We start from the raw sequence: 56,178 nt of genomic DNA, 5'->3' as shown, positions 1-56,178 counted from the left end.
GCACGCTGAGTTGACTGTTCGGTTTAATCAGCAACTGCCCACGCACGTTGTTGCTCGAATTACCGTTGAGCGTATTGCCGTTGGTGATGTTGGTCACGTCGCCGTTGGTGCTGCTATGCACGTAGTCGATGCGTCCTGCCACGGTATCCGAAATCGGACCAGACAGCATCGCATGATTCATCACCGTGCCGCGTTCGGCGATCGACAGACTTTCCGCCCCTGTGAGCTTGAAACTCGGCAACGGTGTATGAATGTCGATCACACCGCCAGTCGAATTTGCGCCGAACAGCGTGCCTTGCGCGCCGCTCAGCACATCGACGTAATCAACGTAGGAGAGCGCGCCGCCAAGCATGCCGGGACGTGGCAGATAAACATTGTCAAGATAAACGGCCACGCTGCTCGGCATGCCGATGTTTTGCTCGCCGCTCATCTGCCCGCCGCCGTCGCCAATGCCCCGGATCGTAACCTGCACATCGGACGGATCGGTCGTCTGTACGTTCAGTCCCGGCACGATCTGCTGTAGGTCCGCCAGCGACGTAATGCGCTGCTGCTGCATTTCCGTACCCGTCACCCGGTAGCTTGAAGTGGGCGCGCGCTGCGGATCGTCCCGACGCGAGCGTGCCGCGCTCACCGTCACGGTGCCAAGTTGCGTCGTCTTGTCGGCGACGTTCGCGGACGCAGGAGCCGGCCGAAGTGGCCGGCTAGCTTTTGGGCTGTCATCCTCCGTCGCAGCCGGCTGCACACGACGCACAGCCAGCGCCTGCCCGTTTGTCGTCACGACTTCGAGCCCGGTTCCCTTGAGCGCTTGAGTGATCGCGTCCTGTGCGCTGAGTGTGCCGCTTACGGGCGCGGCCACAATGTGCTCCACCAGTTTCGGATCATAACTGAGTGGCACACCGCTTTGCGCCGCGATGGACAACAGCGTTCGATTAAGCGGCTGTGCCGCAAGGTGAAATGTCTGCGTTGTCTGTGCGAGCGCAGCGTTTGCGATAAAAAAGAGCGTAGCCGCAAGCGCGCTCGGTGTGCGCAACGGTCCTTGTGGCGCGCGGGTACGCGCAGTAGTGCGTGGTCGTTTCACGTTATACCTGTCGTTGTCCTGATTGCTTTGCCGGTCCTGAATCGTTCGAAATGTCAGTGCGTTTCGCACGGTGGACATGTGCAACGTGCAAGCAAAAGCGTCAGCGGACAATGCCAGATCGCACGGCTTTTTTACGACTTTTTATTTGTGGGTTGCGCAGCACACCAAACCTCATAACGATCCAACAAACCGAGCTTTGGCAACCCTCAAGCTCCCTTTAGAATCGCGGGTCCAGCCTTTGCATACCTCTTCCTCGATGCGTTATGGCGATCCAACCTCAAAGCCTGCCCGCTGGCCGCGCCGCCGATACTGATGCGCTCGTCAACCGGGCGTGCTTGCGCGAGCGCTTTCTCGCCGACGAATTCCGCCGCAGTTATAGCTGGCTCACAGGCTGCATGCACCGTCTCGTAGGTTCGAGTACCGACGCCGAAGATCTGGCCGCGAGTGCCTTCACCGAACTCGCCGGTTATCCCGACGTGAGTGCGATCCGGCAACCGCGCGCACTACTCACCACCATCGCACGACGGTTGACGTTCGAGCACTGGCGGCGGCGCGACATTGAACGCGCCTACCTGGCACGGCTCGCATCAGCGCCGGAGCCCCTTGCTCCGGCTCCCGAAGTTGCGCTCGAAGCAGTGCAGGAAATCTTGCTGATCGACGCGGCCTTGCAGCAGTTGTCCGCGCGAGCACGCGAAGCATTTATCCTGAGTCAATTCGAAGACATGAAATACGCCGATATCGCGGCGCGACTCGGCGTATCCGTGAGCATGGTGCGAAAATACATCGCTCAGGCGCTCGCGCTCTGTTGCCAGATCACATGACCGGCAATAACGAACGTGCATCGGAACTGGCGGCAATCGAATGGGAAGTCCGATTGCGCGAAAAAGGCATAACCGCGCGTGAACAAGCCCGCTTCGAAGCATGGCGCAGTGACGAGACGAATGCGCGCGCATGGGAAGCGTTGCAGGCACGGCTTGCGCGCATACGCCCGACGGCTGCGATAGAACGTGCCGCCGTGGCCGACGCGCTGCGTGTGCCTTCGGAAAAACGCCGCAAACTGTTGCGCGCGGGTTTTGGTGGCATGGCCGCTGTGCTTGGGTTTGTCGCGGTGCGCGACGGCGTACATCGTCTTGGGCTCGATGCTGACTGGCGCTCCGACATTGGTGAGAGGCGCACGGTCAGCCTTGCCGATGGCTCGCGCATGACAATTGATGCGGGCAGTCGCATCTATCGCACGGCGGCACATGACGATCTATCGCTGCGCGTCTCGGCAGGACAGGTGCTTATCAGCATGCCCGAATCTCGTGCAGGTGCGTCGCGCCGCATCGAAACCGCTCATGGGGTCATCGAGACAGCCGGGGGCACACTGAATATCGGGCGCATTTACCATCATGGCGTGCTGGCTGTCGGCACGGGAAATGCGGCGTTGTCACTGCCCGAGCGCAAACCGATACGGGTCGCCGCTGGTGAAAGCGTCATATTCTCTGCCACTGGTGCGCACCGGCTCGCGCAGTCATTCGACATGGTGAGCGCATGGACGCGCGGCATCTTTGTCGCCGATAACCTGCCGCTGCCGGCGCTTGTTGATGTTTTTAACCGATATGACACCGGCTTGATCCATGTGACGGGATCGGCGGTAGAAGTGCGCGTAAGCGGTGTATTCCTGCTCGGCGATATTCCGCGCGCACTCACGCAGGTTGCCGACAACGCCCCCGTCGAACTGACCCGAGTTGGCGACTATTTGAGCGTGTTCAGCTAGTTTTTTCAAATGCGCTGACGGTTTGCGCGTCTCGTCGCACATGGTTGGTGGGAGCCGCAATTGAAGGCAAAGCGGCCGGTCCGACAACCTGTACACAATGTGACGGAATCTATTCGTGCGCAATTCTTTAATCACGGCGCTTGCGCTGCTGGCCGCTGCGCCGTTGCACGCTGCGCAGCACATGATCCTTAAGGACGGTTTCACTTCGCTCGATACGCGGCGCTGGATTGTCGAAGCCGAACGGTCCACACAAAGCAAGGGGCAACCTGACGATACGCAGCCAGTCTATGCACAATCGCATGCACTCGTGCTCGATAGTGCGCGCGGGCTCACGGTGTGGTTAAACCAGCGTCTCACGGGACACTATGAAATCACCTTCACGCGCACCGTGCTCGATGCGGGCGGTCCGCATGATCGCGTCTCGGACATGAACCAATTCTGGATTGCGAGCAAAACGCAGGCGCAACAGCGAACAGCGCCGTTCGGCGGATCGGGGCGTTTTTCCGACTATGACACGCTCGACCTGTATTACGCAGGTGTGGGTGGAAACGACAACACGACGACACGTTTCCGCCATTACAACGGCACGTCTTCGCGCCCACTGCTGGCCGAATATACGGCGCCGCCGTGGCTGCTGCGCGCCAATCATGCCTACCACGTGCGCATCGTTGTCGATGCAAACGGTACGCGCTTTTATCTCGACGGCCGGCCGTGCTTCGCGGCGGCGGGCCCATTGCCCGACGCGGGCTGGTTCGGGTTCCGCTCGACTGCATCGCGCCAGACCATCCGCGATTTCGCGATTCGCGCACTGCCCTGAACGGACCGCAATGAAACTCAACCAATGTCAAATGTCGATCCACTTCGACGCTTTTCGGTTCATCGTTAATCCGGCAGGAACTGCGCAATGAACGCCGCCGTCAATCATCGTTATGCCGCTGCGCGCCGCGCGGTGCAAGCGCGCACTTCAACGCACGCCATTTCGACAACCGCAAGCGAAACACTGCATGTTCAACGAGCCGTGAATCCCGCTGGTGCGTCGCGGCGAGCACGCGGCACGTTCGCTCTGACAGCGATTGCCGTCATTGCTGTGCATAGCGCCATCGTATGGCTAGTGCATGCGTTGCAAACGCATGAGGCCAAGCCGCCACAGCCCCTACCGATGACCGTCACGCTCACAAGCGCGCCGCGTGCGCTGCCACAGGCGGCACCTGCCGTGGCTACTCCTCAACCACAACCTGCGAGCGAGGCAAAGCCGCCCAAGCTGGTGAAACCGGCAGCAGCGCGGCCCGTGGATCACGCGCCAGCGCCACAAACAGCCGCGCCAGCTCCTGCTGCACAACAAACGACGCAGCAATCCGGTGCGCAACAATCCACTGCGGCACCTGCCGCGCCGCCATCCTCAGCGCCGGCTCAGGAAACCCACGCACCGCAAACGTCCGCACCAATTGGCAACGCCGCCTATCTGCACAACCCTGCTCCCGACTATCCGCAGGTCGCACAGGATCAGGGTTGGGAAGGTCACTTATTGCTGCGTGTACATGTTCTCGCCGATGGTTCGCCCGATTCGGTCGCCGTACAAACGGGATCGGGTCGCCGAATATTGGACGACGCTGCTCGCGAAGCCGTGCAGCATTGGCGTTTCGTGCCTGCAAAACGCGGCGACGAGGCGGTCGATGGCTGGGTGACAGTGCCCATCGATTTCAGACTGTCACAGTAAAACAGGCTTTGAAGCTGTGGATTTATAGACTCGATACCTTCAACACTCAGGAACTCAACATGAACGGTTTGGCAACACAATTCATCGTGCAGGGCGCACTGTGGCTGCTCGGCATCTTTTCGATCGTCACGTGGACGTTGATCGTCGTGAAAGGCATTCAGGCCGCGCGTGCGACGGCGGGCAACCGACGCTACGGCAGCGCGTTCTGGGCGGCACGCAGCTTCGCAAGTGCAGCGGCGCTTACGCGTACGGACAGCCCGCTAGGCAGGCTCGCGGCCGTTGGTTTCGACACGCTGGCGGACGCCGACGAGAGCGGCGCGGAAGACCTCGAACATAGCTATAGCCGACATGATCTGTTAGAGCGGCACCTGCGCCAGCAAATCCAGACTGAGCGCCGCCGCGCTGAGGCGGGTCTTGCGGTACTGGCTTCGATTGGCAGCACAGCCCCGTTCGTCGGATTATTCGGCACAGTATTCGGCATTATTCACGCGCTTAGCGCAATCTCGCATGCGCAATCAGCGAGCATCGCAGTCGTAGCCGGACCAATTGGCGAAGCACTCGTCGCTACAGGCATCGGTATTGCCGTGGCCGTGCCCGCCGTTCTCGGCTACAACTTCTATGTCCGTCGAGTGAAAGGTGGCGCGGCCGACCTCGATGCATTCGCGACCGATTTCGTTACGCTCGCGCAGAAGGCAGGTTTCCGCGTGCCACGCACGCAAGGCACGGTCAATCAACCGCTCACGGAGGCACTTGCATAATGGCTTTCTCGTCCTCTTCCGATAACGACGACGTGCTCAGTGAAATCAACATCACACCACTCGTTGACGTGATGCTGGTGCTCCTGGTCGCCTTTATCGTCACGGCACCGCTGCTCAACAACGCCATGCACATCAACCTGCCGAAGACCGAAGCGACCGCCCCCGCGCCTGCCGCGAAGACGGTGACCGTGAGCATCGACGGTCACGGTCAGCTTTACGTGGATCGTGACGCCCGAAGCCTCGATCAGCTTGGTTCGGCGATGCACGAACTTGCGCAGAATCAGGCCGACGCGATTGTCACGCTACAGGCCGACGAAGGCGTCCCTTACGGCACCGTAGCAAAAGCGATGTCAGCTATCGAGCATGCGGGCGTGACGAAGCTCGCGGTGCTGACGGCCGGCGCTTCATAAAAGAACGGGAACCGCAAAGGAAGAAGCCGCCCAATCGACAATGCGGCTTGCAGCTAGTGTAACGGCTGCGCGGACGATGGCAGATGCGCAGACCTTCGGACGCTCGAACCAGCGGCTTACGGAACCGACGCGAACCGCTCTTTCCCCGGCGGACGTCAGGCTTGCACGGACCCGCGTCGATCGACGCGAGCATGTTTGTCCTCATCATAGCGGGCCCGGTTGTTCTCGATCTCGTCGAGATGCTCTCCCGCCCATGCACCCAGCGCACGAACCGGCACGGCGAGGGATTGTCCGAGCGGCGTCAGGGCATATTCGACCTGCGGGGGCACCGTCGGGTAGACCGTGCGGCTAACCATGCCGTCGCGCTCGAGTGCCTTCAGGGTGCGCGTAAGCATCTGCTGCGAGATCCCGCCGACGGTCCTTTTGATCTCGTTGAAGCGGCGTGGCCGATCGATCAGTACCCTGACGATCATCACCGTCCATTTGTCGCCAACGATGGCGAGCACCTTGCCAACCTTATGGCATTGGGTGCTGACGCCAGGTGAGGCAGGCATATCCATGTGACCTGGTCCTAAAATTATGCGTTCTTGGCGGATCGCCTCCACTTACATAACATAGGGCTGGTCACAAATCCAGACCAGAGGCCAAAAGTGAACCTGCTTCATCTCGATTCCAGCATCATGGGCGCAAACTCGGCGAGCCGCGTGCTCTCCGCCGCCATTGTCGAGCGGATCGTCGAAACACACGACGCCGTGAATGTCACCTATCGCGATCTTGCCCGCGAACCGCTCCCCCATCTCTCCTTCGACGCGTTCATGGCGCTCGACACCGGCAACGACGTGCAGCAGTTCCTCAACACCGACATCGTGGTAATCGGGGCGGGCTTCTACAATTTTTCGGTTCCCACCCAGCTCAAGGCCTGGATCGATCATATCGTCGTGCGCGGCAAGACCTTCGCACGCGGCGAGAACGGACCGATCGGTCTTGCCCAGGGCAAGCGCGTGATCGTCGCGCTGGCGCGCGGCAACGTTTACAGCGAGGGCTCCCCGTATCAGGCGTTCGAACACGCCGAGACCCTGCTTCGCTCGGTATTCACGTTCATAGGCGTCTCCGATATCCAATTCGTCGTCGCGGAAGGACTCGGGCGCGGTGAGGAGGCGCGCCGCGCCTCGATCGCGAGCGCACTTGAAGCGGCGAGCAAGGTTTCTACGAACGCTGCCACCCCGGCTACCCTTGGAGCTTGACAGCGGCGGTGCCCTCGCACATTTTTGAGTGCGAGGGAACGTCCCCCGTTTATATTGATTGCATCTGGCGGGCAGTCGATAGCGGGGACGCGCTGCTCCGACCGCATGGACCTGGCTCAACTTCATTTCGGTGATCGGATATGCACACAGCCGCGGAGATCGAACAGGCCGGCTTGCCGGCATCCTCACAACTGACGTCCTGCTACCGCAGAGCCGATTTTGCTGACGCATTTTCGGTCGATCTGCCGGAGGCCGCGTCCCACGACGCGGAATGTATCGCCCGGCACATCTTCGACCATCAGCCCGAATGGATTGCGGCGCTGCTGAAATTGCGCGACCTGCTGGTACTACCGCTTGGTCTAAAGCGCGCCGCGGACCTCTCGGCCGCAGGCGGCGACAGGCTAAACATTTTCCGCGTATTCGGGCGATATCCGAATGAGATCGTGCTCGGGGAGGACGACACGCATCTGAATTTCCGCGTGTCGGTACTAGTGCAGCCGCCCTCCGATGAACACCCCAGCCGTGTAATCGTGACAACGCTCGTCTTCTACAACCGCCTGCTCGGCCGCGCCTATATCGCGTTGATCGCGCCGTTCCATCGCATGGTCGTGCGAGGCTCGCTTCGTCAAGCTCAGAAGATCGGATGGCCCGCCTGAGCGGATGCGGACATCGGTGCTGCGACGAGGCGTCGTCACCTATTCGTAGTCGTCGGCTAGCCAGTGGAGGGCCGGCCAGAAATATAGCGCGACGAGGCCGCGCCGGCTTGCTCGACGAACCGCGGAGGCCGTGCGTCCCCGGAACAGGAATGTATTGGAGACCACGACAGTGCCCGGCTTCAGGTTCCTGTCGAGCAGATTGGTTACCGCCGGCATAACCGACGGCATCAGATAGCAAACGATCGCGTGGGCGCTGCGAAGATTACTGCGATGGAAGTTGCCCCACCTGAGCGTGACGTTCGACAATCCAGACGCTCTCAGGCGTGAAATCAGGTACGGAAATGGCGATATCTCGACCCCTTCGACCGTGGCTTCGGGAAACGCGCGTGCGATTGCCACCACCAGTCCGCCCCACCCGCTTCCCAGATCGATGATCACGGCAGACCGGGCGACGTTTGCCTGTTTGAGCAGTGCAATGACGTCGGAGGCTTCGACGCCCCTCGACGAAAGTGTCGGCACGCCTGTGACCGCCGCGAAAATCACGAGAGAGAGGCCCGCGAGGAGTGTCAGGGCGACGGTCACATACGACAGCAGCGTCATCATCAACGCGGAATGCGCGGCAGCATGAGGTACGACGCATGGTCCCTGCCGGTCGCGACCGTGTTCGTTCCGCCATACAGCTTTGCGTCCCGGTTCGGATGAGCGGCGAAAAAGAGCCCTGAGTTGTGGGCGTCGGGAAGGGGGTAATCGTTAGCGTGCACAATGTTCGCATCCGGTCCGTATCCGAAATCCTTGCCCTGGATCGTTAAGGCAAGTCGATAGCCCCTTGGAATGACGATGCTAGTCGGCTCGGTAAATTCGACGTCGACGGGATAGAGCCGCCCGGGCGTCATCGGCTCAGAAGCGACATGAGGGTGGAAAGGCTGGTAGAGGGTCGATTTCGTTCGGTCGACAGCGCGGTGCGACACGCGCAAATATCCGAGATCCAGTGGCACGTTCGGATCGCTGTTGCCGATAAAGGTAACGTCCCTTCCCTGCGGATCAATCAGCCTGAGGGCCGCGAAGATATCCATATCCGCCGTCGACGAACCGACCCACAACCTCACGCCCATCGGGCCGGTGAATTCCGTCTCCTTGCTGAAGGGCTTCGTCGTGAAAGTGAGCCCATCGCCAAGTCCGGCGTACGATTTCTGGGCGGACGCCAGATGCTCCAGGCCCGGCGCCATCAAAGCGTTCGCCGCATCGAGATAGTAGCGTTGCCAACGTGTGCCCGGTAGCGGCCAGGCGGCAGCATTCCTCCAGACTGTTCCGTTGGGTCGCCGGATCTGCACCGCAACGCGCGGCTCTTTCTCCCAGCCATTGTCCACGCCCTTCAGGAAATGATCGAAGAAGCGCTTTTGCAGCGCGAGCGCCTCGTCCGAATAGAAAGGCGTCAGATGGTCGCCGGTCTGAATCCGCAGCCATTTGTCCTTGCTGGCGGCGAAGCGATAGCCGGCGGTACTCCAGTCCGTCCAGTTCGCAACGTCGAGCAGCGGGACCTTGATCTGGCTGGCGTCGGGCGTGCGCTGCCGATAATAGGTGTCGTCGAACGGGTGCTGCGCAAAGGCTTCAACGGGATCGACGCGGTTTTGCTTCAAGACGTCCGGGGCAAGAGGCGCCCCGGTATCCGTGCCACCATTGATCGAATCGACCAGGGGCGTTTGCGCATTGCCATTCTGATTGGGGACCACCTGATGGGTCCACCAGAACTCCCATGCAACGTTCAGAATGCCACCATAGTATGCGATCTCCCGATACTGATCGAACGCGCCTTCCCAAGGCAGTATCGCGGCAAGCCCTTCTGGCTGTAACGCGGCCACCTGATACTGATTGATCGCCTGGAAAGAAGTGCCGAGCAGACCAACCTTCCCCGAACTCCAGGCCTGCCGGGCCGCCCAGGTAATCAGCGCGGCGTAGTCTTCAGTCGCCCGCGATGAGAAGGGGTCGAGCACGCCCGGGGATGCGCCGGCTCCGCGAACGTCGGCGAGGATGACGATGTAACCGTCGGCCACCCACCGCTCGGGATCGGGCGCCTCGAACCGGATGTAGCGGCACGAGGATTTCCTGCAGAGGTCCGGATATTTCGCGATCAGCTTGCCCCACGATGTCTTATAGGCTGGCGCATCCGCCATGCTCGTATCCTTGCCGTAGGGCCCCATCAACATGAGCACCGGATATCGGCCGGACTTTTCGGGACGATAGATGTTGACGCGCAACTGTACGCCATCGGTCATCGTGACCGGTACGTCATGGTCGAAAATCATGCCGGGAACGCCGCTATCGACCTGCTCGGCCAGACAAGGCTGGGCAAACGCGATGAGCAAGCCAGTGACCCACAGCACAATTCGCCTGGAATGCATGATAAGAACTCCTGATTTGTTGGTGTGGCAATTGCGCCGCCTCATCCCGGCTCGGTACCCGCCGCTGGGCGAAGTTGGCTTTTAGCGGCCCCGATCGCGCAAGGCGGCCGCAAGGTCGTTCATCAATGACGGATGCTGTGGCGTCCAACCCAAGCGCTCCTGTGTCATCCGACTGGAAACGGGATTGTCCGCAGCGACAAATGGCGCAAGCCAGCCGAAATGCCTTGCACAGTCTTTAGAGGGCAAAGGCACCACAGGGACGTCGAGATAGCGTCCAATCGCGTTGGCGATATCGCGGAACGGCATGCCCTCCTCGGCCGCGCCGTGATAGCGGTCCCCGGGCTCGCCGTTTTCGAGCGCAAGCCGAAACAGCCGCGATGCGTCCAGCCTGTGAACGGCGGCCCATCGGTTGAACCCATCACCGGGACAGGCGGACATCCGCTTTTTCCGTGCAATCTCGATCAACCGCGTAACGAGCCCGAGCTTCGTTTCATCATGTACCGTGGGCGGCAGACGAACGATGGAGGCGTTCACGCCGGCCCGCACAAGGTCAACTGCGGCCTGCTCGGAACGCACCCTTGCACCGCCGACGGCTGCGCGATCGGCATCGTCGGTCTCCAGCGCGTGCCGCCCTGCTGCCATCGCCATGGTCGGAAAGGCGATGACCAGCGAGGCCTTTCGTGCCCCGAGTGCCTCGCCGAACGTCTCGATGGCGCGCTGATCCACAGCGACCGCCGCGGCCGCGAAGCGTTCGACGATACGGGCCGGCGGGCCGCCGAAAAGTATCCGTGCGCGAATGCCCAGGCTGGCATGCGCGAGCGCGTGGAAGAAGGCGGCATGGATCACACCGTCGGCGAGCGCAGCCGCCTGGCGCAAGATGTCGGTATCCTCGATCGTTCCGCGACATGCCCTCGCCCCCACTGCCTCGAGCGGGGCGACGGCATGCGCCGAACGCACGAGGCCTGTCACCGCGTGGCCCGCCGCGATGAGTTCGCGAACGACCGCGGAACCGATAAAGCCCGTCGCGCCAGTGATGAAGATCCGCATGGTTGTCTCTCCCGGTCCCGCTTCAATGGGACGAGCCGGCCGGTTCGACGCGGAAGTAACCGGGATCGGCAAGATCCGCGAGGAGGCACTGGTGCTGCGGCGACCAGCCCAGTATCGCTTGCGTGTGACGGCTGTCCGCAGGGGCGTCGATCGCCACGAAGGGTGCGAACCATCCGAAATGCTTGGCGGCTTCTTCCGCAGAAAGGGAAACTAGCGGCAGGCCCAGGCTACGGCCTATCGCCGCGGCGATATCCCTGAGCGCCACGCCCATTTCGCCGATTGCATGGAACGGCCCCGCTGTCACGTTCTCGAGAGCCAGGCGGTAGACACGGGCCGCGTCGAGCCGATGAACGGCGGGCCAGCGGTTGAGCCCATCGCCCACATAGGCCGACACGCCCTTCTCCCGCGCAATGGCCGCGAGACGCGGCACAAAACCGTGGTCGCCCAGACCGTGAACCGATGGCGCGAGGCGTATCGTGGTGGCGTGTACGCCCCGCGCGGACAATTCCTTCACGGCCGCCTCCGACGCCCGGGGGAATCGCTCTGAAACCGATGGCGCGACGTCTTGCTCCGTCGCGATTCGACCCGGGGCCAACAAGACCACGCCGGAGGTAACGAGGAAGGGGCGGTCCGATCCTTCGAGCACCGCACCGATCGCTTCGATCGCCCGCCGTTCTACGACGCTGTTCTCGGCAAAGCGGGACCAGTCGTGATTGAACGCGGTATGTATCACTGCATCGGCTTCGGAAGCGCCTTCTTGCAGGCGCCTGGTATCTTCGAGCGACCCCACGAGCGTCCGCACGCCGGCCGTATCCAGATCGGCCGCCCGCTCTACTGACCGGACCAGGCCCGTGACCTGATGCCCTGCCCCAAGCAATTCACTCACAACCGCGGAGCCCACCCAGCCGGTCGCCCCAGTCACGAATATTCTCATCGCACTTCTCCCGTTCAGTTATTGGTACAGCATAGGGCGTTGAACCGGAACGATCCATGCCTTAGAGTTCGTTTCTGGTATTCAATCGTTCGAACTTCGTCATGGATACACTATCGGATGTGTTGTCCCTCCTGAAACTGCAAAGCTACGTTTCCGGCGGCTTCGATGCGGCCGGCGACTGGGCCGTGCAATTCGGGCCATTCGACGGAATCAAGTTTCATGCGGTACTGCGGGGCCGGTGCTGGCTCAGCGTTGGCGGCGAACCCGAGCCCCTTGAGGTCACCGAAGGCGAATGCTTTCTGCTCGCGCGAGGCAAGTCCTTTTGCATCGCGAGCAATCTTGCGGCAGAGCCGGTCCCGTTCGGATCACTCGTCCCGCAGGTCAGGGACGGCCGTATCGTGACGCACAACGGTGGCGGCGAATTCCTCAGCGTGGGCGGATATTTCACGCTGGCCGACGGTCAGGCCGATCTGCTTTTAAACGTGCTCCCTGCGGTCATCCACATTCGGGAGGAACCGGGCGCGTCAACGCTGCGATGGTGTATCGATCGCATGAGAGAGGAATTGCGCGAGCCCCAGCCGGGTGGTGGCATTGTCGCGCAGCAGCTGGCTACCCTTGTTCTTGTCCAGGCATTGCGGCTGCAGTTCGCAGGCAGGCGTAACGAAGCCGTCGGCTGGCTTTACGCGCTCGCGGATAAACGGATGCGCGCGGTGATTAACGCCATGCACGAGACGCCCGGCGCAAAATGGACCCTACAGACGCTGGCGGAGCAGGCTGCCATGTCGCGCACGAGTTTCGCCCTTCGGTTCAAGAAGCTCGTCGGGCTCTCGCCGATGGACTATCTGACGCGCTGGCGTATGAACCTCGCCGCTGCGAGGCTGACGCACTCACGCGACTCGATTGCTGAAATCGGCCTAGCGCTCGGGTATGACTCGGAAAAGTCTTTCAGCGCAGCTTTCAAACGGATCATGAAGTGCGCCCCGCGACAGTATGGTCGCCGACAAGCCGACAGCGGCTAAAGCCGACGCAATACGACATTCGCTCTAACTACGAACCTGCTCACGTCCGGTCGACGATGCGTGCGAAGGGGGGCTGACGCAAGCCGCATTTATCTTCCCGTCAGGCGAGAGCGATGCGCGTCGACGGTTTTTGCGTTGATTGCGCGGAAAGCTGACCGACGGACGATCAACCATCCATATCGAGCAGACGAACGGCGCCGTTACTGCTCCGCACGCGTCTGTTCGCGCGCAAAGCGTGCCGGCGGCAGCCCGACATGACGGGTGAATGCGACGCTGAATGCACTCGCCGATCCATAGCCTACGCGCTCGGCAATCTCAGCGATCCCGTGGTTGGTCCGGCTGAGCATGTTTTTGGCCAGCGCCATACGCCAGTTCAGCAGATAGGCCATCGGCGCAAGTCCCACTGCACGGTTGAAGCGCTCGAAAAACACCGAGCGCGAGAGTGCGGCCTCGTTGGCCAGTTCGGCGACCGTCCACGCCCTGGCGGGGCTTTCATGCATACGGCGTAGTGTCACGGCAAGGCGCTCGTCGGCCAACCCCCGCACAAGGCCGGGCGATGCCGACGTCCCGGCCGTGGAGCGCAGCGCATCGATGAACAGCACTTCGACGAGATGGGCAAGGATCACTTCGCGTGCCGGACGGCGGTCGCGAAACTCATTTCTGATCAACTGAACGAGGGTGGCGAGTTGCGGTTCGCCCCGCACATGGACAACATGCGGAAGCAACGACACCAGCAGGTCCGCGTCAGGCGAGCTGAAGCTGCAATGCCCCGCGAGCATGCTTAGATCGGGCGGCCCTGACTGATCGCCGATCCGGAATTCGCTGGCGCCCAATGCAAGCGGCCGCGCCTCGGGAGTGCCGCGCGGGCACCGGCACGATACTGGACAGCGAGACACCGTGCGCGTCGGGGACGAGAATGAAGTCGCCCGAGCGCAGTTCGATCGCCCGGCCTCCGTCAACAGCGATCCGGCACGCTCCTTCGAGAACGACACAATAAAAGGGCTGCCCTGCGTCCGAACGCCTGATATGCCATGGCCCCGCCCCGACGACAAGCTTCGAATGGCGGGCGCCAGGCTGCAGCAACGTAACGACGTCCGCGAGCGGATCGATCATGTCAGGACTCACACTAATAAAATCCGGGTGAGCGATTATAGAAAGTCCGGATGCGCTGGTCTATCGTCCTATCGTTGTCAACCACTCCCGTGAGTCCCAATGAAAACCGTTCTGATCACCGGATGCTTGTCCGGCTTCGGCCTCGAGATCGCCAGGCACTTCCTCGAGCGCGACTGGAAGGTCCTGGCAACGATGCGCACGCCCCAGGAAGATGTCAGCTAACGCTCGACGTGACCGACCCGGAAAGTATCCGGCAAGCGGTGGACGCTGCGGGACCGATCGACGCGCTCGTCAACAAACGCGGGCATCGGCGCCGCAGCGCCTTTCGAGGTCACGCCGATGCCGACGATACGCGACGTCTTCGAGACCAACACGTTCGGCACGATGGCTGTGACGCAGGCGTTCCTGCCACAGTTCAGACAGCGAAAGACCGGCGTGGTCGTGAACATCACGTCGAGCGTAACGTTGCAGGCGATCCCGCTGATCGCCCCGTATTCGGCGAGCAAGGCGGCGGTCAACGCGTTCACAGAATCAATGGCGCCCGAACTCGGCGCGTTCGGCGCGCGCGCATCTCGTCCTACCAGGGCGGGCACCCGATACGCGCTTCGCCGAAAACGGACGTGCCTACATGCACGGTCTCGATCACCCGGCGTACGCCGGGCTCGTGCAGGGCTTCATGGCGGGACTGAATCAGCCCGGACCGGTCACCTATGCGCGCGACGTAACCGAAGCGGTGTGGCGCGCCGTCAACGATCCGGCGAGCCCGTGGCGTATTCCCGCCGGCGCGGATGCGCTGCTCCCGGCTGAGGGACGGTGAGACGGCCTGCCGATCATGTCTCAACCGTAGCGTGCGGCCGCCCGATCACGTGACATCTGTTGAGCGCACCTCCGGCCTCACGCACGCAATGCGGCTTCGACCATGCTCTCCCACGGAGTTGTGGAGCGGCCGATCAGCCGCGCCAGCGCGCTTGCGTCGTCGAACAGCGCGCCATGCGAGGCAGCGACATCGGCATCGGCCAGCAGCGCGGCAAGGTCAGCAGGAAGCCCGATGCCAGTCAGTACATTCGCATATGCGTCCGGCGCAAGGTCGTTGTAGACGATCGCTTTTCCCGACTGGCGCGACACTTCAGCCGCCAGTTGCGCAAGCGTAAAGGCGCGGTCGGCCGCCAACTCGTAAGTTCTCCCTGCGAGACCGTCGGTCGTGAGCGCAACAGCGGCGGCAACCGCATAGTCCTTCCGGGCGGCGGAAGAGAAACGCCCCTCCTTCGCGGCTCCGACAAAGGCACCGTGCTCGAGAGCTGCCGGGAGCGCGGCCAGGTGGTTCTCGGTGTACCAGCCATTGCGAAGAATGACTGCGGGAAGACCAGAGGCTGCAATGGCTTCCTCCGTCTGTCGATGCTCGATCGCGAGCCGGGCCGGAGACGTGTCGGCGTGCAGCATGCTCGTATAGGCCAGTAGCGAGACACCAGCCCGCTGGGCCGCCTCGATCACTGCGCGATGCAACGGCAGCCGACCCGTAACCTCGGTCGAAGAGATGAGCAAGAGCTTATCGACGCCCGCAAAAGCGGCCGCGAGCGTCTCTGGTCGTTTGTAGTCTGCCTCGCGCACGACGATGCCACGCTTCACAAGGTCCTGCGCTTTTGCCGGGTTCCTGACCGCCGCGACGATGCGATCAGCCGGAACTTTTTCCAGTAACGCGTCAATCACAAGTCGCCCAAGCTGCCCCGATGCGCCCGTTACTGCATACATAGCTAGTCCTCGTTCGTGATCAGTAGAAGAGGTTCGTAGTTTAGGTTCGTCAGTTTCCGTTGGAAAGCTCCTATCCATGGGTTACCATCATTTTCGAGTAACCGGACAGAAACCAGATAACCAACTGGAAACCGCTGTGAGAAAGCAACGATGAGCCTGAAGAGCCGCAAGAGGGTTACGCCACTGCCGGGCTGCCCGATGTCGAAATGCATGGCCTTGCTCGGCGGTCTCTGGACCCCCGAAATCATCTGGTGCCTGAGCAACGGGCCTCGCCGATTTTCGGAACTCCTTCGTGACAACGAGACCCTTACCGCGAAAGTGCTGACCAGCAGATTGCGTGACCTGGAAGCGCGAGGCGTGCTCAAACGCAAGGTGATGGCGACCTCACCACCGTCGGTGGAGTACGGGCTGACGGGGCTTGGGCGAGAACTGCTGCCCGCCATTACTTCCATCGTAGAAGTGGGAACCCGTCTGTTGCTCCGCGAGATACCTTCAAACGACTAGCGTTTGCCCGTTGACGAGGCTGCGGACTGCCCTCGCCCGTCGGCACCACACCGCATTCAGCAGCCGTTGCAAGCTCTGCGAAGGAGCTTCCGGTTCCCTCAACGGCTGCTGGGGTCGGGGCCCGCGTAATGTTCGCGCTCGAACCGGCCAAGGGGATCACCCGGAAGCCGGCAGCAGTGCTTCACACCCATGTCCAACTGATGTGAGGCGCGTCCTCGTTTTGCGGAAACGACTTTAACGACGCCACAACGGCCAAACCCGGATCGCCGTCCAATTCGACAGCTGGACATGGGTGCTCACCACATTGATCACCGGCAGCGACACGGCTTAGCACAATCCTCGAGCAGTGGACCAAACGTGATCGCGCGAATTACCCGTTCGTTCAATTGCTGGCGCATCAAGTGCTCACGCATGAAGAGCGGGAATGGCTCCTTGCGGGCCTTGGTCTGATCCCAGCGGGGGAAAGGTCAGTTCCTGGAGCCTCGCTGGCCGCTTCCCATCAGGGTGAGTAGTTAGGAAGACGGACCTCAAGACCCGAGTGATCCTGGAGGCGCATCTTTATGACGGGAGTACGGTTGCGAACAGGACGCGCCTGAACTGCTCAATCGGTCCTGGCGAACGATCGACCTTCATCCGCATCATGGCGCCCTGCCAGGAGGCAAGGATGAAGACAGCCATGTCGGCGGCATCAAGGTCGCTGCGGATCTCGCCCGCCATCTGCCCTGCGCGAACGACTTCCGCGAAAGATGACGTGAGCGCGCTGCAGACATCGACCAGATGACTGCGAAGCAACTCGCTCTGATCGGCGACCTCCAGACTCATGTTGCCGACCAGGCAGCCATATCGCCAGCCGGCCGCCTCGAGCCACTCGGCGATCGCGTCGAAGTAGGCGCGCAGTCGCTCGACGGCTGGCCTGCTTTCGTCGCGGAGCGTCGCGTCCATGATAGCCCTGGTCCGCTGCTGATACCGGTCGAGGACCGTGACCGCGAAGGCTTCTTTCGACCGGAAGTGGTTGGTGAAGCAACCTTGAGGGACGCCGGCATCAGCGGTGATCTCGCGGATGCCGGCCCCGGCGTAACCCCGCTCGTGCAGCGTCTGGACGCCGGATTCGATGATTTTCTCGCGAAGTGAAGGTCTGGCCATTGCATAAAAATACAGTTGGACGTATTAATATGCAAGAGGCAATGTCAGGTGACGAGCCCAGCGCGCCCGCCGGTACCAGAGTGCGGCTCAGCCCAGAAAATAGGAGAAAGAGAAACATGTCGGTGATTGAATGCACTCCTGCGGCGCTGCAGGCCGCTGGTGAAGGGCTCGGCGACGCTGGCCCGGTCTACATGGTCAACCTTGTCCGCTATCGCGGCGAGGCGGCCTATGAAGCCGGAAGCTCGCTGCCCCCCTGCTCGGGTCGCGAGGCTTATTTCAAACGTTACGCTCCCGCCTTCAACGCAGTCGCGCAAGGTGAGGACTATGGGCTCTTCTGGGTGGGCAATGTCCGTGGCGTGCTTGTGGGAACCGACGGCGAAGCGTGGGATGACATTGTGATCGTTCGTTATGCGAGCTTTGCGGTGCTGCGCCGAATTCTGGAAAACCCGGCTTATGCCACGCAAGCCGAGCCGCACCGCATCGCGGCGCTGGCGGACTGGAAGTTCATCGTGACGACGCAACCGGGGATGCCGCGATGATCTTGCCGCCCGCCATGGCAACCCAGATCGGCGTCGCGATCGGAATGATATTATTCGCCCCACTTGGCGACCGTACTGCATCGAATCTGGGCATCGCGTTGAGTGCCGCGTTTTGCGGAGTCTGGTTTGGCCCACCAACAATCTTCACGCGGTAGAAGACGCGCCGCGATTTTGATGATCGAGCTGCGTGATAATTGCAGCCCATGCTCCGGGCGAGCGTTAGCGACATTTCCGGCGACAGGCGCATGTCCCATTGCACGGGTTCGGCCCAACGTTGGGCCACGGGAATGCGCCAATCCACCGGACGGCAACGCTAGGGCCCGGGACTTTTACGGCGCAAAGATCAAATGACTTCAGTGACGAAGTCTTCACGGCTACGCCGGACTTTCTTCAGGCTCACCAGCCAATCGCCCTCGGCAGCTCGATAACCCAACGCCATGATCACGACGCTACGCAGCTGCCTGGAATTCAGACCGAGGATTTCATCGACTGCTGCCGGGTCGAATCCCTCCATTGGCGTGGCGTCCACTTTCTCGAAAGCTGCTGCAACCAACGCGATGCCCAAACCGATGTAGGCCTGCTGTGCGGCGGCTTGATGGTTGGCCTCCGTTCCTCTCTCAGCGACGATGCCCAGCAGTTTCTGACGATAGCTTTCCCAGCCTTCGTTCCTGAAACCGCGGACATCATTGGTGAGGTCGAACATCATGTTGACGCGCTCGGCGGTGATGTCGTCCCACGCCGCGAACACCAGCAGGTGCGAGCAGTCGGTGACCTGCGATTGATCCCAGGCCGCGGCGCGGATTTTGGCGCGAACTTCAGAATTGCTCACAACAAACAACTCGAATGGCTGAAGTCCGCTGGACGTCGGCGCCAGTCGTACTGCCTCAACGATGCGTTCGAGCGTTTCGGCAGGCACGGTCTTCGTCGTGTCATATTTCTTGGTCGCATAGCGCCATGCGAGCCGTTCATTCACGGTCATCATCTTGTCTTCTTCCAATTGAGTGAGATCGAAAGGATTGAGTTGGAAACCAACGGTGCTGCACGAGGAAGCGCCGCATCGGCGGCGCAAGGTCCAGCGGCAAATGAACCCGCTAAATGATGGCCTTGCCACAAGATAAGAAAAATCTGGCTGGATGCAGCACAATGCTGCACGTCATGCAGCAATCATCGGTTGCAGCAATACGATTCGTTCTTACGCTAACATCATGAATCTGGATCAGGGTCGAGCCGACGAACTCGCCGCGTTACTCGCTGTTGCACGGGAAGGCTCGTTCGTCGCGGCTGCCGCGGCGCTACAACGCCATTCGACAATCATTTCCAGGCGCATCAATACACTGGAGCAACGCCTTGGCGTACGCCTTCTTGAAAGAACGACGCGAAGCGTTCGCCTGACGGAAGCTGGCGCACGGCTTGCCGAACGCCTGCAGGCTGCGACCGACGCCATTTTCGAGGCCGAACAGGAAGCGGCGGCCGGCGGCATCGAGTTACGGGGCCGCCTGCGCCTCGCTTTTCCCGCGGCAATGGGACGGCAATGGCTTGCGCCAGTGCTACCGGCTTTCGCACGGCAATATCCGGGCCTCGAAATCGAGGTTGACTATGCCGAGCGCTATGTCGATCTCGTCGGCGAAGGCTTCGATGCCGCCTTGCGTCTTGGTACGCTCGGCGATAGCCGACTGGTTGCCCGCAGGCTTGGCGAGCACCGGATCGTTCTCGGTGCTTCGCCGGATTATCTCGAACGCCACGGGGTTCCCGACTCGCCAGCGGCATTGACCCACCACAACCTGTTGCGATACACCGGGCCGGTCTCGACGCCCGAATGGCGGCTGCGCAAAGGCAACCTGCGCGAGACGATCCTGCCTGCGGGAAATTATCGTTCAAACGATATTGGTGCCCTGTTGGAGGCGGCGCGCCAGGGTATCGGTATCGTCGGCTTCGGTGACTGGTCAATGGCGCGCGACTTCGCGGCGGGCACGTTGGTCCGTGTCTTGCCGCAATGGCGTTTCGACGCAGACGAAGGAATTTTTCTGGTTCGACCGTCTCGACAGTTCACGCCCGCACGAACTGATGCCTTCATTCAGTGGATCACCGAGCTGTTTGCCACGGGCCTCCCTTGGGAGGTCAACGCGGCAATCTAACTCGGTCGGGTTTCCAGGAGAGGACCTCCCTGTATTCCTCAATACCATCATCTCCAGAGCGATCCAGTTCGTTCAGTCACGCCGCTCCTCTCCGCCTCATATGTGAAAGCGTCAGCATCTGGAAGGCCGAGCCTCGAATGTGACAGGTTTCGCGGGATTGTCGCGCGTCATGCGGTTTATGTCCCGCGTGTTGCGAGAGTGGATCGATAGGAAAATGCCCCCAACGCAGACAAGTCACCCTACGCACGGCAGATATCCTGGACGCCGCGTGGCGCACGACCCATTTCATTTACCCGACGTAGCTCACGTTTGCGGAACGACTACACGAGGGTTCCACCGCCATCCACGACCACAGCTTGACCAGTCGTGTAGCCCCCTCGCATGAACGACAAGTAGGCCTCAGCGAGATCGTTAGGTATGCCAACTCTCTCCACGGGCAGCTTCGCAGCAGTTTCGCGGAAAATGTGTTCGCGCGTCTCGGTCGGAATTCCGGACCAGAGATCGGTGGCGACCATTCCGGGCACGACGGCGTTGACCCGGATGGGAGCGAGTTCGATGGCGAGGGCCCGCGTCAGCGACTCGATAGCCCCGCAAATGCTTGCCGCAAAGGCAAAGCCCGCTGGCGGGCGCCGTGCCGAAGTCCCGCCAGTCAAGACGATCGAGCCGCCGCGTCGCATATGGGGACTTGCCGCCTGCACCGCAGCGAGCACACCCCAATAACGCAACTCGAAGAATTCGCGAGCGGCCACCAGGTCGGTGTCCACGACGCGTGGACCGAACGGAAGCGGCTCGCCCGCGGTATAGGCCAGGTGGTCGAACTCACCCAGTTCTGCGAAGAGCTGTCTCGTGGCATTCGCCGATTTCAAATCCACGGCCCTGCCTGTAGCGGACCCTTTCGGGAGTCGATCCACCGCATCGGCGACGCTTTTGGGCTGACTGGCGACGATGACGATACTGGCTCCTTCGAGCGCGGCCTGCTCGGCCACGGCGAAGCCAATGCCGCGAGACCCGCCGAGAACGACGATACGTTTTTCTTTCAGCATGACTTGGATCCACGGAGAGTGTCGATGAACAGGTCCGATACGGTCGGACTCGCTGATTGCCCAGTCATCGTAGACTGCGGTATAAGTACGGTCGATAGCTAAATATGCGAAAAACTTTATCTCTCGTCCAAATATGGATCCTTTCCTCGATCTGATCGGCCTGCTTCGACCGCGTGCCACCCTGTGGGGCGGCATCGAGGGGCGTGGAGCATGGGCGGTATCGTTTCGGAAGCGGGACGATCTCCTGTTCTGCTGGCTGTCACGCGGAGAGTGCCAGCTGGTTCGTCCGAGCGTGCCACCCTTGCGTTTGCGCGCCAACGACTTTGTTCTCGTTCGTACTGATGCACCCTTCGTGCTCAGCTCGGACCTCTCGATTGAACCGATCGACAGCGAGGCGGCAGTCGCCCGGACGAAAAAGACGACACTGCGAGTCGGCAGCGGCGGGAAGTCGCCGGTCACCCTTCGCGGTGGCCGATTTCTGTTCGATACGGCAAACGAGACCCTGTTGACGGGCTTGCTCCCTTCGCTGGTTCACATCCCGGGAAACGACACGTCCTCGCCGCGCATTCGCGCCCTGATGAGCATGAACGAGGCAGAGTCCTCCCACCTAGGGCCTGGCAGCGAATTCGTCGTCGCACGTCTAATGGAATTGATCCTGGTGGAAATTCTGCGCGGTGCCCGACTTTCTGCGCAGCCGCAGCACGCGGGGCTGATCGCGGGTCTAAAAGACCCGATAGTGGCGCGTGCGCTCTCAGCCGTCCACCGCGACGTGCAGAAGGACTGGACCGTAGCTGACCTGGCTCGGCTTTGCACCGTCTCACGTTCCGCATTTGCCGTTCGTTTTCGTACGACCGTCGGGATGGCGCCCGTCGAATACCTGCAGCATTGGCGTATGGCGCTGGCAAAGGACGCACTGCGACTCGGTACGAGAGGTATTGGTGAAATCGGGCTGTCTATCGGATTTCAATCGCCAAGCGCATTCAGCACCGCTTTCACCCGAGTTGTCGGAATTTCACCGAAGCGGTTCGCGGCTTCCGTTCGACAGCGATAAAGCGTGCGCTCCCTGCGCCAGCCAACTCGGTCGCTGAAATCGGCCCCTCCCTCGGGTACGAATTGGAAATCCTTCAGCGCAGCCTTCAAATGGATGATGAAGTACGCTCCTCACCAGTATGGGCGCTAGCCGCGCTCATACGCGTGAAGGCGAATCGTCCGGGCGGGAACAATGGACAGATCGCCCGCCCGGGGTCGCCCACCTCTGGACGCTGACCTCTGCGAGCGCCTGGAATACAGCAGGCGAGCGCTCGAGACGGGCGATCGTGCGGGCGCCCTCGAGTGCGGCTACCAGTGCGGCGGCGGTCGAAGAAGCACGTGCAGAATCGAAACCGCACCCCAGGAAATGCTCCGCAATAAGTTGCGTCGAGTCAGCAAACCCGCGCGCTACCCGCCTGGTCAGTTCAGCATCGAGCGCGGGTAGCTCGTTCGCAAGATTCTGCATGAGGCATCCATACTGAAAATCGGTGGCGACCATTTCTGCCGCGAATGTGGCGAAGAGCTGTTGAACGAAATCCAGAGCATTACCGGACGTGTTCGCCGAGATGACCCTCAGTACGCTCATCCGGTTCGAGATGTAGTTATCGATTGCTTCTTCGGCGAGTTGTGCCTTGCCGCGTGGGAAGTGAAAGTAAAACGATCCCTTGGGTGCACCGCTTTCCTTCAGGATCTGTATCAATCCGGTCGCAGTGTAGCCCTGGATACGAAACAGCCGTTCGGCCGTGGCAATAGCGCGAGCGCGCGCGTCTGTCTTCCGTGTCATGCCGGAAAGGTATCACGTCTTGCTTGACGAATCTATGGTGATCGCCATACTATGGTGATCACCATATACCGGACCTCACCAATGCCCCCTTATCCGATCAAGCCATCGGCGTCCCGGCGAACCTTCCTGGCGACGGGCGCGGTCGGCCTCGCTGCGGCTTTGATCCGACCTGCCGCCTGGGCAAACCCCACAGGAGCAATCGACTTGTCCACATCAACCTATGGCGGGGAAACGCTTCCCAAGGGCGTCCGCTCGCGCATGATCCGCGGGGTGAACGGCCTCGATGTCCATATTCTCGAGGCCGGTTACGAAAGCCCTGCCCGGCCGCTCGCACTGCTTCTGCACGGTTTTCCCGATCTTGCTTACGGTTGGCGACACCTGATCCCGATTCTGGCTGACGCGGGCTACCACGTCGTAGCGCCCGACCAGCGAGGGTTTGGTCGCACCACCGGTTGGGTGAATGACTATGACGCCCCGCTCGCGCCCTTCAGCCTCCTGAACATGACGCGCGATGCGCTCGCATTGGTTCTGGCATTGGGATATCGGCGTACGGCAATACTTCTCGGGCACGACCTCGGCTCGCCGGTGGCCGCCTACTGTGCACTAGCCCGACCCGACGTCTTTCCATCGGTAGTCCTGATGAGCGCACCTTTCCCCGGTCCGCCAACGTTTCCATTCAACATTGGGGAAAGCGGGGGATTGCCGGTTCAACCGAACACGGGCAATCAAAAGCTCGCGGCCGCGCTGGCGGCGCTCGACCCGCCGAGAATGTATTACCAGCAATACCTGAGCTCACGGGAGGCGAACTACGACATGTGGCACCCCCCTCAGGGCTTACACGCGTTTCTTCGTGCATTTTTCTATGTCAAGAGCGCCGACTGGCCGGGGAACAAGCCGCATCCGTTGAAGGCGCTCACCGCCGCAGAACTTGCACAGATGCCCACCTATTACGTCATGGACCTCGGCAAGACGATGCCGCAGACCGTCGCGCCCTTCCTCCCTTCCGGCGCAGAGGTCACGGCGTGCAAATGGCTCACCGAGCCGGAGCTTGGCGTGTACACGGAGGAGTATCGCCGCACCGGGTTCCAGGGCGCCCTGCAGGCTTATCGCGTCTTGTCCGACCTCGCGCTGAACGCCGAGTTGCGCCTGTTCTCGGGCAAGACTATCGATGTCCCTTCGCTGTTCATTGGCGGCAAGAGCGATTGGGGCACGTATTCGGCGCCGGGCTCCCTCGATCTCATGAGGACGAAGGCGGCAACGAGAATGGAGAGCATCGAGCTGATCGACGGCGCCGGCCACTGGATCCAGCAGGAGCAGCCGGCACGCCTCAGCGAACTCCTGGTTGCCTTCATCAAGGAAGTGGGCGGAGCGAATCGCACCAGCGGTTAGGTCGGTGAATACCACATCGCTGCTCTTGAGAACATTGGCTAACTTTCGGATCACGGGCCCGCGCAGTCCGACACATTCAGTGAAGCGCCCCTGGTCGGGTGGTCCAGGTCCGATTGGCTTACGGCTTAACTGCCCATCGGTGAGTCGGGCCAGATGCGCTCGCCGATCGAATGAGTTTCCACTCCGGGCACCTACTTCGTTTCAGTCCGAAGAACCGCCGTCGGTCCTTCCACAGAAAAAGAAATGAAACGCTACCATCGGCAGTTGGCGCGGTCGGAAAGCGCTCGCTGGGTAACAGCAAAGCTCATCCTTCCAACGAACGGAACGAACGACTGCGATTCAGAACCGGTAAAGGAGCATTTGAATGCTGTATGAACTGACGACCCTTTCGTGCGCTCTCCTGGAGCAGGATATCGTATCTGACGGTGCCCGCCGCTGGGTGTCGGACCGGGACGCGGCTGGCACCCTCCTTGGTTCGTGGCGAACGGAAATTGGCGAGCTGGCGCAAATCGTTGTCTTGCGCAAGTTCGAGACTATGCACGAACTGCAGGGCGAACGTGAGCGCGCTTATATGGCCACACAGCCGTTTCATGTAACGGCCTCGCACATCCGGCTAGACATGGAAAGCTACGCGCTGTTTCCTTTTTTGCCCGAGGTCCAACCAGCAACGTTCGGCAAGTTCTACGAACTTCGACGGTATTGGTTGAAACCTGGTGGAGTCGCGCCGACCATCGCCGCCTGGGAGAAAACCATTGCACCGGCCAAAGCTTACACATCGCATCTTGTCGCAAACATGTACGCGCTCCATGGGCCGCCTCGCATCGCACACATCTGGGGATTCTCAAGCCTGGAAGAGCGTATGAGCCTTCGGGCACAGCACTATTCCGCGGGGCTGTGGCCTCCTGACGGCGGCCCACAGCAGATCGAAAAGGCTACCTCGACGATTTGTCTGCCTGAAGCCTGGTCGCCGATGTGCTGACGTCAGTAAGGGGCGATGTGCACATCTTGAGCACGTCGCTTATCGATATGGACGTTCTTTTCGACGGCTGGTCACTGTCTTACTAGGCCGCGCTCACGACGTTTCCTGGGCTGGTCGGCTTGCTCTCATTTGTCGGGTGACACAGAAAGTGAAAACTGTGCCAGGCAAGTGAAAAATTGCTGCCACGGAAAGTGGAAAATTCCGTCGACTTTGAGAATCGAGCGCCCGTGGCACCGGGGCTCTGTTTTCAGCGAGCAGCCTTGAAGGCGCCGCTTGGCGATACCGACATCCGATCGATCGTCGGGCAACTGCCGTTAAGGGTTATTGGACGTCTGCCTCGTTCACATGACCGTGAGTCTGCCGCGGCGCGTGTGGGCAGGCGTCGAATAAGCCTCGAGGGAGGAAACCGCGGAGTGGTCCGGGACGCCCGGAATTTCGGGGTTTCTATGGCGATTGATGGTCTGTCATCCTCAGTATTTCTGAAGGACGGCGGCTTGAACAGAATGCTGGCAGAGCGCGGACGTCGTGAGGATGCGATGCACTAACGCGAGGGTAACGAGGAAGTGGCCGTACGGGAGGCTGCGTGACGCGCCAGGCACAAACGTCCGCTTGTGGGCCGCGTTGCCGCAAAGCCGACGTTGGGTTGGGATATCGAGGAAGCGCCGCATTCATGGGCGGGCCTGCATCGGGGGCGCGCGAATCGGTGCGGTGCGCTTGAGGATGTCGATGACGATCATCGGGGCTCCGCAGTGCCGACAGATGAAGACGGCCCGGAGCGCGACGACGGGCTCCCGGGATGGCGGTTCGGATTCGGGCGTGACGTGCAGCAGCTCACGCACCTTCGCGAGACTGGCGCGGCGCACCGGGTTGGCGAGCAGCCCGTAGTGACGGATGCGATGAAACCCGCCGGGCAGCACATGAAGCAGGAAGCGACGCATGAACTCGCCAGCCTCCAGCGTCATGGTCTTGTAGCGGGTACGCCCCTTCTGGCGATAGTCCTTCCAGCGGAACGTCACGCCGTGCTCATCGACGGCCAGCAGACGCTGGTTGGAGATCGCTACGCGGTGCGTATAGCGCGAGAGGTACGCGAGCACGGCTTCGGGGCCCGCAAAGGGGCGCTTGGCGTACACAAACCATTCGCAGCCACGCAGGGGTGCGAGCCACTGGGCGAAGACGCTCGGATCGGCGAGCGCCGCGTACTCGCCGAAGAACTGCAACTGGCCGCGCCGGTGAGAATCAGCGAGGGCTTCGAGGAAGCGGCGCCGGAACAGGCGCGAGAGCACGCGCACCGGCAGGAAGAAACCGGGCCGGCTGGCGATCCAGCGTTCTCCGTCGGGCGACAGCCCGCCGCCAGGGACGATGCCGTGCACGTGCGGATGATGCGTGAGCGCCGAGCCCCAGGTGTGCAGGACGAGCGTGGCGCCAATCTGCGCGCCGAGATGCCGGGGATCGCCGGCGATGGTGCGCAGCGTGTCGGCGGCGATGTCGAACAGCAGCCCGTAGACGACCCGCTTGTTGTACCAGGCGATTGCGCTGATGGCAGCGGGCAGCGTGAAGACGATGTGGTAATACTCGACCGGCAGCAGATCGGCCTGACGCGCTTCGAGCCAGCGTCGTGCGGCATTGCCCTGGCACTTGGGGCAATGGCGGTTGCGGCAGGAGTTGTAGGCGATCTCGGTGCGCGCGCAGCTGGAACAGCGCAGCACATGCCCGCCCAGCGCCGCGCTGCGGCACTGTTCGATGGCCGACATCACCTTCAGCTGCCCGAGACTCAGGTGGACTGTGCGACGCCACGCTGGCCCGTGGGCGCGGAAGATGTCCGCGACCTCCGGCATGAGGCACTGCGCCGGGTCAGTTGGCGGCCAGGCGCTCCAGCGGACTGGTGACTTCGCGCAGCAGGTCGGTGGCCACCTGCGCGTAAAGCGCGGTGGTTTCCAGCTTCTTGTGGCCAAGCAGCACCTGGATCACGCGGATGTCGACCTTCTGTTCGAGCAGGTGCGTGGCAAAGCTGTGCCGCAGCGTGTGCATCGACACACGCTTATCGATCTGCGCGGCCTCGGCGGCCGCACGGATGGCACGGTTGAGTTGCCTCGGCGTGAGGGGATCGACGGGGTCGAGCCCGGGAAACAGCCACCCGCCGTCGGGCATCTTGCCCTGGGCACGGGCCACACGCCACCAGACCCGCAGGCGTTCGAGCAGTACCGGTGAGAGCATTGCGTAGCGATCCTTGCGCCCCTTGCCCTGCTCGACACGCAGCGTCATGCGCTGGCTGTCGATGTCTGTGACCTTCAGCGCCGCCACTTCGCTGACACGCAGCCCCGTGCCGTAGGCGACCGAGAGAGCCGTCTGGTGCTTCAGGTTGCCAGTGGCGGCGATGAGCCGCCGGACTTCATCGGGGCTGAGCACGACCGGTAACGTACGGGGCACGCGCACGGGCTGCATCCGGGCCATCAGTTCGGGCTCGTGGAGCGTGGTCTCGAAGAAGAACTTGAGCGCGGTGATCGCAGCATTCAGTGATATCGGCGAGGTGCCATGATCGACCAGATGCAACTGGTAGGTTCGCAGGTCCTCGACTGTGGCGGTATCAGGCGAGCGCCCAAGGTAACGGGCGAACTCGCGGACGATGCGCAGATAGCCGGCTTGCGTCTTTGGGGAAAGCTGGCGCATACGCATGTCGTCGATCATGCGCTGGCGCAACGGGCTGACGGTCGGTTGGGAGGAGGTCATGATGCGGCTCCTGTTGAGGAACGAGGCGGATTGCCTCACTCGCAACATAAACCGCGCGACCGGCCCCTCCCTGACCTCCAGCGTCGGACCGCAGCCCCCTACCGCGCGAGCGGTTTCGTTCTTCGACCCTGAAGGGACCGTCAACTCTCTCGATAGCGGACGGTCGCAGACCAGACAACGGCTCGGCTCGTTGATCCCGCGTACGGACCTACTATGTCGCATCGATGTCGCGTTCAACTCAAATAGTGCTCATGCACGGGATGCCTCATCCTGTCCATCGGCGGCCATATCCGCAGGAGCCCGAATTCGCTTTCCCATCTCGAATGCACGAATTTCGTAGCCAAGCTCCCGGTACAAATCGACCGCCTGTTCGTTAAAGGCCCAAACGGCCAGCCTGACGTCGGCGGCGCCGCGTTTCCGCGCCCACTCTTCTGCGAGCTTCATCAGTGTGCTGCCGATTCCGCGTCCCCGCAGTTGTTCGGAAACAGCGACCGAGCCGATGCGGCCAACGGCCATCGGCTGCAATAACGGGCTTATCGGCTGCACCACCTGAACGGTGATAAAGCCGATTGCCTTGCTGCCAAGCTCGGCAAGAAACGTAGCTCGATCTTCTTCCTGAACGCTGGAGAGCCAGTGCGGTTTGTCCCGAGCCATCACAGTTGTAGCATTGGCATAGATATCGGGGCGTGCCAAGTGGTGAATCGCGTTCAAGATTTGACCCAGCTCGCAGATTTTAAAAATGTCGTCGATAGTTGCGCGGCGATAGCTTATCGAGTCGGTCATCTTCAGCTCTTGATGGTGGAGCGATAAAAAAAGGCGCCTTAAGCGCCTTGGTCGTTTGCACATGGAATGGACCGTGAGGTCGAATTCCTTGCTATGGACGCAACGAACCACGGCGCAACGGATAGCGACCGTGATGATGGTGGTGAGTCTTGCTCGAGACGTTATGAAGTTCCATGCTGTCAATATTGACACAAAAACAATTTCTGCGTGAGCACATCTTCTTTTGAGTGGCGGCTGTGTTTAACCCGCCATATCGGCCAGCAACGCCCATCGCTCGTGGTCACGCCATTCGCCATTTATGCGGAGATAGCTTGGCGAAAGGCCTTCCTGTCTAAAACCCAATCGACGCACAAGTGCAATCGATGCTGCATTTCCTGGTTGAATGTTTGCCTCCAGCCGATGCAAGCCAAGTTCGCTGAAGGCATAGCCAACAGCCGCCCGCAGTGCCTCGGTCATGAACCCGGACCGGGCGAAGTTCACCATCCCGTAATACCCGAGATATGCACTCTGGAAAGCGCCTGCGACTATCTCGTTAATATTTACTACGCCGACGATTCTATTCGTTGCTACGTCACGCGCAACGAGACCGACGTTCGGTCCGGTGAGTCCACGCGCAAACCAGTTATCGAATCCCGTTTGGTCGGTAAATGATGTGACCCAAGGCAAATGGTAGTCCTGACTTGCTAAGTTCGCGGCGATCAACTCGGCGGCGTCGGCGCGGATCACGCGGCGTATCTGAATGACACTCATGAGGCTCCATTTGATAAACGGATGCGGGCCTGGATTGTCGCCGATTCGGGAGCGCCGGATCAAGGTCCGGTTGACCGAACTCTGCTTTATTCAAAAAGCATGAGTTCCGGGATCTCGCGGGAATCGCTGTGGACTGGGCAGGACCCGAAGCGGTCAGTTGCCGCTCTCATCAGCGGCCATTCGGTATCAGTCAGCAGGGAGTTGGTCGAGTGCATTTCGGCGGTTGACCAGACGCTCGCTCGGCTCGTTTTTTCAATGCGTCATTCATCGCACGCATGGTAGTAGCCGTGTCCCTTAGGACGCTCTGCGTCAGAGTGCCAGCAAGAATGCCGGTGAATGTTTCAGCCTGGATAAAGCGCGTTTTTTTGCCCGCGGTTTCGAGAATGAAGCTGTGCTCGCCGTCAAAAAAAACGGGGAAACCAAACGTACCCTTTCCAACGTAATTCTCGAACAGCCTGCACCGCCAATATCCTAGGATGGAACACCATTGCGTCTGGCCCCGTCCCCTCAACAAACTCGATGACGTTGCCCTCACGAAGCTGCCCTCGTAACTGTGAAATCTCCGGGTTCCACAACGGATAGTCGTCGGTCGCCGTGAGGACCGTCCACACCGTCTGAGGTGAACTGTCAATCAAGGTGTCTGTTTCGATCGAGCCGTTGTGGTGCAGCGCCAGTATTGCCAGGAAGCCCACAAAAACTGCTCCTGCAAAACCGCACATAACGCGCTTTGCAAAATTCAAGATGAATTCCTTGCGGTCGAAGAAGTGGCATATTAACCGCTATGGCGTGCTCCCCCCGGATTCAGTAAGGCTTTAGGACTGTTGCGAAATCGACCATCTCAAACTGACCGCCCCCCAAGGATCCGTGCGCAGGCGTTTGCCGATAGCGGCATGTATGCAAAGGGCATGAATCGACTCTTGAGCGGCTTTCGAATTGCATATGATGACCTTTCAATAGTCACCCAAGCAAATTTCATGCGCGGCCTTGACTGTGAAGCGGGCAATCCCGCCGAATCGGCATTCAGGCGACTTTGTTCGCCGTTGCGTTGCTGTTTTATTTTTCTCGATAGAATCACCGGCTGCCAGCCGCTTCGTCACGTTGCTCCCGATACATTCAGCTTTTCTAACAATCCACTTTTGATTAGAGGGAAGACTCTATGTCAAACGAATCGAGCAAACTGGGTTTGGGCGATTTAGAGAGGTATATGCAAACGCTCGTGCGCGACTGGCACGTGCCCGGTCTCGGTGTGAGTATTGTCAGAAATGATGAGGTCGTGTTGACGCAGGGATACGGCCATCGCGACGTTGCGAACGCGCGGCCATTCACTTCGTCGACACTGTTTCCAATCGCGTCGAATACGAAGCTCTTTACCGCTGTCGCCGCAGGTTTGCTGGTGGAGCGTGGCCTGCTGAGTTTCGACGAACCGATTCGTCATGCGGTCCCCAGTTTGCGGTTTTACGACCAATCACTCGATGTGGCAGTGACATTACGCGACATGCTCGGGCACAAAACCGGTGTGCCGCGTTACGACATGATCTGGTACGAATCGAACTACTCGACGAAAGATCTTTTCGATCGCATCCGCTTCATGAAGCCGATTGCTCCGATACGCTCGCGGCTCATCTACAACAACATGATGTACGAAGCGGTTGGCCATATCATCGAGTTGATAAGCGGTAAGCCATGGCAACAATTCATTCGCGACGAGATTCTGGTGCCCCTTGATATGCACCGAACCTTGTTCACGTATGGCGACGCAAAAGCGGACAACCACGGAGACTACGCGCTACCTTTCTCCGAGCGACGCGACAGCAATGAATTCTGGCAACCACCTGCGCCGAAAGATGACGAGTGCAGTCCGGCGGGCAGTATTCTCGCCAGCCTGAATGACATCGCGCGCTGGTCGATCATGCTAATGAACAACGGGTTGATCGACGGCAAGCAAGTCATACCTGAGAGCGTTCTAAAAGCGACACTCGCTCCGGGCTTGCCGTGGCCAACCGAAATGAGTGACCTGTTCGGCTTCAAAACCGATCTCAACGGCATCTATGGTATGGGACGTATTACGGCCGCATTTCGCGGCCATCTTTTGACGAGCCACGGCGGCACGCTGCGTGCGTTTCATTCGCAGGTGTCATATCTGCCGGAAGAGAAAGTCGGTGTTTCCGTCTTCGTCATAGGTGACCATTGCGCTCCGCTAAGCAACGCGATCGGCTTCGATATCTATAGTCGTGTGCTTGGCCTCAAAGAAACCGACTGGACGGCACGCCTGCTGGATTTTCGCCAGAAGGCAAAGGCAACAATGCGCGAGGCACGAAAACGTGCCGTGCCACGCGCGGTTCCGAATACGCAGCCGTCGCACAACTTGGCGGATTATGTCGGTTCCTACGAGCACCCCGCGTATGGAACGTTGAATATCACCACTGACGGCACGCAACTCCAGTTCGCATTCCGTCAGGTCAAGCTGCCCCTCAACCATTTCCATTACGACCGCTTCGACACGGCTAATGACGAGACAAATGGCGCGTGGTCGGTCTCGTTCCTCACAAGCATGCTCGGCGATATAGATCGCGCGACGATATGGCTTGATCAGGCGGAAGCGGTGTTCGCTCGCCTGCCAACGCGACCCGGTGCTGACGTCCTTGAAAAACTTGTCGGCACGTACGAAACGCCTCTTGGCAGGAAGGTCGGTGTCAAGCTGAGTCGAGACGGCGATATCTCGCTGTTCCATCCGGGCGAACCGGCCGATGTCCTGAAACCATTCAAAGGTCTGCAATTTCGCAGCAACGACTTCCCGGACATCACGTTTGAATTCGCTCTCGATGAGGACGGTCGCGCGAAAGCGCTTCGCCACTGGAACGCCCATGTCGAGCTGGAGTGGCCGCGCATCGACGACTCGGTCCCCTCTGACGCGCTTGAAAGCGATGGGCTGCTCAAGAGTTAGCCTGGCGTTCGCAGCAGACGGCTGTGGATACGGCTAAGTGCCCAGACACGTCGCCTGCGCACACGCTTTAAATGAATCACACTTTCCCGATGCACCGCATTCGTCATGACAACCTTTGAACCGGTCACGTTGACCACCACGCGTCTGATTCTGCGGCCGCTGCGTCATGAGGACGCGCAAGAGCTGTTTGCGATCTGGTCAGATCGTGAGGCAATGCGTTTCTTTCCGTTTGGAGCGATGACATCGCTAGACCAGGCAACGGATCGCGTCTCACGCAAATTGAATACGTCAGCCAGCGGCCAGGATTTTATCTGTGTGCTTGAATTGCGGGCGACCGGTGAAGTGGTCGGCGACTGCGCGCTCTTCAATGCAAATGAGCAATGCCGGCGCGCGGAGATAGGCTTTAGTCTGAAACGCAAGCATTGGGGAAACGGACTCATGCAAGAAGCGGCTTTTGCGCTCATAGAGCATGGTTTCAGCACGCTACAGTTACACCGGATTGAAGCGGATATCGACCCACGGAATTCAGCCTCAGCACGTCTTCTCGAACGGCTTGGATTTAGCCGTGAAGGTCTGTTGCGTGAACGTTGGATAGTTGGCGACGAGGTGTCAGATAGCGCGTTGTATGGCCTGCTCGAACGTGATCGTCTGGCTTGGAAAGACCCTGACGGCTGCTAGACTAGTGAAGATAGCACTGTCGCTTGCGGGGCTGCACGCTCAAGGACGGCGCAAACTCATCTTGGAGTGTCGACTTACCGGAATTGGCTTACCACTGCTGCATTCTCTGACGCGATGGTGGTCACCGACAAACGGAAGCGGCGCACCTTCGCAGACTCGCCCCATATCCATTTTTCGCCGCACACCCCAGGCGAATGAAAGTAAGGTGCCGTCTTCCATTCGGCGATCATGTGGTCGCAAGTTGCCATCTACTTCAGCTGCGACGTGAATAATCCCAGCTACGCCAGAGGAGCATCATGCCGTCGAAAGATCCACTTACACCCAGTACTCGCTTCCTCGATGACCATGCAATCCGCCGCATCCTTTCGGACCGGATCGATACCCGCCGCGAAGGCGTAGGAATCGTCGTTGGAATGGTGGGCGACGGCGAGCGACGCATTGTCGGCTATGGCCGATTCGATCAAAACGACGCCCGTATCCCCGACCAGCACACGGCGTTCGAAATTGGATCCGTAACGAAAGTATATACCGCGATCCTGCTCGCGGACATGATCGCGAGTGGGGAAGTGTCGCTTGATGAGCCCGTTCAGCGTCTTTTGCCCGGCAATCCGGCCGTCCCACATCGCAGCGGTAGGACGATCACTTTACATGACCTCGCGACGCATACATCCGCGCTGCCTCGCCACCCCGATAACATGGTCCGCAACGGTTCACCCGACCCATTCTCGGGTTACACCACCGATCTCTTGTACGCGTTTCTGGCCCGCCACGAACTGACCCGAGACATCGGCTCGGAGTTCGAGTATTCGAACCTTGGCGTTGGTCTGCTGGGATATGCGCTTGCATGTCGGGCAGGAACGGACTACGAAACCATACTGAGGGCTCGCGTCCTCACACCGCTTCAACTGGCGAGTACGGCCATCGCGCTGCCTGATGAGATTGAAAGGAGGCGTATCCCTGGTCACGACCTTGACCTGTGCTTCGCGCAGCGGATGGACCTCGGTCAGGTCTTTGGAGCGGCAGGGGCGTTGGTGTCCACGGTAGACGATCAACTGCAATTTCTCGAAGCCGTGATGGGGTACCGGCCGTCCGCGCTCGATCGAGCCATTGGCAATACGCTCGACATACGTCGGCAGCTTGGAGACCAGGTCATTCCCCTTTGTTGGGCAATGGGCGTGGGCAGCACAGAAGGCGAACCAGAATGGTTCGGCCACACCGGAGGAACACTGGGGTGCCGATCGTTCATCGGCTTCGATCGTCGCGCATCACGGGGCGTCGTGGTGTTGGCGAACTCGGCGTTCGACGTCGGCGACATTGGCTTGCATCTCTTGAAACCCGAAAAACCCCTACGCCAACCGGTCAAGATTCGAAACGAGATCGACGTCGATCCTGTCCGCTTGCGATCCTATGTAGGGCGTTTCTGGCTGCGTCCGGACTTCATCCTGACGACGACGGTCGATAAGGGACAACTTTTCGCTCAAGGCACCGGACAACCGAAAACCGCGTTGTATCCCGAGGCCGAACACCGATTTTTTGCAAAGTCGATTGACGCGCAGATTGCATTCGAAATGAACGATCAAGGGATCGCCGAAAAACTAACGCTTCACCAGAACGGACTCGATCGGGTCGCGTGCAAACTGGATTCTTGACGACGCGAACTTCGTACCGCTATTGCCTCGATTGTCTGCACAACATGACGATTCTCAACGGCAGCAATGTTCAGCCGCTAAGCAAAGCGAGAAGTCTGCAAGGCGATTGTCAACAACCTAGGCCTCGGGGACGAATGTCTCAAATTGGCCGGCTGCTGTCTCATGCGAACTACATGTATCGCGAGATCTCGCCCACGGCGATCGGCAACACGCGACCCTGAGCGGCGTGGCATTTCCTGACCCTTGCCGTGTTGCGATCTACGTAGTCTGTCTCGATTCGGGCACCGCGGATGATGCGAATGCATGGGGATATTCGTGACGAAACCAATCTTTCACCTGCTCGTGGTTGAGCGCAAAGAATTCGCGCGATCGCGGTATCAAGACAAAACCAAAAGCGAGCAGACAAGTGGCGAGACCGAAGCATGTATAGACCTTGCCCACTGCCCAATGCATGAGCGCCGCGCCGGCGGCCATCGGCCCAAGAATGCCCGCAATCTGCGTGGTCATCATGCTCGCAGCGAGAATGCGCACGCGGAAATTCTGCGGGATAGCCAATGAGCGGTGAGTCGCGCCAACGAGTCCCATCGATGCATTGGCGAAACCCACACATGTAAGCGTCAATACGAGAACGATGGATGAGTGGGCCCAGCCCGAAGCAGCAAGTGCCAGCCCTTCGCACATCGCGGCCCCAACCCGGACGTTGAATCGGCCGAAACGGCTGACCAGTGCATCAGAACCACGAAAGCTTCCCAGTAGTAAACCGATGGATAAGGCCGCTTCGCAAACACCTAGCCATAGACCCGACAGCCCGAGTGATTGAACTTTGAGCGGGATCAGCATGCCGACTGCGGGGCCCTGGAATATCCAGACGAGGAAGTTTACAAGTGTCCAGCCGCGCTCTAACGGGACGATCCATTTGGCATGCAGTCCGGCGCGCAGGTCTTTCCACCAACGGACTGAACCGCGATGGTGTTCGCGATGGTGTTCGCGATGCTGAGATTGGGATGGAAGATGCAAAGTCACGTAAGCAGCGACGCCGAGCAGTATGCCGTTCATCCAAAATGTTGCAGCTATGCCTCCCAAGGCCAGTGTCGCGCCAGCCAATGCTGGCCCTAAGGCACGGCCAACTGCCTGCGTCGATTTACGAAGACGAAGCGCTTCGGCCAAACGATTCGGCGGAACAAGTTCAGCCGAAATCGTGGAACTGGCCGGATCGATGAAAGCTTTCGCTATAACGGTGACCACGCCTATGCAGATGATGAGCATAAGTCGGTAGTCGGACAGCGAGGCGAGCGTAGCGAGGGCAAAGGCGACGACCATCAGGGTGCATAGACCCCATGCAATCTGCGTTCTCTTTGCGTAGCGATCACCCAGTGGCGAAAGCAGTAGCATTGCAAAAATCGTGGTGATCGCAATGCTTACGCTGTAGATCGCCAAGTCATGCGCACCGCCCCGGTGAACAATCCACCAGGGGAGTGTGATATAGCCAACCATTTCTGCCAAGATCCTCATCAGATCGCTGAGAAGCAGACTGACAAGAGGGACACCGATTGAGTTTATGCGAGCTTTGATTTTCCCAAACACCGTCTTCCCCCTGTTGAGTTCGATGATGCTACCTCAACGTTTTTCTCGCCGTTTAGATGCACCTCTCCAGAGGCCGACGTTTCGTTAGCGGACGCCGTACGCGGCCGATTCGCGACTGGCGACGATTCGGAAAGTGATTGTCAGCAATTCACTGAGGTATGTCGACTGGCCGTTCCTGGCCGTCTCCGGAAGATCGCTGGCCTGCGCCGGTCACCACGTTAGCGCGACAGGCCAACCACTAGAATCGGGGCAGTTAAGTCGATCCGTGCGCCGAGCGTAGATCGCGATCGCATTAACCGCAAGAGAGAGAGAGAGACGTACTATTGTTGCCGCGGATGATCAAGAAAGAAGCGCAGCATTTCGGCACTCGCATCCGGACCCGTCGGATCCGTATAGCTGCCTTGTGCATTGCCGCCTGCCCACGCGTGCCCTGCGCCATCGATGGTCCACAACTCCGCGTCGATTCCATCGCCGGAAACCAGCCGTGAAACTCTGCAGGCACGTCGGCCTGTGGCGATCCCGCGCCGGTCGACGCCGGCGTCCGGCCGGGGATCAAAGCCGTGTAAAAGCCACGTCGCATTGGCTACGTTGACCGTGGCATCGGCATCGCCATGAAAGACGATCAGAGGCCGTTTCGGTGACAAGGCCGTATCGCATTGCGCGCCCCGTGTCTTTCGGAGGGACTCGCCGCCTTTCATCGCCGCTAACGCGGAGGGTAAGTTGTGCGCGCACCGTGCTGGAAGACCGGAATGCACGCCGGCAGCAGCATACAGCTCGGGTTATTCGGCGATGATGATTGCCGCCATTGCGCCCCCCGCGGACATCCCCGCGACGTACACGCGCGCGGGAGCGACGTCGTACGCCGAGATGATTTCGCGCGTGATGCCTGCGATCAACGACGGCTCGCCGCGCTCACGATGCTGATCGTCAGGTTTGAACCAGTTCCAGCACTTCGACGGATTTGCCTGCTGCGGTTGCACCGGATAAGCGACAAGAAAGCGATGCCGCTCGGCAAGCGCATTCATCTGGGTGCCCGCTGCGAAATCGTCGGCGTCCTGAGTGCAGCCATGCAGCATCACAACCAGTGGCAGCGGCTCGCCAGCGCCTCCCGGCGGCACATACAGCCGATATTGACGGCGACCGGCAGCATTGGCATACGCAAGCGTGCAGAAATGTCCGCGGTCCTCCACCTCCACGCAGTGTTCCCGTGCCTTGAGCGCGGCACCGTCCTTTGGCTTTGCAATCGGGATGGCGACGGGTTCCGGCGCCTCGTGTTCGTTCACTGTGCTCGCGCGTTCCCCTCGCAGTGCTCGTTGAATCGCTTCGGTCGCTTCGGCAACGCCGCGAGTACGCAGCAACGTCATCGCTTCGTGCATTGAGTTCAAAAAACCTTCGTTAAGTTTCATCACTTATGTCCGGTTACCGGTTTGGGACCGGGCGTCGCGCAACTAGCGGATTCTGTCGGCGAGCGCCGCCTTGACGGCGGGCGAAGCGTGGAAAGCGCCTAGCACCACAACGCTTTCAATAGTCGCGAGCGCGAGTTCCGGCGAAACGTCGGCGGCAATGCTGGCCAATCCCAGGACGTGAATGTTGAGACGCTCGCGCGCGGCTCGAACCGCTTCGAGATCCTGTGCGGAAAAATGCTGGAGCCCCAGCACGAGCGACCGGCGTGCAACCGTGTTCTCGACGAACCGCCATGTAGCGCTAGCTGGTTGCGAATTGCCGTCCGAATCAGGTCAGTCCGGTTCGCATAGAAGCCCTCTTCAACCAGGAGATCGATCTGCCCCAGATCAACCGGGCCAAGGTTAATCGTGATCTTTTCCGAGTCGCCGCTTTTCGCGCGGGGCATCTCCCGTATCGCCGTTTTTTTCACCAATCCCTCCGAAAGCCATCCAAGTGGATGGTTATTGGTTTATGGTGTGGCGCAACATGAACATTGGGGTCGTGTCGTTACGGCAAGACGTAACAAAGCCGCCCACAGTCGGTCCCAGGATAGCCAAGGTGCGCTAGAATCAGGCGCATTGCTCACCGATGGATTGCTCACCATGCAGATGGAAAGCTGGGTTGGAACAATTGAGCGCGAGTGGCAGCAATTGCGTTGCTCGGACTCCACGCTCGATGTTGAAAAATTCGCCCGTCATGTCGTGGCAGCAAGCAAGACGGGATTTCTGTCACCCGAGTCGCTCGCAGCCATCGCAAACGCACTTCTCATCAGCACATTGGAAGGTGCGGCTTGTCTGGGCCGTCGGTTACTCGAGCGGATCGGCGCAAACCGCCACCCGGCCTGGCGAGTCGCCATGGCCATTTCGCTGGTTACGCCGACAGGTGGTGAGGCGGACCTCGACAGAGGTAACGCGATTTTTGAAGACGTGATGAACGACGAAACCGCGGACGGTCGTTTGCGCGGTCTGGCGGCCGCCGCGCTGGCCGACAGTGCGCGGCTCGGACGGGGCATACAGCCAGACGTCAGCCGTGCGCTCTCCCTCTACGAGCAGGCCGTAGATCTCGGGTATAAGGCGGCAGCGCAGACTCTTGGATTTTTCTGGGAGGGCGTGTGGGGCGCAGATGACAATAGCGTTGAGCCCGACCGCACAAAGGCCATGCAGAGCTACCGACGCGGTGGAGATGACGTGCGCTGCCAGCGCCGGTTGCAGGCGTTGCGCTGAAGGAACCCTGCTTGCCTTCCGGGACCGGGATCGTCGCACATGCCCCGGCAGAATCTTTGACGTGTCGACGATCCGCGATTGTCGGAACCGGTTGCCGCCTCCCGTTTGAAAAGTTTCCCCAAGGCGATACGGACCGTCGTCACGATGATTCACGAGTTCGCATCTGCGAGGCGGCCGCCGTCGGCCCGTACGACCAGAGCATGGCCCGGTTCGGGCCCGGGAAACGCAGACAGATCATGTGCCGTCCATGGACCTGCCGATTGGCAGAGATCATCCCCGCGTGATACAAAGTCTTCCGTCCCGGATGATCGCTTCTGCGGTATCGCGGTCCAGAATACGACTTACAACATCTACAGGTTCAAAATGGCAACTGGCACAGTGAAATGGTTTAACGACGCAAAGGGTTTTGGTTTCATCACGCCGGACGAAGGCGGCGAAGACCTGTTTGCTCACTTTTCCGAAATCAAGACAGAAGGCTTCAAGTCATTGCAGGAAAACCAGAAAGTCAGCTTCGAAGTGAAGATGGGGCCCAAGGGCAAGCAGGCCGCTAATATCAAGCCGATTTAAACCGCATACGGTACCCTGACACATGACCCGCCTGGCGGGTCACGTTTTTTCAGCTACAGCGTGTAGGCGTCCGTGCAAATAGTGGCATGCCCATGCACCGGATGGTCATCGAAACAGGACAGACAAGTCCTGCGCATGACCGGGTCACCCACCACTGACAACCTGGCCACACCAATCAGGCTGCGGCGGGCGCCGGCGTGCTAACACTGGTTGGCTCAGCCGCTACCGCATTCTGCGGTGCCCGCTTCGCCGGTGCCTTGCTCGCCACTGCTTTTTTCGGCGCGGTCTTCTTCGGGGCAGCATTCTTCGCGGACGTCGGTTGTGTCACTGCCCCACCTTTCTTCGCGGCGACCGTCTTTACCGTCACCTTCCTGATCGCGGCTTTCTTCGCGGTCGCCTTCCGGGGCGAAACAGCCTTCGCGCCCGACGTTCCCTCTTCCACGGCAGCAATCAGGAACTTCGAACGATCTTTGGCCGCAGCCAGCCATGCGGGCGCCGGACCGCGGCCACTCCATGTCGCCCCACTCTTCGGGTCACGGTACTTCGGCGCCTGAGGGCCCTTCACGTAGTTGCCTGCCTTTGCCGGTTTCTTCGCAGCAAGGGCCGGTCGCTCAGCGCTGCCATCGATCAGAAACTTCGTCCGGTCACGTGCGCTTGCGATCCACGCTGGCGCGCGGCCATGCCCCGTCCAGGTGGCACCCGTCTTCGGATGACGGTACTTCGCCACTGTTGCAGGTCTGGCAACCGTCGCGGCGCCGGGCTTGCGACCACGCTTCTTACCGCCGGTGTGGGCTTCGATGTCGGCCACGGTCAGGCCGTGCTTTTCCATGATGTCACGGATCTTCGCGATAACTCCGTTCGACTGCTTCGCGGCAAGCGCTTCGGCCTGAGCCTGCAACCTGGCGATTTTCGCCTGCACGTTTTCGAGCGTAGCCATGCTTTCCTCATTCTGTATGTTGTGGTGGCCGAACTATGCCAGCAAGCAAGACGCACGTCGATAGCAGCGCGCTACAATTAATAGAAGCACGGACTTCTAAAGAACAATTGGAAGTTTACGTCGGCGTGGGTCGAGACAAACGAACTGATGAGCGAACCACGACCGCTGATACGCGGCTGACGAGATACGTGCTGCTTTAATCTTCTGCTGGAAAAACGGCCCCCTTCTCCTATCCAGTACGATTGAGCAGATTAAAATCCGATTCAGAGCGGCTGTCCGCAGAACATGTGGAGGGACGGCCGGACGGCACTCACCGACGGAAACGACATGGATGAACGTAAGCGGGACAGCATGATTGCTTATCTCCGCCACCGGATGGAAGAATATGGCATTGAGCAGGCCGACCTGGCTTCGGCAATTGCGGGCGATCAGGGAATGCAGGAGCCAGCCCGATATCGAAATGCAACTGGAGATACATGGACAGGCGATGGCGAAATGCCCCAGTGGCTGAAGCAGGCGATTAGCGCAGGACAGAAACTCGATCACTTTGAGACGGCGCCAGCGTCACCGATGCCTGATGCGCGACAAAAAACCATCGACTGGCGCGACGACCCTTTCGCAGGGAGCCCACTCGCGCGACAGCACGCCGACTGACGGGTTCGCCTTCGTACTGGACGAATGCCGCTCGCGACGTTGAGTTCGATAGAGCAAGCCTTATTCCCCGCCAGTCAGTGGAATGAGCGAGAACGGACAAACCGTCCGGCACATCGCGTCGACAGCATCTCCACTTCTTCGGCTCTTTCGGCTAGAACCGGCGACTCCTGGAAATCCTCACCTTTACCGGCTGGGCGCCTGAAAACGACGTGCGCATGGCGCATCTGGTATGGTCGCGAAGGAGAGAATTCAGGCCACAGCGTAGAATGGTCAACGTCGCTACCGGCGTGTCGAATGAAACACGGCCTCGCCTATAATTGAACCCTCCGATTTTCAACGTCGCACGGAACGCTAGTTTATGAGTCAAGCCCGCGGGCGATATGCGGGAGCTCGTCAGAGCGGCAAACCCCACTACGGAAAAAAATCCGCGCCCGACCGGCGGGGACAACCGTATGCGAAGACGCCGCCTCGAGACTCCACCGACACGGCCTCCATTTTCAAGACGCGATCGTTTCAGTTTCTCGTCAACGCGGTAGGCGCAGAGAATATCGCCATCGCGCTGGAATCGAACATGACGCGCGTGGGGGAACTGATGAAAGGCGAAAGGTTCACGCCCGAGACCGCCTTTCACATGGAAACCACGCTCGGGTTACCGCACGGTTTTTTCGATCAGCCCAATCCCGCGCTCGCGGAGGAGACCATCGCTCGCCTGAAGTCGCCGCTCGACTTCGTTCAGATCGACGAGGGATTCGACGCAGGGTACGACGCACTCGCGCCGGCCTCTGCCGGGACCGTCGACCCGCAACCAGTTCCAGAAGATAGTTTGTCCGAGGACGCGCAAATGCCCAAGAAAGTAGCTGATGGCTCGCCGAGTGCCGTCAAGAACAGTCGAAAGAAAATGCCTGAACAGCCTGTAGTTCGGGCACCGCGTAAGAATTCGCGTTCGAATGACACGACAGCGTCCACGACACCGCAACAGCAACCGCTGGCATTGAGCGACAGCGCCGAGGTCGAAAACATTCGACGCGCCAATCTCCGCCTTCTCACCAGTCGCAATGGATCGAAAGTAAGACTTGGCGTGGTCATGGAGATGAGTGGATTCAACATCGCTGATCGGCTAAATGGCAAAAAGCGCATGGACAGTGTCGAAGCAAGCCGTTTCACGGAGCGACTCGGACTGCCAGTTGGCTGGCTGGACAGCCCGCGCAGCGAAGCCGAGATTCCAGAGTCCGTATCGGGCATGCTTACACCCGCGCCGCGTGGTCGCGCCTCCGTTCAGCAACACGAGCCACCTACCCCAGCGGCGATCGACGACGTAAAAGCTGACCACGCCGGTGGTAAGGCCGGCATCAGGCGTGAGCGTGCGACCGCCTTGCACGAGTCGGACAGCCCCTCGCCTGTTTCGTCGGACCTCGCGGAAGACAACGCGTCGATCGTCGTCAGCCCGCGAGCGAACGTCGATGATTCCCCCGACGACGTTGGTGAACGATCAGTCGGAGAAAATGATCAGGCGGTTCCGGCAAGCGCAACTGCCCCCGCTGTGTCGATGCCCGATTCGTTGCCCGTCTCCGCGAGTCCGCAGCAAAACCCGGCTCCACTCGCCGTTGCTACGGTGGCGACCAGCCTGGACAATCTTCACGGCATTGAGCCGATCGCGGAAGCATTGCTCAAGACACTGGCGGGTAAAGCCCGCACGGGAAGACTGGACGAAATCAAGGCGTTGGAACTATTGCAGCAAGCGATCCTCTTGTGACGCACTGTTAGTGCACAAGCGTCTGCGCGGCGACGGCACCTGATCTATGGCAACGCCGCCTGCCCGGGTGCCCTGACTGTCACTTCGGTTTTGTTGTTGCGTACGTCAGCGGTTTTTACGTCGGGCGGAGCTATCCTTGCGCGCCCCTATCCTCCCCAGCGGCGCCGCTATGCCCGCTGGCCGAAGCTGACGTTCAGGCATCGTGGTTTTGCTGGGCCGCTTCAGATCTTTTTCCTGTTGTTCGGATCTGCGCGACCGCGAATGTCTCGTCCCGTGTCACCGAGCGCACCATCTCGACCCTCGAGGGACAGTCAGCTTTCCACGAAGCGGACATTCAAACAGAATGAGATCTAGCCGCGGAGTGACACCCGTCGCTCGGAAAGCATCACGTCAGGCAACGCCGTCCTTCCTTGCTTCACGAGCGCGATATGCTGAGACTTTCGCAATGGTGCCGCACGCCCGTCCGTCTGGACCGCCTTTTGTCATACCGCACCAGCGTTTGCTGCCATTGCGCGTGTGATCGTAGAATGCCCATCGGCAATCAGGACATGTCTTCAGGCGAGCCCATTCTCCCGACGCAATGGCATTTGCCGCTACAGCGACGAGATAACCAACAAAGCTCGCTTCCGACGCTTCGATATTCAACTTCATACCGCCACCTACCCATCGGGCTTTCAAGCGGAGCGCAGCGGTGTTGAACCATTCGTTCAGTGCCTCGCTACTGGAAGGCTCTCCTTCGCAGGCGCTGCGCAGATCATCACGTAGCCGTTGCAGCCTTGCCAGAGAGTCGGCTCGCGATAGGGACTGGTGCGGAAACTCCTTGTGCCACATGTTGGGCGCGCGTGCCAATTCGGGCAGTACGTCTGTTTCTTCACGCGTGTCGTTTGGAATCGACCACGTGTTGATGAACCGGCGCAAGACTTCAAGATCTCCCGGCGCAGTCTGATTGTGGTCCGGCATCGCGTCTCCGTGTTGCAAAAGCGCAGAGTTTGCGTAACCATTAAAATACTACAGTGGTTACAAGGATGCAAGATGCTCGCCAATATCCATTCGATCGGTCCGACTTTTTCACGCGACATTAGGGCATTGTTGCGGATGCAAGGTGTGATGAACGCCTCGCACTTCATGACCGTTCCGCTTCTTGCGTTGCACATGTCAATGACGCTGCACTTCAATTCCGTGGCGCTTGCGACCGTAATGTCGGCGAATCTGCTTTCCGCACAGACGTTGCCGCTGATTGCCGGCGCGATCGCTGACCGCTTCGGCTCCCGGCGAATGTTGGCCTTGGGGCTTTGGTTGAGAGGACTGGGATTTCTCGGATTCAGCGTCACGAACGACGTGACCGCCTGGGTATCCTTCGCTTTCGCGGCTGGGTCGGGCGTTGCATGCTACGAGGCCGGCCTGTACGGAATTTTCGGCCGCCAGCCGAAGGCGTCACATCCTGCCCTGTTCGCAGCGAACAACCAGATGCTGAACATGGGCACGGCGGTCGGCCCCATGGTCGGCGGACTGGCGGCCCTGATCGATGCCCGTTTCGCCTTCGCTGCAAGTGCACTTTTATTTGGCGTGCTGGGTGCGACTATGTCCCGATCAACAGTCGGATCATCCGAGACAGCGGATCGCCGTGCCGTTCTGGTCAATTTGCGCGCCGCTGTGACTAATCGCGATCTATGGCGCTTGATCGTGGTTTCTTTTCCATGGTTCTTTCTGTTCCCGCAGGTTTATGTCGCGTTTCCGTTGCATGCCGAGCGCCTCGCGGGTCCGTACGCCGCATCAGCCGTCTATGTTGTGAATGGCGTGATCGGACTGGCATTCATGCTGGCTGCGAAGCGCTGGCTTGTCCGGATAAACCCAGCGATCTCAACCATGTATGCCTATATGGCTGCTGCGGTCGCCTTCGCCAGCGTGGCTGCGTTCAATAACCTCGCATGGTTTCTGCTTTTCATCGCCGCATATACAGTCATCGAGACAGTCATGCTTCCGGCACTGGAAACGATGACCGGCTCGCTAGCGGTTGATGGAAGTCAGGCCACGTGCTTCGGCGTGCTGAGTGCTACAGGGGCATTGAGTGGCGCAGCGGGTTACTACGCCGGAAGCTGGCTGATTCTGAACGCTACGTCGCTCGAAACGTGGGCGACGTTTGGAAGTGTCGCTGCGTTGGGCTTCGCGGGAGCCGCGCTGATTCTTCCGAAAACTCTTCGTCGGACTTCGATGCTCTAAGGTAGAGGCGCTGCGCTACATGTCAACGATCTTGCTGTCTCAGTCGAATGTCCCAAATTGGCCGGACATGCTATTCCAGAGAGCCAGATAAATGAACTGCCCTTCGAGAACTGCTTTTGACACTGATTGCAGTGTCGCAACAGCTCGCCGACAATGATGTAGGCGTGCTATTACGCAGATGTCTCAAAGCGCGGATCAGGTTGCGGCCCACAGATCGGCCTTGCGGCCGTCGACCGGCACATCGCGACTGCAGCGCCGTTCACGATGGGCGCGCGCTTCATCGATCGGCCGGCAAACTCCACCTGCGCAATGCCTTGCCGGAGGCCGCCACAAACGCGCCCCGCTGCCCCATCGATGCAAAACCGGCGCAAATGCCACAACGACACGACCTGAATACGATGGACAACCCAGAATCGATTTCCCTGGCACTGCCCGACGGCACTAAGGTCTCTGCGCTGCTCCGAGTGCCGGAGGACGCGCGAGCCCTGTATGTCTTCGCGCACGGTGCCGGGGCGGGCATGCAGCACGCCGGCATGTCGTCATTGGCCGACGCGCTTGCGGCGGCCAATGTCGCCACATTGCGCTACCAGTTTCCGTACATGGAGCGCGGCTCCAAGCGGGTAGACTCGCCGGCCGTGGCGCATGCTACCGTGCAGGCAGCTGTCGCAGAGGCCCGCCGGCGGCTGCCAGCCCTGCCGCTCTTCGCGGGCGGCAGGTCGTTCGGCGGCCGCATGACGTCCCAGGCCCACGCCATCTCCCGGCTCGACGGCGTGCGTGGCCTCGCTTTCGTCGCGTTCCCGCTGCACCCGGCGGGCGCGCCCGGCGTGGAGCGGGCACGGCACCTGGCGGACGTCACGGTGCCGATTCTCTTCCTGCAGGGCACGCGCGACAAGCTGGCCGAGCTTCACCTGCTGAGGTGGGTCGTCGAGACGCTGGGGCCACGCGCCACGCTGCATGTGGTGGACGACGCAGATCATTCGTTCCACGTGCGTGCGTCCTCCGGCCGGACCGACGCGGAGGTCGTGCTCGAGCTGGCACGGACGATGTCGGCGTGGTTCTTCGCCGAAGGAGAGCTCGCGCCCGTTACCTGAGCAAGCGCATGAATGCTTGTAGCAGAGTCGGGACGGCGAGCCGGCGAATTCGCCGTGCCCACTCGCCCGCTCAATCGCTTCGCTATCCGCAGTTGGTCTAGCCGATCACTGCCCGACGCGTTCGCCCGAAACCGACCCGAAGCGGTCCTACGCCGCATCTTGGTACCAACGGCTCGTTTCAGGTGGGACTCGGTCATTCGTTCTTGGTGACTTTACCGGGAGAAAGTCGGTAGAAATGGCAGAAAGATCGGACTACGGTAAGCTCGGGAATTGCTGGACACCGGTTAACGAGGGCGGGAAAATGGTGTAGTCACGTGTGTCCTTTCCAGTGCGACGCAGAGGACCGAAGGATGTACCGTGTTGGCGGAAGTTACTTCTTGCAGACATCAAGCCTCCGGCCACATCGAAGCTCCCGTTTCTGGGCCAACCGGGCTCTACTCGGCGGCTCGGAAATCGATAGACGGGAAAGAGCCGGAATGGGCGCGCCCGGCCTAAGCTTCAGGCGAGCGACGCGAATTGGCCGAGATGGCCGTGTGAAAAGGGTGGTCCGGCTGAACACATCAAGCATTGCTTCACCGCTCGTGCTTCGCTACATATTGTTGCCAATGCGGTAGGCGACCACGCACCCAACGGCACATAAGGCAACCAGTGAAACTCACGCCTTACCTGCGCGTTCTGGCACCATAGCAAGCAACAGATTCAGTCCTTCTGCCACTGTCGGATGCGCAAGCGGTGCGTCGCGCAGCACGGTATAGGGCAGTTTGCCGAGCATCGCGATCTGCACCGCGGAAACGATCTCGCCCGCTTCGCTTCCCAGCATCGCAAAGCCGAGAATGTCATCCGAATCCGCTGCGACCAGCACTTTCATGAGGCCCCGCGTGTCGGAGTTGGTTCGTGCACGCGGCACGGCCTTCATCGGCAGCGTCGCGGTTCGCACCGCAATGCCTTTCTCCGCCGTTTCCGTTTCGTTGAGGCCAATCCGGCTCAATTCGGGCTCGATAAACATCGCATATGGAATCTGGCGGCCACGCGTCGTCTTGCTGCCGCCTTTCAGTTGCGAACTCAGCACGCGATAGTCGTCGAACGAAGCATGGGTAAACATCGGCGTGCCCGCCACCTCACCAATGGCGAAGACATTGGCCGCCGAGGTCTGCAGTGTTTCGTCGACGATGATAAAGCCACGCGCGTTGGTTTCGACACCGGCCACATCGAGCCCGATATCGCTCGTATTCGGCACGCGGCCGGTCGCCACGAGAATGTGCGAGCCACGCACACTTCCACCACCCGAGATCTCGACCGATACGTCCTCGCCCGAGCGCCCTGTTACGGCGACGATTTCCACGTCCGTTCGAACGTCGACACCGTCTTCCTTCAGCACGTCCGCAATGGCGCGGCTGACGTCGATGTCTTCGCGCAGCGCCACTCGCGACTCGCGTTGCAACAGCGTGACTTTGGCGCCTAGCGCGCGAAACGCTTGCGCCATTTCGAGCCCGATATAGCCGCCGCCGATCACGATCAGGTGCGACGGAATCGCATCAAGTTGAATGGCTTCGACGTGAGTCAGGGGGTTGGCTTCGCGCAAACCCGGCACGGGCGGAACGGCCGCATGCGTCCCGGTATTGATGTACACGCGCTCGCCTTCGATCACTCGCACGCCGCCGTCGTTGACCATCACTTCGATGCGTCGCGGCGCCACAAAGCGGCCGTTGCCTAGCAGCAAGTCGAATCCCGCCCCCTTGAAGCTCGCCAGGTTGACGTCGACCAGACCATCGACCACGCCTTTGACCCGGGCATGAACATTTTTCATGTTCACGCGCGGCTCGCCAGCCTCGATGCCGAACGATCCGGCATGACGCACCGTCTGCGCGACGCGCGCGCTACGCACGAGCGCCTTCGTCGGAATACAGGCCACGTTGATACACGAGCCGCCGATCATTCCGCGTTCGATCACCGCCACGCGCTTGCCGGCCTTCGCCAACTCGGTCGCCAGCGACTTTCCGCCCTTTCCGCCGCCCAGAAAAACATACTCGAACTGCTCCGTGTTTTGCATGGTGTGCTCCCAAGAGTGTTATTCACGTGCCGAATTTTTTTCCGGCTGCCTGACGTTTCGGAGCCGTTCAGGGCCGTACCTCGAGCATCACGATGCGGCTTCGACGCTACTTCCACTTCGCAATACATCGCCGTTTATTAGCCACCGCACTCCGCTTCCGATGCCACCTCTGAGGCAAGGATCATCCGGTTCCAGTTCGCCGGTACACACGTCGTGCTGCGTCGAGGACGGAACACTTCATCGCCTTCCATAATCGGAAGACCCGAAAGAGCGCAGTACCCGTCATTGCGCGCTAATCCCAGACGCCAGACCTGCTCGGCGTAGTGCCCACTCTGAGAATCACTCCAGCAAACACTGACCGTATGGGCCGACAGTACTTCATGCACAAAGATCCGGGCGGGTTGCGGAAGCCAATTGGCCCGGTGCGCCCGTCGCACACTTGGGACTCTCTCCCGGCGCATCTTTTTCTTGTAGGTCGTTTCCATCTCGTCCCTGCAGAGCGTCGTAGCCGGGGTCAACAAGCGTAGTAGCGCACGCTCGATAATATCGTCCTCACCGGACGGCGAATGGGTGAGTGCTATCGTCGAAGTTTGCATCTGGCGTGGTGAAATCAGTGTCCAAAAATTATGGCCGGCAAAGACGTCGGCATGGTCGCCTAGAATCCCTCCAGAACGATTTTCCCTACCGCTTTCTGGCTTTCGAGCAAAGCGTGCGCCTTTCGCAAATTCTCTGCGGTAATGGCGCCGCCGTGCTCACCCATCGTGGTTCTTAGCTCTCCCTGATCGATCAGATTGCTGACGCGGTCGAGCAATTCGTGCTGCCTGATCATGTCGACCGTCCTGAACATCGAGCGGGTGAACATGAACTCCCAGTGCAACGAGATCGACTTGCGCTTGAGAGGCATTGCGTCCAGTGTGGCCGGATCGTCTATCAGCGCCAGTTGCCCCTCTGGCTTCAGCAACTCGATGATTTGCGCGTAGTAATTGTCCGTATGCGTCAGACTGATGACATGATCGACCTGATTAATGCCGACGGCAGCCAGTTGCGCCCGAAGCGGCTTGCCATGATCGACGACGTGATGCGCGCCGAGTTCGCGTACCCACGTCTGCGTGGCCAGCCTCGACCCTGTGCCAATCACGGTCAGTGCAGTGAGCTTGCTGGCCAGTTGCACGAGCACCGATCCCACGCCTCCACCCGCCCCAATTACGAGCAAGCTCTGCCCGTTGCCGCCGCCTTCCGGAACCCTCAGGCGATCGAATAGCAACTCCCAGGCGGTAATTGCAGTCAACGGCAACGCCGCCGCCTGCACAGCGGAAACGGAAGCAGGCCGTCGAGCGGCGATTCGTTCATCGACCAGGCTGTATTCGGCGTAACTGCCCGGTCTCGTGATGTCGCCCGCATACCAGATCTGATCACCTGCTTCGAATAGTTTGACTTCGGCGCCTACGGCCTCGATCGTACCGACGGCATCCCATCCCAGGATGCGAGGACTGGCAGGCTGCACCCCAGCGCGCAGTTTCGTATCAACGGGATTCACCGAAATGGCCTCGATCCTTACTAGCAGGTCGCGCGGACCGGGCACAGGCTTGGGCACTTCCAATTCGAAAAGAGCCCGGGGATCGTCGATGGGTAGACCTGCCTGGTCGTAAACGATAGCTTTCATGCGTAACTCCTGAAGGGAACCAAGATGTTGTCTGGAACGGCATTTACGATGCAGAACTTCGACTGACTACCGTTCCAGAAGGAACTCGCGCACATGCGCGACGTATGTCCGCGCATACTGAAACAGAGCGCCGTGACCGGAGTTCGGGTAGATAATCAGCGTTGCGTTTCGCAGACCCTCCGCCAATACCAGACTGTTCCGGGTTGGAATCATGGCGTCGTTATCACCGTTTGTGACCAGCACCGGATGCGCAATCCGGCCGAGTTTTTCCCGCACGTCCCCCTTCCAGTTGGCCCAGGCGATCATCGCCTGCAACTGCGCGGAAGCGACGTCGGCGGTGGCCGGCAGATCGCGCTCTGCGCTGCGGGTCTCCAGCCGATCGACAAACGCGGCAGCGGCGGCCTGACCGTCCGACGTTGCGGGAAAGAACAGACGCTTCAGCTTCTCGTTCATCGCCATCCCGCCGTCCGTATAGATTGCGATGAGTTCTGGCCGGTCCATACCTGCACCGCTGCCTCCCTCCGGGGCGCTGCCGGAAATGATCAGACGCTCGACAACAGCGGGTCGCGCAATCGCGATCTCCTGTGCCAGGAAGCCGCCTAGCGAAAAGCCCAAGATATGAGTCTTCGGAAGGCTGATAGTATCGATGAAGCGCATCACGTGGTCGGCCATGTGTGCGATGGTAGTGGGGACTTCTCCACTCGAGCGCCCTACGCCCGCGTTCTCGAAGAGGATGACTTCCCGGTCTTCTGCGAGCGCATCAACAATCGCTGGATCCCAGTTGTCCAACGTACCGGTAAAGTGCTGCAGGCAGAGAAGCGGTAATCCGCCGTTGGTGTTTCCGAATCGCCGATAGGCATAGCGGACCCCGGCTGCGTCGACATAGAGCGTCTGTGTATTCGACGAAGTGATAGCGTTCATGGCATGTTCCTCACGGGGCGCGTCAAGCGCCCCGACGGCAGCATTAAGTCAGGGTGATCCCGCTCAGATCGATCGAAACGACCAGCGGCTCTGCAACGGAATTTCCGTCCGGCAGCCGGGGATAGATCCGTCGCTTGGTCGGAATCCGGATTCCGGACACGGTGGTGTAATCGCTGACGTAGTGCGCGCCTGGCGTCTTGCCTGCGATCTCCACGTCGTAATCGAGACGGCGAACGAGATTGTCTGGTCCGACGTAAATCGCTTGTGCCTTGCTGAACACCTCGAGCGAAGCGGGATACCGGACAAGAATCTTCCGCCACGTCTCACCCTGTTCTACCCATTCACCGGCCTCTTCGCATTCGACGCCGTCCCAGGCGAGCAGGAACGGTGTGTTCAGATACGTCCACATCGCACATCCCGCGAAGAACGCCAATTGCAGCGGGTCCCATGGCGTCTCAAGCGTGTGACCGTCGAAAGAGTCGCGTGCTCCTTCGAGTGACTGTTTTACGTCCCCAGCCTGATCAAGCAGGGAAATCCGCTCAGCGGTGAACTCGCTCTTTGCGGCCAGTGTCCCAAAGGGCGCGTGAGAAGCCCATTGACGATCGGTCGCGACCGTCACCGTCGTGCGATCCAGAACGCCAGACTGCCCTTTCAGCGCCCAAAGCGCTCCGCCCTGAACCAGATCGGCGCGAACTTGCGTGAACTTTCGCCACTGCGTCAGGCCGCCGTGTGCGTCGATGATGGACTGTGCAATTGCCTTCATAAGTTGACTCCCGGCTTGTTTTGATCCATCACCAGCACAGCGCGGAAGCGCACGTCAGCGCGCATCATGCGGTCATAGGCAGCCTGCGCCTGCTCGAGAGGGAAGGTTTCAATCATTGGGCGGATGTTCTGCAGCTTGGCAAACGCCAAGGTCTGCTCGTTGTCCGCAACGGTGCCCGTCAATGCGCCCACGACTGAACGTCCGCCGAAGATCAGATCAACGGCGTTCAGCGCCACAGCGTCGTGCGGCACTGCGACGACGATAAGCTTGCCCCGTGGCGCGAGACCTGGAACGAGCTCAGACATACCTTTGCCGGTTGGCGCAGTACCCAGCGCGACCTTCGCGCCGCCCAGCGTTCGCAGCGCATCGGTCACGCTTCCGGCGCTGGCATCGATGTAGCGATGGGCGCCAAGTTGCAACGCCAGTCCCGCCTTGTCGGCGCCACGGGCGATGGCGACCGTATGGAAGCCCATCCTGCTCGCGAATTGCACTGCGAGATGCCCGAGACCGCCGAGGCCATGAATGGCGACCACGTCGCCCGCTCGGGCGCCCGAGTTGCGCAATGCGTTGAACGTCGTCAGTCCTGCGCAGAGCAGCGGCGCTGCCTCGGCTGCGTCCAGTTCCTCCGGTACCCGAACCAGACCACGTGCTTCAGCCAGCATGATTTCGGCGTAGCCGCCGTCGGTGTTCATTCCCGTGATGACGGGGTTCTGGCAGTTCACGATGTCGCCTTCCCGGCAGGAAGGACAGCTGCGGTCTTCTCCAGCGAGAAAGCCGACGCCAACGCGCTGACCGATCTGCCAGCCCTTGACACCTTCGCCCAACGCATCAATGCGTCCCACTACCTCGTGCCCGGGCACAAGACGTTGCACGTCGTCATCAATGTCACGCTCGACCGTGGCGCTGTCGCTATGGCACACGCCACAGGCTTCGACACGGATGCGAACCTGCCCGTGCCCCGGATCCGGAACTGCGCGTTCGACGATCTCCAGTAGACCGCGCGCTTTGACCACTACTGCTCGATAAGTTGCTGGCTTAGCCATAGTTCACATCTCACTCGAAACGAAAATCAGACAGATCGACGCCCACGATCAGGGGTTCGGGCAATGCGACGTTCTCCGGCGTGCGCGGATAGATCCTGAAACGGGTCGGCATCTGAATACCCTGCACTTGCACGTAGTCGCTAAGGTAGCGGGCAGCTGAGTTACGACCCTGAATGTCGACTTCATAGTCATGCCGGCGAAGCAGCCCGTCGACGTCGAAATAGAAGGTTTGGACTGCACTGTGCGTTGCCACATCAGAAGGAAATTCCACGCGCAGACGCCGCAACGGCAATCCATCGACGGTCCACGGCTCGATCTCCTGCGCGCGAATCCCTGGATGCCCTAACAGGAATGGCGACGTCAGATACGTCCACATCGTGTAGCCGGCGAAGTACGCCAGTTGCGCGTTTGACCAGGGCGTTTCCATCTCATAGCCGTCAAACGATCCACGGGGCGCGTCCAGATCTTCGACGAGACTGCCGTCCTGCTCCCGGATTTCGACGCGCGATGGCGTGTATATGGAATGAGCTGTCGTGGGGACAAACGGACCATGTGAAACGCGCTGCTCGTGCAGTTGCACTGTCACGCGGGAGTTGGTCAGAACGCCTTCTCGCTGCTTGAGTGTCCAAAGGCCACCCGTGTGATGCAATTGCGCCGATACAGTCCGGAAACCCCGAAAGCGCTCCAACCCGCCGGCAGCCTCAATAGCAAAATTTAACAATCCGTTCATTAGGTATCCTGATTGTTTATAACTTACAACTTTAAACACATATTGATGTGGTTTCAGCTTACGTGTGCTTCCGGATGAAACCCGATCACGGAAAAAAATAGCGCCGAAGGGACAGGCGTTGCACTAATCTTGCGCATTGACAAACGCAGCAATGTGCCGTGCAGACGAGACGGGATATTGGAGATGAGGGCCGTGGCCAGAGCGAGGAAAGGTCACTAGCTGGAGCGTCGGGCAATCGCCGTTGAGCGCGTACCAGTTCTCCACCGGAAAAGCGATGTCGTGGTCTGCGCCGAGATGAAGCACGGGAATCGATGTCGCCTTCAAGGCGCCAAGCACAGCATCGGCAGGAAACGCGGGATTCCCGGGACCGCCGCCGAGTTGTTGCGCCGCCCACTGCCAGGGCACGACGGGACTGACATCCTCTTTTCGATCCGCCAACCGCTTTGCCGATTGCACGGCCGCCAACCGGCTTTCTGGCGATTCCGGCTCGAAGAACAGTGTGACAAAATCCTCGAAGTCGTTTTCGCGCCTGGCCAACGTATAGAACAACTCCTCACCCGGCTTTACAAGCACGCCAGGAGGCGCGGTGGCGATGAGCACTGCATGGCTGACCAGTTGAGGCGCTCGCGCCAGTACGATCTGGGCAGCCATCCCACCGACAGACCACCCTCCTATGATGACCCGTTGAAGTTCCAAAGCCGTGATCAGGTCAATGGCATCCTTGGCCAGCGAAGCCGGTCCGTAGGTCTTTTCACCCGTAGACTGCCCCAAGCCGCTGTAATCGAAGATCGTTACGTCGAAGCCTTGATCGACTAGCGCGTCAAGGAAAAGCGGATCCCATGCATCCATCGTTCCGCGAAACCGCACGCAGAGCACAAGCGGTAGCCCCCGGCCAAACCTGCGGTAGGCAAGGCGCCGCCCTTCGACCTCGACAAACTGGGTCTTGGCGGCATTGCACGAATAAGTGGTATCCATTAGATGCATATTTCCGTTAGAACTGGCCGGTTATTCAAAATCGCGGTTCTGAAATAAACTCGAGAAATCGTCGACTCTTCCGTGCGCGGTAATAACCACTCCCGTGCGATACATGCTGAAGCCGACTCCCATCGAAGAAAACTTTTTTACCGCCGCATCAGTAGCCACGAGATCCGGATCCAGGAGACCAACCAGTGCGTTCGCCTGCCGGGTTGATAGCGATGCGTGATCGTTCTCATCGGCTATGTCGACCACGAGCACGATGCTGGCATCCTGTCGGATCTGTGCCTTGACTGCAGCGACGTCCAGCGAGGATCGGTGGTTCATTAAGGCGACCTCCACGGCCTGCCGCGTACGTGTCGTCAGCTCTTTCGCCAGCGCGTTCAAGCGCGGTCGATGATCGGCGATAAGCACGAGGTCATAGCCGTTTCTGGCAAGGTGCTCGGCATACGCCGCGCCAATAATCGACAGCGCCCCAGATACAACAGCGGTTCCTTGAGCCATTGGCATAGCGTTATATTCTTCCGTCTGTGCGAAATCAGGTGCTTATGATCCATGCTACGCACGTTATTTTCCAACGACATTTATAATCAGGTTTTCGGACATTGCGCCTGGCGGAAGGGAATGCATCGGATAGGGTACTTCTTGACGGACGGATTTCAGGTAATGGCCATCGGCACGCAATCCGTCTTCGAAATCGCAAACATCGTTGCGCGGGAGCCGGTCTATCGCGTAACGAACTACTCGATAGCAGGCGGCGAAACGCGCTCGTCTCTAGGTGTATCCGTCATCACACAGCCGGTTGATGCGGATACAACCGAAGACTCGTGGATGATCAGCGGCGTGGCAGACCCAACGAACCGGGTCACGGCTGACGCAGAGCTGGAATTTATCAATAGCGCCTACCAGCGCTCGCGTCGCACTGCGGGCCTGTGTACGGGCGCTTTCGTGCTCGGCGAGGCTGGCCTTCTTGATGGAAGGCGCGCAACCACGCATTGGGCCTTCGCAAATGCCTTGCAGGCGCGCTGCCCGACTGCCCAGATCGAAGCCGACCGGATCTTTATTGTCGACGGTGCGATATGGACGTCCGCGGGGTTGACAGCGGCGATGGATCTGGCGCTCGGGATGGTCGAAAAGGATTTTGGAGCCGACTTTGCGACATCGGTAGCTCGAGCGCTTGTCATGCACCATCGCCGATCGGGTGGGCAGTCGCAGCATTCGGAAATGCTGGCACTTGCACCAAAATCGGACAGAATCCAAATGGCGCTCGAATACGCACGCCTGAACTTGTCCAAACCACTGCGCGTCGACGATCTCGCCAAAGCCGCGCATCTCAGTACGCGGCAGTTTGGACGCATTTTCCTCGCCGAAACCGGCGAGTCTCCCGCAAAGGCGATCGAGCGGCTCCGTCTCGAAGCAGCAAGAAACATGGTCGAGCGCGGCCGTCATTCGCTTGAAACAATCGCTCGGGAAACCGGCTTTCGTGACAGAAGTCATCTTCGCGAAGTCTTCACGCGGTCTTTTGGCTCACCGGACAGACCGTGATGCTCGTCGTCGATCCGCATGCCGGCACGGTAGTGCGTATCGAAAGCCAGACGGGTG

Annotated in this window: 55 protein-coding genes and 5 pseudogenes (1 of these 60 only partly in view); 28 read left to right on the top strand and 32 right to left on the bottom strand. The window is 60.1% G+C overall.

Going from position 1 to position 56,178, the window contains the following annotated elements; all coding sequences use genetic code 11:
* Positions 1 to 1,078: the 5' end (the start) of a TonB-dependent receptor domain-containing protein gene (locus SB753_RS29585; RefSeq protein WP_410803326.1), read on the bottom strand. 1,517 nt of this gene lie to the left of the window's left edge; the window shows 1,078 of its 2,595 coding nt (coding positions 1-1,078); the start codon lies at positions 1,076 to 1,078; its stop codon lies beyond the left edge, outside the window.
* Between the two features lie 263 nt (positions 1,079 to 1,341).
* Between SB753_RS29585 and SB753_RS29580 the strand changes: the two genes are divergently transcribed.
* The 7 genes and pseudogenes from SB753_RS29580 to SB753_RS29550 all read left to right on the top strand — a co-directional run bounded on the left by SB753_RS29580 (position 1,342) and on the right by SB753_RS29550 (position 5,722).
* Positions 1,342 to 1,899, top strand: a complete 558-nt coding sequence (locus tag SB753_RS29580) for a sigma-70 family RNA polymerase sigma factor (RefSeq protein ID WP_410803324.1) — start codon at positions 1,342 to 1,344, stop codon at positions 1,897 to 1,899.
* Positions 1,896 to 2,036, top strand: a pseudogene (locus SB753_RS29575) (FecR/PupR family sigma factor regulator); the annotation flags it as partial. The gene SB753_RS29580 and the pseudogene SB753_RS29575, both read left to right, overlap by 4 nt.
* A gap of 57 nt (positions 2,037 to 2,093) precedes the next feature.
* A complete protein-coding gene (locus tag SB753_RS29570; protein WP_410803456.1) occupies positions 2,094 to 2,837 on the top strand; it encodes a FecR family protein in 744 nt (247 codons plus the stop codon).
* A 115-nt stretch (positions 2,838 to 2,952) separates the two neighbouring features.
* Positions 2,953 to 3,654 (top strand): DUF6250 domain-containing protein, encoded by a 702-nt coding sequence (locus tag SB753_RS29565; RefSeq protein ID WP_410803322.1) that lies wholly within the window; start codon positions 2,953 to 2,955, stop codon positions 3,652 to 3,654.
* Positions 3,655 to 3,741: 87 nt separating this feature from the next.
* Entirely contained in the window at positions 3,742 to 4,554 is an 813-nt protein-coding gene (locus SB753_RS29560; protein ID WP_410803320.1) for a TonB family protein, read from the top strand.
* A gap of 59 nt (positions 4,555 to 4,613) precedes the next feature.
* Positions 4,614 to 5,312 carry a MotA/TolQ/ExbB proton channel family protein gene (locus SB753_RS29555; protein WP_410803318.1) on the top strand — a complete coding sequence of 233 codons (699 nt, stop codon included), beginning with the start codon at positions 4,614 to 4,616 and terminating at the stop codon, positions 5,310 to 5,312.
* Entirely contained in the window at positions 5,312 to 5,722 is a 411-nt protein-coding gene (locus SB753_RS29550) for an ExbD/TolR family protein (protein ID WP_410803316.1), read from the top strand. Before SB753_RS29555 ends, SB753_RS29550 begins: the two co-directional genes overlap by 1 nt.
* A gap of 155 nt (positions 5,723 to 5,877) precedes the next feature.
* On the opposite strand, the gene SB753_RS29545 is transcribed toward SB753_RS29550, so the two are convergent.
* Entirely contained in the window at positions 5,878 to 6,282 is a 405-nt protein-coding gene (locus SB753_RS29545) for a winged helix-turn-helix transcriptional regulator (protein WP_249471007.1), read from the bottom strand.
* A 90-nt stretch (positions 6,283 to 6,372) separates the two neighbouring features.
* Between SB753_RS29545 and SB753_RS29540 the strand changes: the two genes are divergently transcribed.
* Together SB753_RS29540 and SB753_RS29535 are read left to right on the top strand one after the other, a co-directional pair.
* Positions 6,373 to 6,966, top strand: coding sequence for an FMN-dependent NADH-azoreductase (locus SB753_RS29540; RefSeq protein ID WP_410803314.1), 594 nt, complete (start codon positions 6,373 to 6,375; stop codon positions 6,964 to 6,966).
* 140 nt (positions 6,967 to 7,106) lie between these two features.
* Positions 7,107 to 7,622 (top strand): DUF2867 domain-containing protein, encoded by a 516-nt coding sequence (locus SB753_RS29535; protein ID WP_410803312.1) that lies wholly within the window; start codon positions 7,107 to 7,109, stop codon positions 7,620 to 7,622.
* Positions 7,623 to 7,661: 39 nt separating this feature from the next.
* Here SB753_RS29535 and SB753_RS29530 read toward each other — a convergent pair whose 3' ends face one another.
* The 4 genes from SB753_RS29530 to SB753_RS29515 form a co-directional block, all read right to left on the bottom strand.
* Positions 7,662 to 8,225: a hypothetical protein gene (locus SB753_RS29530; protein ID WP_410803310.1), complete on the bottom strand. Its 564-nt coding sequence runs from the start codon at positions 8,223 to 8,225 to the stop codon at positions 7,662 to 7,664.
* The gene (locus tag SB753_RS29525) at positions 8,225 to 10,021 is read right to left on the bottom strand and encodes a CocE/NonD family hydrolase (protein ID WP_410803309.1); all 1,797 of its coding nucleotides are present in this window, start codon (positions 10,019 to 10,021) and stop codon (positions 8,225 to 8,227) included. Before SB753_RS29525 ends, SB753_RS29530 begins: the two co-directional genes overlap by 1 nt.
* Before the next feature lie 81 nt (positions 10,022 to 10,102).
* Positions 10,103 to 11,068, bottom strand: coding sequence for an SDR family oxidoreductase (locus tag SB753_RS29520; RefSeq protein WP_410803307.1), 966 nt, complete (start codon positions 11,066 to 11,068; stop codon positions 10,103 to 10,105).
* Between the two features lie 22 nt (positions 11,069 to 11,090).
* On the bottom strand, positions 11,091 to 12,002 hold the full coding sequence (locus tag SB753_RS29515; protein WP_410803305.1) for an SDR family oxidoreductase: 912 nt from the start codon (positions 12,000 to 12,002) through the stop codon (positions 11,091 to 11,093).
* A gap of 101 nt (positions 12,003 to 12,103) precedes the next feature.
* Between SB753_RS29515 and SB753_RS29510 the strand changes: the two genes are divergently transcribed.
* Positions 12,104 to 13,021: an AraC family transcriptional regulator gene (locus SB753_RS29510; protein WP_410803303.1), complete on the top strand. Its 918-nt coding sequence runs from the start codon at positions 12,104 to 12,106 to the stop codon at positions 13,019 to 13,021.
* Between the two features lie 200 nt (positions 13,022 to 13,221).
* Here SB753_RS29510 and SB753_RS29505 read toward each other — a convergent pair whose 3' ends face one another.
* Entirely contained in the window at positions 13,222 to 13,521 is a 300-nt protein-coding gene (locus tag SB753_RS29505; protein ID WP_410803455.1) for a helix-turn-helix transcriptional regulator, read from the bottom strand.
* A gap of 132 nt (positions 13,522 to 13,653) precedes the next feature.
* Positions 13,654 to 14,134 (bottom strand): annotated as a pseudogene (locus tag SB753_RS29500) (cupin domain-containing protein); the annotation flags it as partial.
* A 99-nt stretch (positions 14,135 to 14,233) separates the two neighbouring features.
* Between SB753_RS29500 and SB753_RS29495 the strand changes: the two are divergent.
* Positions 14,234 to 14,644: pseudogene (locus SB753_RS29495) on the top strand (SDR family NAD(P)-dependent oxidoreductase); the annotation flags it as partial.
* Positions 14,645 to 14,762: 118 nt separating this feature from the next.
* The gene (locus SB753_RS29490) at positions 14,763 to 14,951 is read left to right on the top strand and encodes a hypothetical protein (RefSeq protein WP_410803468.1); all 189 of its coding nucleotides are present in this window, start codon (positions 14,763 to 14,765) and stop codon (positions 14,949 to 14,951) included.
* A 77-nt stretch (positions 14,952 to 15,028) separates the two neighbouring features.
* On the opposite strand, the gene SB753_RS29485 is transcribed toward SB753_RS29490, so the two are convergent.
* Positions 15,029 to 15,883, bottom strand: coding sequence for an SDR family oxidoreductase (locus tag SB753_RS29485; RefSeq protein WP_410803301.1), 855 nt, complete (start codon positions 15,881 to 15,883; stop codon positions 15,029 to 15,031).
* Between the two features lie 150 nt (positions 15,884 to 16,033).
* On the opposite strand from SB753_RS29485, the gene SB753_RS29480 reads away from it, so the two are divergent.
* Positions 16,034 to 16,387, top strand: a complete 354-nt coding sequence (locus tag SB753_RS29480; RefSeq protein WP_410803299.1) for a winged helix-turn-helix transcriptional regulator — start codon at positions 16,034 to 16,036, stop codon at positions 16,385 to 16,387.
* 558 nt (positions 16,388 to 16,945) lie between these two features.
* Here SB753_RS29480 and SB753_RS29475 read toward each other — a convergent pair.
* Positions 16,946 to 17,530 (bottom strand): TetR family transcriptional regulator C-terminal domain-containing protein, encoded by a 585-nt coding sequence (locus SB753_RS29475; RefSeq protein ID WP_410803297.1) that lies wholly within the window; start codon positions 17,528 to 17,530, stop codon positions 16,946 to 16,948.
* Between the two features lie 116 nt (positions 17,531 to 17,646).
* On the opposite strand from SB753_RS29475, the gene SB753_RS29470 reads away from it, so the two are divergent.
* Positions 17,647 to 18,069 carry a hypothetical protein gene (locus tag SB753_RS29470; protein WP_410803295.1) on the top strand — a complete coding sequence of 141 codons (423 nt, stop codon included), beginning with the start codon at positions 17,647 to 17,649 and terminating at the stop codon, positions 18,067 to 18,069.
* 343 nt (positions 18,070 to 18,412) lie between these two features.
* Here SB753_RS29470 and SB753_RS29465 read toward each other — a convergent pair whose 3' ends face one another.
* Positions 18,413 to 19,051, bottom strand: a complete 639-nt coding sequence (locus SB753_RS29465; RefSeq protein ID WP_410803293.1) for an NAD(P)H-dependent oxidoreductase — start codon at positions 19,049 to 19,051, stop codon at positions 18,413 to 18,415.
* A gap of 223 nt (positions 19,052 to 19,274) precedes the next feature.
* Here SB753_RS29465 and SB753_RS29460 point away from each other — a divergent pair, with 223 nt between their 5' ends.
* A complete protein-coding gene (locus SB753_RS29460) occupies positions 19,275 to 20,204 on the top strand; it encodes a LysR family transcriptional regulator (protein WP_410803291.1) in 930 nt (309 codons plus the stop codon).
* Positions 20,205 to 20,524: 320 nt separating this feature from the next.
* Here SB753_RS29460 and SB753_RS29455 read toward each other — a convergent pair whose 3' ends face one another.
* The gene (locus tag SB753_RS29455) at positions 20,525 to 21,247 is read right to left on the bottom strand and encodes an SDR family oxidoreductase (protein WP_410803289.1); all 723 of its coding nucleotides are present in this window, start codon (positions 21,245 to 21,247) and stop codon (positions 20,525 to 20,527) included.
* Between the two features lie 133 nt (positions 21,248 to 21,380).
* On the opposite strand from SB753_RS29455, the gene SB753_RS29450 reads away from it, so the two are divergent.
* Positions 21,381 to 22,298 carry an AraC family transcriptional regulator gene (locus SB753_RS29450; protein ID WP_410803287.1) on the top strand — a complete coding sequence of 306 codons (918 nt, stop codon included), beginning with the start codon at positions 21,381 to 21,383 and terminating at the stop codon, positions 22,296 to 22,298.
* Positions 22,299 to 22,433: 135 nt separating this feature from the next.
* On the opposite strand, the gene SB753_RS29445 is transcribed toward SB753_RS29450, so the two are convergent.
* Positions 22,434 to 23,060, bottom strand: coding sequence for a TetR/AcrR family transcriptional regulator (locus SB753_RS29445; protein ID WP_410803285.1), 627 nt, complete (start codon positions 23,058 to 23,060; stop codon positions 22,434 to 22,436).
* 258 nt (positions 23,061 to 23,318) lie between these two features.
* On the opposite strand from SB753_RS29445, the gene SB753_RS29440 reads away from it, so the two are divergent.
* On the top strand, positions 23,319 to 24,449 hold the full coding sequence (locus tag SB753_RS29440) for an alpha/beta fold hydrolase (protein WP_410803453.1): 1,131 nt from the start codon (positions 23,319 to 23,321) through the stop codon (positions 24,447 to 24,449).
* A gap of 364 nt (positions 24,450 to 24,813) precedes the next feature.
* Positions 24,814 to 25,428: an NIPSNAP family protein gene (locus SB753_RS29435; RefSeq protein ID WP_410803283.1), complete on the top strand. Its 615-nt coding sequence runs from the start codon at positions 24,814 to 24,816 to the stop codon at positions 25,426 to 25,428.
* Positions 25,429 to 26,096: 668 nt separating this feature from the next.
* Here the strand turns inward: SB753_RS29435 and SB753_RS29430 are convergent.
* From SB753_RS29430 to SB753_RS29410, 5 genes are all read right to left on the bottom strand, one after another.
* Positions 26,097 to 27,263 carry an IS91 family transposase gene (locus tag SB753_RS29430; RefSeq protein ID WP_410803281.1) on the bottom strand — a complete coding sequence of 389 codons (1,167 nt, stop codon included), beginning with the start codon at positions 27,261 to 27,263 and terminating at the stop codon, positions 26,097 to 26,099.
* Positions 27,264 to 27,279: 16 nt separating this feature from the next.
* On the bottom strand, positions 27,280 to 28,155 hold the full coding sequence (locus SB753_RS29425) for a tyrosine-type recombinase/integrase (protein WP_410803280.1): 876 nt from the start codon (positions 28,153 to 28,155) through the stop codon (positions 27,280 to 27,282).
* A 249-nt stretch (positions 28,156 to 28,404) separates the two neighbouring features.
* Entirely contained in the window at positions 28,405 to 28,938 is a 534-nt protein-coding gene (locus tag SB753_RS29420; RefSeq protein ID WP_410803278.1) for a GNAT family N-acetyltransferase, read from the bottom strand.
* Positions 28,939 to 29,178: 240 nt separating this feature from the next.
* Positions 29,179 to 29,688, bottom strand: coding sequence for a GNAT family N-acetyltransferase (locus tag SB753_RS29415; protein ID WP_062915654.1), 510 nt, complete (start codon positions 29,686 to 29,688; stop codon positions 29,179 to 29,181).
* A 401-nt stretch (positions 29,689 to 30,089) separates the two neighbouring features.
* Positions 30,090 to 30,428: a hypothetical protein gene (locus SB753_RS29410; protein ID WP_410803276.1), complete on the bottom strand. Its 339-nt coding sequence runs from the start codon at positions 30,426 to 30,428 to the stop codon at positions 30,090 to 30,092.
* A 416-nt stretch (positions 30,429 to 30,844) separates the two neighbouring features.
* Here SB753_RS29410 and SB753_RS29405 point away from each other — a divergent pair, with 416 nt between their 5' ends.
* From SB753_RS29405 to SB753_RS29395, 3 genes are all read left to right on the top strand, one after another.
* Entirely contained in the window at positions 30,845 to 32,632 is a 1,788-nt protein-coding gene (locus tag SB753_RS29405) for a serine hydrolase (protein ID WP_410803274.1), read from the top strand.
* Between the two features lie 105 nt (positions 32,633 to 32,737).
* Positions 32,738 to 33,310 (top strand): GNAT family N-acetyltransferase, encoded by a 573-nt coding sequence (locus tag SB753_RS29400; RefSeq protein WP_410803272.1) that lies wholly within the window; start codon positions 32,738 to 32,740, stop codon positions 33,308 to 33,310.
* Between the two features lie 296 nt (positions 33,311 to 33,606).
* Complete coding sequence (locus SB753_RS29395) at positions 33,607 to 34,959, top strand: serine hydrolase (RefSeq protein WP_410803270.1); 1,353 nt, start codon at positions 33,607 to 33,609, stop codon at positions 34,957 to 34,959.
* A gap of 258 nt (positions 34,960 to 35,217) precedes the next feature.
* Here the strand turns inward: SB753_RS29395 and SB753_RS29390 are convergent, their stop codons facing one another.
* The 3 genes and pseudogenes from SB753_RS29390 to SB753_RS29380 form a co-directional block, all read right to left on the bottom strand.
* Positions 35,218 to 36,543, bottom strand: coding sequence for an MFS transporter (locus tag SB753_RS29390; RefSeq protein WP_410803268.1), 1,326 nt, complete (start codon positions 36,541 to 36,543; stop codon positions 35,218 to 35,220).
* Between the two features lie 320 nt (positions 36,544 to 36,863).
* Positions 36,864 to 37,949: pseudogene (locus SB753_RS29385) on the bottom strand (alpha/beta hydrolase family esterase).
* Positions 37,950 to 37,991: 42 nt separating this feature from the next.
* Positions 37,992 to 38,392, bottom strand: a pseudogene (locus tag SB753_RS29380) (CopG family transcriptional regulator).
* Here SB753_RS29380 and SB753_RS29375 point away from each other — a divergent pair.
* Together SB753_RS29375 and SB753_RS29370 are read left to right on the top strand one after the other, a co-directional pair.
* Positions 38,355 to 39,209 (top strand): sel1 repeat family protein, encoded by an 855-nt coding sequence (locus SB753_RS29375; protein WP_410803266.1) that lies wholly within the window; start codon positions 38,355 to 38,357, stop codon positions 39,207 to 39,209. The pseudogene SB753_RS29380 and the gene SB753_RS29375 sit on opposite strands and share 38 nt — an antisense overlap.
* A 363-nt stretch (positions 39,210 to 39,572) precedes the next feature.
* Positions 39,573 to 39,776, top strand: coding sequence for a cold-shock protein (locus SB753_RS29370; RefSeq protein ID WP_028370103.1), 204 nt, complete (start codon positions 39,573 to 39,575; stop codon positions 39,774 to 39,776).
* Positions 39,777 to 39,951: 175 nt separating this feature from the next.
* Here SB753_RS29370 and SB753_RS29365 read toward each other — a convergent pair whose 3' ends face one another.
* Entirely contained in the window at positions 39,952 to 40,713 is a 762-nt protein-coding gene (locus SB753_RS29365; protein WP_410803263.1) for an H-NS family nucleoid-associated regulatory protein, read from the bottom strand.
* A 327-nt stretch (positions 40,714 to 41,040) separates the two neighbouring features.
* Between SB753_RS29365 and SB753_RS29360 the strand changes: the two genes are divergently transcribed.
* Positions 41,041 to 41,367, top strand: coding sequence for an H-NS family nucleoid-associated regulatory protein (locus tag SB753_RS29360; protein WP_410803261.1), 327 nt, complete (start codon positions 41,041 to 41,043; stop codon positions 41,365 to 41,367).
* Positions 41,368 to 41,725: 358 nt separating this feature from the next.
* Positions 41,726 to 43,120, top strand: a complete 1,395-nt coding sequence (locus SB753_RS29355; RefSeq protein ID WP_410803260.1) for a hypothetical protein — start codon at positions 41,726 to 41,728, stop codon at positions 43,118 to 43,120.
* Between the two features lie 390 nt (positions 43,121 to 43,510).
* On the opposite strand, the gene SB753_RS29350 is transcribed toward SB753_RS29355, so the two are convergent.
* Positions 43,511 to 44,080: a CGNR zinc finger domain-containing protein gene (locus SB753_RS29350; protein WP_410803259.1), complete on the bottom strand. Its 570-nt coding sequence runs from the start codon at positions 44,078 to 44,080 to the stop codon at positions 43,511 to 43,513.
* Positions 44,081 to 44,089: 9 nt separating this feature from the next.
* Between SB753_RS29350 and SB753_RS29345 the strand changes: the two genes are divergently transcribed.
* Both SB753_RS29345 and SB753_RS29340 read left to right on the top strand, forming a co-directional pair.
* Positions 44,090 to 45,340, top strand: coding sequence for an MFS transporter (locus SB753_RS29345; protein WP_410803257.1), 1,251 nt, complete (start codon positions 44,090 to 44,092; stop codon positions 45,338 to 45,340).
* Between the two features lie 398 nt (positions 45,341 to 45,738).
* Positions 45,739 to 46,431 (top strand): alpha/beta family hydrolase, encoded by a 693-nt coding sequence (locus SB753_RS29340; protein WP_410803255.1) that lies wholly within the window; start codon positions 45,739 to 45,741, stop codon positions 46,429 to 46,431.
* A 655-nt stretch (positions 46,432 to 47,086) separates the two neighbouring features.
* Here SB753_RS29340 and SB753_RS29335 read toward each other — a convergent pair.
* The 9 genes from SB753_RS29335 to SB753_RS29295 form a co-directional block, all read right to left on the bottom strand.
* Entirely contained in the window at positions 47,087 to 48,481 is a 1,395-nt protein-coding gene (locus SB753_RS29335; protein ID WP_410803253.1) for a dihydrolipoyl dehydrogenase family protein, read from the bottom strand.
* 137 nt (positions 48,482 to 48,618) lie between these two features.
* A complete protein-coding gene (locus SB753_RS29330; RefSeq protein WP_410803451.1) occupies positions 48,619 to 48,942 on the bottom strand; it encodes a DUF3331 domain-containing protein in 324 nt (107 codons plus the stop codon).
* Between the two features lie 194 nt (positions 48,943 to 49,136).
* Positions 49,137 to 50,144, bottom strand: coding sequence for a zinc-binding alcohol dehydrogenase family protein (locus tag SB753_RS29325; RefSeq protein ID WP_410803251.1), 1,008 nt, complete (start codon positions 50,142 to 50,144; stop codon positions 49,137 to 49,139).
* A gap of 66 nt (positions 50,145 to 50,210) precedes the next feature.
* Complete coding sequence (locus SB753_RS29320) at positions 50,211 to 51,065, bottom strand: alpha/beta fold hydrolase (RefSeq protein ID WP_410803249.1); 855 nt, start codon at positions 51,063 to 51,065, stop codon at positions 50,211 to 50,213.
* Positions 51,066 to 51,108: 43 nt separating this feature from the next.
* A complete protein-coding gene (locus tag SB753_RS29315) occupies positions 51,109 to 51,828 on the bottom strand; it encodes a hypothetical protein (protein ID WP_410803247.1) in 720 nt (239 codons plus the stop codon).
* Positions 51,825 to 52,871, bottom strand: a complete 1,047-nt coding sequence (locus tag SB753_RS29310; RefSeq protein ID WP_410803245.1) for an alcohol dehydrogenase — start codon at positions 52,869 to 52,871, stop codon at positions 51,825 to 51,827. Before SB753_RS29310 ends, SB753_RS29315 begins: the two co-directional genes overlap by 4 nt.
* A gap of 10 nt (positions 52,872 to 52,881) precedes the next feature.
* A complete protein-coding gene (locus SB753_RS29305) occupies positions 52,882 to 53,640 on the bottom strand; it encodes a hypothetical protein (RefSeq protein WP_410803243.1) in 759 nt (252 codons plus the stop codon).
* 84 nt (positions 53,641 to 53,724) lie between these two features.
* Positions 53,725 to 54,576, bottom strand: a complete 852-nt coding sequence (locus tag SB753_RS29300) for an alpha/beta fold hydrolase (RefSeq protein WP_410803241.1) — start codon at positions 54,574 to 54,576, stop codon at positions 53,725 to 53,727.
* Between the two features lie 30 nt (positions 54,577 to 54,606).
* Positions 54,607 to 55,080, bottom strand: a complete 474-nt coding sequence (locus SB753_RS29295) for an SDR family NAD(P)-dependent oxidoreductase (RefSeq protein WP_410803239.1) — start codon at positions 55,078 to 55,080, stop codon at positions 54,607 to 54,609.
* 120 nt (positions 55,081 to 55,200) lie between these two features.
* Here SB753_RS29295 and SB753_RS29290 point away from each other — a divergent pair, with 120 nt between their 5' ends.
* Positions 55,201 to 56,121 carry a GlxA family transcriptional regulator gene (locus SB753_RS29290; RefSeq protein ID WP_410803237.1) on the top strand — a complete coding sequence of 307 codons (921 nt, stop codon included), beginning with the start codon at positions 55,201 to 55,203 and terminating at the stop codon, positions 56,119 to 56,121.
* The last annotated feature ends 57 nt before the right edge of the window (positions 56,122 to 56,178 follow it).

The sequence above is a fragment of the Paraburkholderia sp. SIMBA_053 genome (assembly GCF_046534895.1).
GTDB classification, from domain to species: Bacteria; Pseudomonadota; Gammaproteobacteria; order Burkholderiales; family Burkholderiaceae; genus Paraburkholderia; species Paraburkholderia caledonica.
Note: the sequence above shows the minus strand (reverse complement) of the source record. Positions and strands in the feature narration are given on the sequence as shown.

Bases quoted from the DNA above. Each gene is read 5' to 3' on its own strand.
- SB753_RS29580 (WP_410803324.1), top strand. From the start codon at position 1,342: ATGGCGATCCAACCTCAAAGCCTGCCCGCTGGCCGCGCCGCCGATACT.
- SB753_RS29560 (WP_410803320.1), top strand. From the start codon at position 3,742: ATGAACGCCGCCGTCAATCATCGTTATGCCGCTGCGCGCCGCGCGGTG.
- SB753_RS29555 (WP_410803318.1), top strand. From the start codon at position 4,614: ATGAACGGTTTGGCAACACAATTCATCGTGCAGGGCGCACTGTGGCTG.
- SB753_RS29550 (WP_410803316.1), top strand. From the start codon at position 5,312: ATGGCTTTCTCGTCCTCTTCCGATAACGACGACGTGCTCAGTGAAATC.
- SB753_RS29545 (WP_249471007.1), bottom strand. From the start codon at position 6,282: ATGGATATGCCTGCCTCACCTGGCGTCAGCACCCAATGCCATAAGGTT.
- SB753_RS29535 (WP_410803312.1), top strand. From the start codon at position 7,107: ATGCACACAGCCGCGGAGATCGAACAGGCCGGCTTGCCGGCATCCTCA.
- SB753_RS29530 (WP_410803310.1), bottom strand. From the start codon at position 8,225: ATGATGACGCTGCTGTCGTATGTGACCGTCGCCCTGACACTCCTCGCG.
- SB753_RS29525 (WP_410803309.1), bottom strand. From the start codon at position 10,021: ATGCATTCCAGGCGAATTGTGCTGTGGGTCACTGGCTTGCTCATCGCG.
- SB753_RS29520 (WP_410803307.1), bottom strand. From the start codon at position 11,068: ATGCGGATCTTCATCACTGGCGCGACGGGCTTTATCGGTTCCGCGGTC.
- SB753_RS29515 (WP_410803305.1), bottom strand. From the start codon at position 12,002: ATGAGAATATTCGTGACTGGGGCGACCGGCTGGGTGGGCTCCGCGGTT.
- SB753_RS29510 (WP_410803303.1), top strand. From the start codon at position 12,104: ATGGATACACTATCGGATGTGTTGTCCCTCCTGAAACTGCAAAGCTAC.
- SB753_RS29505 (WP_410803455.1), bottom strand. From the start codon at position 13,521: ATGCATGAAAGCCCCGCCAGGGCGTGGACGGTCGCCGAACTGGCCAAC.
- SB753_RS29490 (WP_410803468.1), top strand. From the start codon at position 14,763: ATGCACGGTCTCGATCACCCGGCGTACGCCGGGCTCGTGCAGGGCTTC.
- SB753_RS29485 (WP_410803301.1), bottom strand. From the start codon at position 15,883: ATGTATGCAGTAACGGGCGCATCGGGGCAGCTTGGGCGACTTGTGATT.
- SB753_RS29480 (WP_410803299.1), top strand. From the start codon at position 16,034: ATGAGCCTGAAGAGCCGCAAGAGGGTTACGCCACTGCCGGGCTGCCCG.
- SB753_RS29475 (WP_410803297.1), bottom strand. From the start codon at position 17,530: ATGGCCAGACCTTCACTTCGCGAGAAAATCATCGAATCCGGCGTCCAG.
- SB753_RS29470 (WP_410803295.1), top strand. From the start codon at position 17,647: ATGTCGGTGATTGAATGCACTCCTGCGGCGCTGCAGGCCGCTGGTGAA.
- SB753_RS29465 (WP_410803293.1), bottom strand. From the start codon at position 19,051: ATGATGACCGTGAATGAACGGCTCGCATGGCGCTATGCGACCAAGAAA.
- SB753_RS29460 (WP_410803291.1), top strand. From the start codon at position 19,275: ATGAATCTGGATCAGGGTCGAGCCGACGAACTCGCCGCGTTACTCGCT.
- SB753_RS29455 (WP_410803289.1), bottom strand. From the start codon at position 21,247: ATGCTGAAAGAAAAACGTATCGTCGTTCTCGGCGGGTCTCGCGGCATT.
- SB753_RS29450 (WP_410803287.1), top strand. From the start codon at position 21,381: ATGGATCCTTTCCTCGATCTGATCGGCCTGCTTCGACCGCGTGCCACC.
- SB753_RS29445 (WP_410803285.1), bottom strand. From the start codon at position 23,060: ATGACACGGAAGACAGACGCGCGCGCTCGCGCTATTGCCACGGCCGAA.
- SB753_RS29440 (WP_410803453.1), top strand. From the start codon at position 23,319: ATGATCCGCGGGGTGAACGGCCTCGATGTCCATATTCTCGAGGCCGGT.
- SB753_RS29435 (WP_410803283.1), top strand. From the start codon at position 24,814: ATGCTGTATGAACTGACGACCCTTTCGTGCGCTCTCCTGGAGCAGGAT.
- SB753_RS29430 (WP_410803281.1), bottom strand. From the start codon at position 27,263: ATGCCGGAGGTCGCGGACATCTTCCGCGCCCACGGGCCAGCGTGGCGT.
- SB753_RS29425 (WP_410803280.1), bottom strand. From the start codon at position 28,155: ATGACCTCCTCCCAACCGACCGTCAGCCCGTTGCGCCAGCGCATGATC.
- SB753_RS29420 (WP_410803278.1), bottom strand. From the start codon at position 28,938: ATGACCGACTCGATAAGCTATCGCCGCGCAACTATCGACGACATTTTT.
- SB753_RS29415 (WP_062915654.1), bottom strand. From the start codon at position 29,688: ATGAGTGTCATTCAGATACGCCGCGTGATCCGCGCCGACGCCGCCGAG.
- SB753_RS29405 (WP_410803274.1), top strand. From the start codon at position 30,845: ATGTCAAACGAATCGAGCAAACTGGGTTTGGGCGATTTAGAGAGGTAT.
- SB753_RS29400 (WP_410803272.1), top strand. From the start codon at position 32,738: ATGACAACCTTTGAACCGGTCACGTTGACCACCACGCGTCTGATTCTG.
- SB753_RS29395 (WP_410803270.1), top strand. From the start codon at position 33,607: ATGCCGTCGAAAGATCCACTTACACCCAGTACTCGCTTCCTCGATGAC.
- SB753_RS29370 (WP_028370103.1), top strand. From the start codon at position 39,573: ATGGCAACTGGCACAGTGAAATGGTTTAACGACGCAAAGGGTTTTGGT.
- SB753_RS29365 (WP_410803263.1), bottom strand. From the start codon at position 40,713: ATGGCTACGCTCGAAAACGTGCAGGCGAAAATCGCCAGGTTGCAGGCT.
- SB753_RS29360 (WP_410803261.1), top strand. From the start codon at position 41,041: ATGGATGAACGTAAGCGGGACAGCATGATTGCTTATCTCCGCCACCGG.
- SB753_RS29355 (WP_410803260.1), top strand. From the start codon at position 41,726: ATGAGTCAAGCCCGCGGGCGATATGCGGGAGCTCGTCAGAGCGGCAAA.
- SB753_RS29350 (WP_410803259.1), bottom strand. From the start codon at position 44,080: ATGCCGGACCACAATCAGACTGCGCCGGGAGATCTTGAAGTCTTGCGC.
- SB753_RS29340 (WP_410803255.1), top strand. From the start codon at position 45,739: ATGGACAACCCAGAATCGATTTCCCTGGCACTGCCCGACGGCACTAAG.
- SB753_RS29335 (WP_410803253.1), bottom strand. From the start codon at position 48,481: ATGCAAAACACGGAGCAGTTCGAGTATGTTTTTCTGGGCGGCGGAAAG.
- SB753_RS29330 (WP_410803451.1), bottom strand. From the start codon at position 48,942: ATGCGCCGGGAGAGAGTCCCAAGTGTGCGACGGGCGCACCGGGCCAAT.
- SB753_RS29325 (WP_410803251.1), bottom strand. From the start codon at position 50,144: ATGAAAGCTATCGTTTACGACCAGGCAGGTCTACCCATCGACGATCCC.
- SB753_RS29320 (WP_410803249.1), bottom strand. From the start codon at position 51,065: ATGAACGCTATCACTTCGTCGAATACACAGACGCTCTATGTCGACGCA.
- SB753_RS29315 (WP_410803247.1), bottom strand. From the start codon at position 51,828: ATGAAGGCAATTGCACAGTCCATCATCGACGCACACGGCGGCCTGACG.
- SB753_RS29310 (WP_410803245.1), bottom strand. From the start codon at position 52,871: ATGGCTAAGCCAGCAACTTATCGAGCAGTAGTGGTCAAAGCGCGCGGT.
- SB753_RS29300 (WP_410803241.1), bottom strand. From the start codon at position 54,576: ATGGATACCACTTATTCGTGCAATGCCGCCAAGACCCAGTTTGTCGAG.
- SB753_RS29295 (WP_410803239.1), bottom strand. From the start codon at position 55,080: ATGGCTCAAGGAACCGCTGTTGTATCTGGGGCGCTGTCGATTATTGGC.
- SB753_RS29290 (WP_410803237.1), top strand. From the start codon at position 55,201: ATGCATCGGATAGGGTACTTCTTGACGGACGGATTTCAGGTAATGGCC.